Source organism: Anaerophaga thermohalophila DSM 12881, from assembly GCF_000191885.1.
Taxonomy (GTDB): domain Bacteria; phylum Bacteroidota; class Bacteroidia; order Bacteroidales; family Marinilabiliaceae; genus Anaerophaga; species Anaerophaga thermohalophila.
The window spans coordinates 115,343-173,013 of the sequence record NZ_AEWI01000013.1; the positions used below are offsets into that span (position 1 = coordinate 115,343).

The 57,671-nt window shown below is 40.8% G+C and carries 36 protein-coding genes and 3 tRNA genes (2 of these 39 running past the window's edge); 17 read left to right on the forward strand and 22 right to left on the reverse strand.

Annotated features, from left to right (window positions below):
- From ATH1_RS0105515 to ATH1_RS0105530, 3 genes are all read right to left on the reverse strand, one after another.
- Positions 1 to 775, reverse strand: partial view of a glycoside hydrolase family 16 protein gene (locus ATH1_RS0105515; RefSeq protein WP_010418713.1) — the 5' portion only. Its footprint begins 671 nt before the window's first position; 775 of the gene's 1,446 nt are visible here — the first part of the coding sequence; its start codon is at positions 773 to 775; its stop codon lies off the left edge, out of view.
- 852 nt (positions 776 to 1,627) lie between these two features.
- A tRNA-Leu gene (locus ATH1_RS0105525) sits at positions 1,628 to 1,713 on the reverse strand.
- A gap of 109 nt (positions 1,714 to 1,822) precedes the next feature.
- Positions 1,823 to 1,895, reverse strand: a tRNA-Gly gene (locus ATH1_RS0105530).
- 1,205 nt (positions 1,896 to 3,100) lie between these two features.
- Between ATH1_RS0105530 and ATH1_RS0105545 the strand changes: the two genes are divergently transcribed.
- Entirely contained in the window at positions 3,101 to 4,483 is a 1,383-nt protein-coding gene (locus ATH1_RS0105545; RefSeq protein WP_010418720.1) for an exonuclease domain-containing protein, read from the forward strand.
- Positions 4,484 to 4,490: 7 nt separating this feature from the next.
- On the opposite strand, the gene ATH1_RS0105550 is transcribed toward ATH1_RS0105545, so the two are convergent.
- Together ATH1_RS0105550 and ATH1_RS0105555 are read right to left on the reverse strand one after the other, a co-directional pair.
- Positions 4,491 to 5,069 (reverse strand): DUF2179 domain-containing protein, encoded by a 579-nt coding sequence (locus ATH1_RS0105550; RefSeq protein WP_010418723.1) that lies wholly within the window; start codon positions 5,067 to 5,069, stop codon positions 4,491 to 4,493.
- 254 nt (positions 5,070 to 5,323) lie between these two features.
- A complete protein-coding gene (locus ATH1_RS0105555; RefSeq protein ID WP_010418726.1) occupies positions 5,324 to 6,898 on the reverse strand; it encodes a peptide chain release factor 3 in 1,575 nt (524 codons plus the stop codon).
- Between the two features lie 829 nt (positions 6,899 to 7,727).
- On the opposite strand from ATH1_RS0105555, the gene thrA reads away from it, so the two are divergent.
- The gene (thrA, locus tag ATH1_RS0105560) at positions 7,728 to 10,163 is read left to right on the forward strand and encodes a bifunctional aspartate kinase/homoserine dehydrogenase I (RefSeq protein ID WP_010418731.1); all 2,436 of its coding nucleotides are present in this window, start codon (positions 7,728 to 7,730) and stop codon (positions 10,161 to 10,163) included.
- An 82-nt stretch (positions 10,164 to 10,245) separates the two neighbouring features.
- Here the strand turns inward: thrA and ATH1_RS0105565 are convergent.
- Positions 10,246 to 10,317 (reverse strand) — tRNA-Gly (locus ATH1_RS0105565).
- Positions 10,318 to 10,432: 115 nt separating this feature from the next.
- On the reverse strand, positions 10,433 to 13,783 hold the full coding sequence (locus ATH1_RS0105570) for a two-component regulator propeller domain-containing protein (RefSeq protein WP_010418734.1): 3,351 nt from the start codon (positions 13,781 to 13,783) through the stop codon (positions 10,433 to 10,435).
- A gap of 569 nt (positions 13,784 to 14,352) precedes the next feature.
- Between ATH1_RS0105570 and ATH1_RS0105580 the strand changes: the two genes are divergently transcribed.
- From ATH1_RS0105580 to ATH1_RS0105635, 9 genes are all read left to right on the forward strand, one after another.
- Positions 14,353 to 15,816: a tryptophanase gene (locus ATH1_RS0105580; protein WP_010418740.1), complete on the forward strand. Its 1,464-nt coding sequence runs from the start codon at positions 14,353 to 14,355 to the stop codon at positions 15,814 to 15,816.
- A gap of 233 nt (positions 15,817 to 16,049) precedes the next feature.
- A complete protein-coding gene (locus tag ATH1_RS0105585; protein WP_010418743.1) occupies positions 16,050 to 17,408 on the forward strand; it encodes a dihydrolipoamide acetyltransferase family protein in 1,359 nt (452 codons plus the stop codon).
- A 221-nt stretch (positions 17,409 to 17,629) separates the two neighbouring features.
- Entirely contained in the window at positions 17,630 to 19,681 is a 2,052-nt protein-coding gene (locus tag ATH1_RS0105590; protein ID WP_010418745.1) for an alpha-ketoacid dehydrogenase subunit alpha/beta, read from the forward strand.
- A gap of 38 nt (positions 19,682 to 19,719) precedes the next feature.
- A complete protein-coding gene (locus ATH1_RS0105595) occupies positions 19,720 to 20,232 on the forward strand; it encodes a flavodoxin (RefSeq protein ID WP_010418748.1) in 513 nt (170 codons plus the stop codon).
- A gap of 1,494 nt (positions 20,233 to 21,726) precedes the next feature.
- Positions 21,727 to 22,227 (forward strand): helix-turn-helix transcriptional regulator, encoded by a 501-nt coding sequence (locus ATH1_RS0105610; protein ID WP_010418750.1) that lies wholly within the window; start codon positions 21,727 to 21,729, stop codon positions 22,225 to 22,227.
- A gap of 356 nt (positions 22,228 to 22,583) precedes the next feature.
- The gene (locus ATH1_RS0105620) at positions 22,584 to 23,357 is read left to right on the forward strand and encodes a dihydroorotate dehydrogenase electron transfer subunit (protein WP_010418753.1); all 774 of its coding nucleotides are present in this window, start codon (positions 22,584 to 22,586) and stop codon (positions 23,355 to 23,357) included.
- Positions 23,351 to 24,265 carry a dihydroorotate dehydrogenase gene (locus ATH1_RS0105625; RefSeq protein ID WP_010418756.1) on the forward strand — a complete coding sequence of 305 codons (915 nt, stop codon included), beginning with the start codon at positions 23,351 to 23,353 and terminating at the stop codon, positions 24,263 to 24,265. The genes ATH1_RS0105620 and ATH1_RS0105625 overlap by 7 nt, the downstream gene beginning before the upstream one ends.
- Positions 24,266 to 24,358: 93 nt before the next feature.
- Positions 24,359 to 25,585: an Lnb N-terminal periplasmic domain-containing protein gene (locus ATH1_RS0105630; RefSeq protein ID WP_010418759.1), complete on the forward strand. Its 1,227-nt coding sequence runs from the start codon at positions 24,359 to 24,361 to the stop codon at positions 25,583 to 25,585.
- 384 nt (positions 25,586 to 25,969) lie between these two features.
- Positions 25,970 to 27,271 (forward strand): serine hydrolase domain-containing protein, encoded by a 1,302-nt coding sequence (locus ATH1_RS0105635; protein ID WP_029163975.1) that lies wholly within the window; start codon positions 25,970 to 25,972, stop codon positions 27,269 to 27,271.
- A gap of 445 nt (positions 27,272 to 27,716) precedes the next feature.
- On the opposite strand, the gene ATH1_RS0105640 is transcribed toward ATH1_RS0105635, so the two are convergent.
- Both ATH1_RS0105640 and gyrA read right to left on the reverse strand, forming a co-directional pair.
- Complete coding sequence (locus tag ATH1_RS0105640) at positions 27,717 to 28,868, reverse strand: tetratricopeptide repeat protein (RefSeq protein ID WP_010418765.1); 1,152 nt, start codon at positions 28,866 to 28,868, stop codon at positions 27,717 to 27,719.
- A gap of 95 nt (positions 28,869 to 28,963) precedes the next feature.
- Positions 28,964 to 31,495 carry a DNA gyrase subunit A gene (gene gyrA, locus ATH1_RS0105645; RefSeq protein WP_010418767.1) on the reverse strand — a complete coding sequence of 844 codons (2,532 nt, stop codon included), beginning with the start codon at positions 31,493 to 31,495 and terminating at the stop codon, positions 28,964 to 28,966.
- 251 nt (positions 31,496 to 31,746) lie between these two features.
- On the opposite strand from gyrA, the gene ATH1_RS19005 reads away from it, so the two are divergent.
- Entirely contained in the window at positions 31,747 to 34,356 is a 2,610-nt protein-coding gene (locus ATH1_RS19005; protein WP_010418770.1) for an ATP-dependent Clp protease ATP-binding subunit, read from the forward strand.
- A 69-nt stretch (positions 34,357 to 34,425) separates the two neighbouring features.
- Here ATH1_RS19005 and ATH1_RS0105655 read toward each other — a convergent pair whose 3' ends face one another.
- The 4 genes from ATH1_RS0105655 to asnA form a co-directional block, all read right to left on the reverse strand.
- Complete coding sequence (locus ATH1_RS0105655; RefSeq protein ID WP_029163976.1) at positions 34,426 to 35,070, reverse strand: tetratricopeptide repeat protein; 645 nt, start codon at positions 35,068 to 35,070, stop codon at positions 34,426 to 34,428.
- A gap of 132 nt (positions 35,071 to 35,202) precedes the next feature.
- On the reverse strand, positions 35,203 to 36,504 hold the full coding sequence (gene thrC / locus ATH1_RS0105660; protein WP_010418775.1) for a threonine synthase: 1,302 nt from the start codon (positions 36,502 to 36,504) through the stop codon (positions 35,203 to 35,205).
- Positions 36,505 to 36,524: 20 nt separating this feature from the next.
- Positions 36,525 to 37,727 (reverse strand): cofactor-independent phosphoglycerate mutase, encoded by a 1,203-nt coding sequence (locus tag ATH1_RS0105665; RefSeq protein WP_010418779.1) that lies wholly within the window; start codon positions 37,725 to 37,727, stop codon positions 36,525 to 36,527.
- Between the two features lie 941 nt (positions 37,728 to 38,668).
- Positions 38,669 to 39,625 (reverse strand): aspartate--ammonia ligase, encoded by a 957-nt coding sequence (gene asnA / locus ATH1_RS19010; RefSeq protein ID WP_010418782.1) that lies wholly within the window; start codon positions 39,623 to 39,625, stop codon positions 38,669 to 38,671.
- Between the two features lie 254 nt (positions 39,626 to 39,879).
- Here asnA and ATH1_RS19015 point away from each other — a divergent pair, with 254 nt between their 5' ends.
- A complete protein-coding gene (locus tag ATH1_RS19015) occupies positions 39,880 to 41,061 on the forward strand; it encodes an MFS transporter (RefSeq protein ID WP_010418784.1) in 1,182 nt (393 codons plus the stop codon).
- Positions 41,062 to 41,080: 19 nt separating this feature from the next.
- Here the strand turns inward: ATH1_RS19015 and ATH1_RS0105680 are convergent, their stop codons facing one another.
- Positions 41,081 to 41,851, reverse strand: coding sequence for an MBL fold metallo-hydrolase (locus ATH1_RS0105680; protein WP_010418787.1), 771 nt, complete (start codon positions 41,849 to 41,851; stop codon positions 41,081 to 41,083).
- Positions 41,852 to 42,550: 699 nt separating this feature from the next.
- On the opposite strand from ATH1_RS0105680, the gene ATH1_RS0105685 reads away from it, so the two are divergent.
- From ATH1_RS0105685 to ATH1_RS19020, 3 genes are all read left to right on the forward strand, one after another.
- Positions 42,551 to 43,093, forward strand: a complete 543-nt coding sequence (locus ATH1_RS0105685) for a glutathione peroxidase (protein ID WP_010418788.1) — start codon at positions 42,551 to 42,553, stop codon at positions 43,091 to 43,093.
- A gap of 510 nt (positions 43,094 to 43,603) precedes the next feature.
- On the forward strand, positions 43,604 to 44,167 hold the full coding sequence (locus ATH1_RS22165) for a UvrD-helicase domain-containing protein (protein WP_010418790.1): 564 nt from the start codon (positions 43,604 to 43,606) through the stop codon (positions 44,165 to 44,167).
- Positions 44,100 to 46,889: a UvrD-helicase domain-containing protein gene (locus tag ATH1_RS19020; RefSeq protein WP_010418792.1), complete on the forward strand. Its 2,790-nt coding sequence runs from the start codon at positions 44,100 to 44,102 to the stop codon at positions 46,887 to 46,889. Before ATH1_RS22165 ends, ATH1_RS19020 begins: the two co-directional genes overlap by 68 nt.
- 18 nt (positions 46,890 to 46,907) lie before the next feature.
- Here ATH1_RS19020 and ATH1_RS0105695 read toward each other — a convergent pair whose 3' ends face one another.
- The 7 genes from ATH1_RS0105695 to ATH1_RS0105725 form a co-directional block, all read right to left on the reverse strand.
- Entirely contained in the window at positions 46,908 to 49,415 is a 2,508-nt protein-coding gene (locus ATH1_RS0105695) for an AsmA family protein (protein ID WP_010418793.1), read from the reverse strand.
- 242 nt (positions 49,416 to 49,657) lie between these two features.
- A complete protein-coding gene (gene rimO / locus ATH1_RS0105700; protein ID WP_010418795.1) occupies positions 49,658 to 50,944 on the reverse strand; it encodes a 30S ribosomal protein S12 methylthiotransferase RimO in 1,287 nt (428 codons plus the stop codon).
- 39 nt (positions 50,945 to 50,983) lie between these two features.
- On the reverse strand, positions 50,984 to 51,934 hold the full coding sequence (gene ftsY, locus ATH1_RS0105705; protein WP_010418798.1) for a signal recognition particle-docking protein FtsY: 951 nt from the start codon (positions 51,932 to 51,934) through the stop codon (positions 50,984 to 50,986).
- Positions 51,935 to 52,367: 433 nt separating this feature from the next.
- Positions 52,368 to 53,579 (reverse strand): sodium ion-translocating decarboxylase subunit beta, encoded by a 1,212-nt coding sequence (locus ATH1_RS0105715; RefSeq protein WP_010418801.1) that lies wholly within the window; start codon positions 53,577 to 53,579, stop codon positions 52,368 to 52,370.
- Positions 53,580 to 53,649: 70 nt separating this feature from the next.
- Entirely contained in the window at positions 53,650 to 54,006 is a 357-nt protein-coding gene (locus ATH1_RS21920) for an acetyl-CoA carboxylase biotin carboxyl carrier protein (protein WP_211208068.1), read from the reverse strand.
- Positions 54,007 to 54,026: 20 nt separating this feature from the next.
- Positions 54,027 to 55,535: an oxaloacetate decarboxylase gene (locus ATH1_RS19025; protein WP_211208069.1), complete on the reverse strand. Its 1,509-nt coding sequence runs from the start codon at positions 55,533 to 55,535 to the stop codon at positions 54,027 to 54,029.
- Positions 55,536 to 55,691: 156 nt separating this feature from the next.
- Positions 55,692 to 55,952 (reverse strand): OadG family protein, encoded by a 261-nt coding sequence (locus ATH1_RS0105725; protein WP_010418804.1) that lies wholly within the window; start codon positions 55,950 to 55,952, stop codon positions 55,692 to 55,694.
- Between the two features lie 640 nt (positions 55,953 to 56,592).
- Here ATH1_RS0105725 and ATH1_RS0105735 point away from each other — a divergent pair.
- Complete coding sequence (locus tag ATH1_RS0105735; RefSeq protein WP_010418809.1) at positions 56,593 to 57,162, forward strand: HDIG domain-containing metalloprotein; 570 nt, start codon at positions 56,593 to 56,595, stop codon at positions 57,160 to 57,162.
- Between the two features lie 4 nt (positions 57,163 to 57,166).
- On the opposite strand, the gene ATH1_RS0105740 is transcribed toward ATH1_RS0105735, so the two are convergent.
- Positions 57,167 to 57,671: the 3' portion of a uroporphyrinogen decarboxylase family protein gene (locus tag ATH1_RS0105740; RefSeq protein ID WP_010418812.1), read on the reverse strand. It continues 557 nt past the right edge of the window; only the last 505 of its 1,062 coding nucleotides appear in the window; its start codon lies off the right edge, out of view; the stop codon is at positions 57,167 to 57,169.

Here is a 57,671-nt window from a genome sequence, read left to right on the forward strand (position 1 = left end):
ATGCACCGTTAAAATTATCTTCGAAAGTCAGTTCCCATTTTTTGATCTCTTCGAATGGCTTTTCTTCTTTTTTCCGAAGAAACCAGATAATATCTTTATGCTTTTTGAGATCAGCAAATTCTTTCAGAAGAGCAGCTTCATCCGATTTTTTAAAACGATGGCGATCTTCCATGTAAGTCTTAAAATCTTTAAATTCCTGAGATTCTACAATTGCCTTGAGTTCATAATACTCTGCAATACGGTCACTCTCTTCGAGTTTTTTGAAAGTCTTCCAGGCTTCAGATTTTTCAGTTTTTAACGCCCATCGGATGTCTTTATTCTTTTTGAGCTTCTTGAAAGCTTTGTATTTTTGATAAGCCTCCGACTTTTTAAAATCAGAACCCGATTTTTCTTTGTAAAATTCAGGAGAATTCAGGTATTTCTGCAGTTCTTTATATCTTTTAAAAGCATCCGATTCAAAAATCTCCTGCATTCTCTTGCCCTTACCGCTTCTGTAAAACTTCAGATACGTCTTAATTTCCTTGTTCTTGTTAAGCTCGTTAAAACGCTTCAGTTGCAGATATTCCTGTGTGTCTTTGAATTTCTTGTGCTTCAGATCGAGTACCTTTTTTTCAAAGTCACCGGAATGGATTTTCCTGTCTAACTCCTGGTATCTTTGATACAATGATGAATTCTCCAGTTCCTGAAACCGGGCATAATCATTTCTCAACCGGGTCTGTTGATCTTCGTACTTCTGAGTGTTTGGAAATCCTTTACCAAATAATATACCAGCCATGGCCAATGATAGTTTTATCAAGTTTTTACTTAGGGTGTATGTTATATATTGTTAATCAGTAGACTGTGTTTGGTGAAATTGAATAAACAGATGTTTTGATCCAGCCCGTGATTGTTGATAAAATTATTTTTTAAGCAAAACGAAGATAATATTTTGCTTTGTATTTTAAACGGTAAAGTGTGATTTTTATATCATTGAGCCAAGTCTAAAAAGCATCTTTGTTGCCAAACTCGTTGTTGTTTTAAATTTTACATCCTCATTAACAATGAGTTAACTCCGATGCAAAAATTTAAAACGCCTGGACTTCGACAAAAGTATGCTTTTTTATACTGCACTCATCATTTATTAAAATTTTGCCGGATGAGGATTTCTCCTGCGCCTGATTAAACAACGGGCAATTTCTGGCGAAATTATATTCAATCTTTAAAAACAACTTGTTTTACAATTATTTATACTGAAAATCTGACAGATGGTTTCAGGAGTTAATTGTTTAATCCTGGATCAGTCATTTTGGATCAGGGGAAAAAATTCAGGAAGGCTTTTTATGGAGGGACACTACGTTTTTTCAGGACAAGCCTGAAAAAAAGCCCCTGTGCGGGATTTAGTCGACTTAAACAACATGGTGGTTAGTTTTCTGCCCTAAGCGCCTAAGTAAATTAACTTTGGATAGAAACCTTGCCTGGCTTCGTTGAGGCAATTATGCCAAATGAAACGAGCATGGCAAAGATTACCACAAAAGAACATGTATAAGTTCTTGCATGCGAGTTCCATCAGACCAATAACTCAGGCTGATTTTATACTAATAAAAAACCGCAATTAATACCAAAAGGTAATTAATCGCGGTCTTTTTTGTGCCCAGAACAGGACTCGAACCTGCACGGCCTTTAACGGCCACCAGCCCCTCAAGCTGGCGTGTCTACCAATTCCACCATCTGGGCGTTATTCTTTTCTCAATTTTCCGGTAACCCTTGTATTTTGTTCATTACAAAAACCTAAAAACAGGATTTCCAGAATAATCGGGATTGACTTCCCGTTTCTTTTTCTATGAGCGGAAAACGGGACTCGAACCCGCGACCCCGACCTTGGCAAGGTCGTGCTCTACCAACTGAGCTATTTCCGCATTTAATAACTATCTTAAGAAATCTTTACTTAACTTTACTCATTCTCTAATCGCAAGTAACGCTGCATCCTTTGTTACAGCGAGTGCAAAGGTAAAAATTTTTCGTTTTCCCGAAATATTTTTTGAAAAAAAAGTATCCGGTGAACTCGCAAGCTTGTTTCTCAACAAAAAATGTTTTGTTTTTCTTCACTGGATTTGGCTGCAGCGATTCCAATCCCACCACATGGCACAGATATTCAAGACATTTGTCAATCCGGTCATAAATAAAATTTTTAGTTAGTGCCAGCAAGAAAACTAAGGTTTTTTTAGTCTTTGATAAGAAAGCGCCAACTACAAGGCTTTCGAAGTTTTTGAATCTAAGGAGTTTACTCTTCGTAAATAACTGATTCAAAAACGAGAATAACGCAGTAGTTGGTGTTTTCTTGCAAAGACTAGTTATTTTCTCCTGACGCCAATGGTTATAAAATACAAAAGGGTAGTTCTTTTCATAATTGAACTACCCTTCCTTTATTAGTGAGGAGCCGCACCAGTTGGATTATTTAAACTCCTGACGACAGGATTTGAGCACATCCGATAATCGGGGATCCTCCGTGTCCGAAGACAACCCGAAGGTTGAGGCCTGCCCTTTTAACGGATAGTTTCACTCGGTATGTTTGTAGTGTTGAGTTTAACAATCAATAATTCTGGTGCGGCATATCTTTATTCCATTATTTTATCATTATCAAGGCCTGATACCATTTGTATGAAGGAATTTATTCTTGTATCCTTCATGACAAACCCTACATCTTCCATATTCATTTCAATGATCTTTCTGTTACCCCAAATTCTTGCAAGCAAGCGACGGAGCCGAGCGATGTAATTTTCGCACACCACAAAAAAAAAATTAAAAGTGTAAGCTTTTTACCTCACCCCTTCGGTGAAAATCTACAATTTCCCAGTCGGGGTTATACCTGAATAAAGCGTTTTTTCATTTCGTTCAAACAACTCAATTCAGGTATTACAAAAGTAGCTTAAACATTCAATGTTTGCAAGCTTTAATTGCTATTTTCTCATTTAATATGAATGTTGCTGAATAACAGGGGACAAAGCCTTCCGAAATGTTCTATTATCCGGATTGAATAATTAAGAACCGGTCGCAACTTTGGATTTTGTGATTTTAGGGATAAGAATGATGAACGTTGAATAATTTGAATAATTTTGTAGTCATGATAAGAAAAGTGCCCAGGTATTCGGTTGTCGACATAGAAACTACAGGAGGTAAAGCCGGACAAGGACGAATTACCGAAATAGCCATTTTCATAATGGAAGGGGAAAAGATTGTCGATGAATTTATATCACTGGTTAATCCGGAATCCCCAATACCACCCTATATCAGCCGACTCACAGGTATAACAAATAAAATGGTGGAAGATGCACCCAAATTTTATGAAATTGCCCGGCGCATTGTTGAGATAACAGACGACACATTTTTCGTAGCCCACAATGCTTCATTTGATTACAATTTTATTAAAAAAGAATTTGAAAGTCTTGGATATGATTATGTCCGCGAGGTGATATGCACGCTGAAACTCGCCCGTAAAGTCATTCCGGGACATTCTTCTTACAGTCTCGGGCGACTGTGTGATGAATTGAATATCCCGCTTTCCAACCGGCACCGGGCGGGTGGTGATGCTCACGCCACAGCTCTCCTCCTGAAGCATCTGATAGTCAAAAACGGAAATTTTATTTATCCGAAGGAAGATTTTGATATTAAAGGTTTAAATCCGGCGCTCGATCTTAAAAAAATACATACACTTCCGGAGGAGCCCGGAGTTTATTATTTTCATAACGCTGAAAAACAGGTCATTTATATCGGTAAAAGTCGAAATATTAAGAAAAAGGTATATTCCCATCTCTCTGCCAGGAATAAGCGTGCATTGAGGCTAAAAGAGAATCTGACCGATGTCAGCTATGAACTGACCGGAAGCGAACTGGTAGCATGGCTGCGCGAATCGGATGAGATTAAGCAACAGCGTCCCCTTTTCAATAAGGCCGACCGACATTCTCATTTCAATTGGGGTATTTATCACTTTGTTGACCAGCGTGGGTATGAAAGGTTTTTTATTGACCGGATAAAACAAAATATCAGTCAACCGCTTGACGCATTTTCCACAAAAGAACAAGCAATTCAAACCCTCTCTTCGTGGGTCGAAGCGTATAATCTTTGCCGTCGGTTGGCAGGGCTCGAAGATAGCAACGGCCCCTGTTTTAATCATCATGTACACCAATGTAACGGCGCCTGCACAGGAAATGAAAAACCTGCTGACTATAACGCCCGGGTTTCAACAATGCTCAAAAAACTGAGCTTTTCATCATCAAACTTTATTGTTTTTGATAAAGGACGTCATTCCGGGGAAAAATCTTTTGTTTGGGTTGAAAAAAACGTTTTACAAGGTTATGGCTGGCTAAACCAGGAAGATACCATTACGCATCCTGCTCAACTCGAAGAATATATCTGTGGTGGGACAGACAACAGAGACACACGAAAGATCGTCCGTACATGGTTGAACAAAAAGAGTTCAAGTCAAATTAAAATACTGAAATACTGAACCAAGCTTATTTCCCCTTTCTCCATGGAAATTGATGAATGCCTCTGTCCGTACTTCGAACCGGGAAAACACCCTGATTGGCAAAGCGCACATCTTCAATGGTGTAAAAAGCTTTGGGGTTGTATTCTTTTATAAGGCTTGTGGCATGTTTGAAATCAGAACGCTTAATAACGCAATAGATCACCGTTACTTCACCACGGGAGCCGTTCGCTTCGTGCCAGGTTACCCCGAATCCCTGGTCAGCTAACTTTTTAGCAAGTGTAATTCCGGGTTTTTGTGTGATAATCTGTAAATTAACATATCCCAATGCAAGTTTTTCTTCAATGAAGAGCCCAATGAAATTACCCGTGGCAAAACCTGCTGAGTAAGCAATGAAATAGAACCAATTGTCAAGATTCTGAAAAATTTTCGTCATGGCCAGCAGCCAGATGAATATTTCAAAAAAGCCAAGTATCGGGGCAATTATTTTTAATCCTTTGGAAATAAATACGATACGAATAGTTCCAATGGTTACGTCTGCTACCCTGGCGAAAAATATCAATGCCGGAATAAGTACCCAACTGTACCAAAAACCTTCTGTAATCATCCTTCTTTAAAATTGAACGTTCTTAGTGTTGTCATTAGCTTACAGAAAAGAACGATGTTTTGTTTAAACAAAGTCGAACCCGGTCTAAAAAGCATCTTTGTTGCCAAACTCGTTGTTGTTTTAAATTTTGCATCCTCATTAACAACAAGTTAACTCCGGTACAAAAATTTAAAACGCCTTGATTTTGACAAAAATATGCTTTTTATACTGCACTCAAAGTTAGTCTTAACAGGAAAAACTCAAAATACCTGGTATTAAAATTCCGAAGTAAAATGAAATTTTATGTTTTTAAAATTTTCGCGGGCCATATCGAGCATATAGGCCGAATCGGCAAGAAAAACGTCACGACCAAATTTGTCTTTCGCCATATATTGGTTTTTCCTCTTTTTAAAATCTTCTAATTCTTCATCATCCTCAGATTCCAGCCAGCAGGCTTTGTACAAATTGATGGGTTCGTAACGGCATGAAGCACCGTATTCATGAAGCAACCGATACTGGATAACTTCAAACTGCAACGCTCCCACAGTTCCGATTATTTTTCGGCCATTGAACTGATTAACAAACAACTGAGCTACGCCTTCGTCCATCAGCTGGTCGATTCCTTTTGCCAGTTGTTTCGATTTCATGGGGTCGGCATTTTCTATGTAACGGAAAAGCTCCGGAGAAAAGCTGGGTAATCCTTTAAAAACCAAGTCATCTCCTTCACTCAGACTATCGCCGATCTTAAAATTTCCGGAGTCGGGAATTCCTATAATATCGCCGGGAAAAGCTTCATCAACAATGGATTTCTTTTCAGCCATAAAAGCGGTCGGGCTACTGAATTTCATCTGCTTTCCAAGGCGGACATGTTTATAGTTGGTATTTCTTTGAAAGTGTCCCGAGCAAATTTTTACGAAAGCAATACGGTTTCGGTGGTTCGGATCCATATTGGCATGGATTTTAAATACAAATCCGCTGAATTTTTCTTCATCCGGCTCTACTTTCCGTTGTTCGGCAACAGAGGGACGGGGAGGAGGCGCAATTTCCAGGAAACAATGCAACAACTCCCTGACACCAAAATTATTCAGTGCACTTCCGAAAAACACCGGGGCAAGTTTACCCTCTAAATAAGGTGTTTTGTCGAATTCGGGATAGACACCATTTACCAGCTCAAGCTCTTCACGCAAAATCACGGCCGAAGATTCACCTATTTCTTCTTCCAGTCCCTTATCGGAAATATTGAGGCTGATACCTTCTTCAACCGTTTGCTTATTGGGCCTGAACAGATACAGGCTTTCTTCGAAAAGATTATAAACGCCCTTAAAATCGGTACCGTTCCCTATGGGCCAGCTCAAAGGACGAACATCAATTTTCAGTTCTTCTTCTATTTCATCCAGTAATTCGAACGGGTCACGCGACGGCCGGTCCATTTTATTGACAAAAACAATGACGGGAGTGTGACGCATACGGCAGACTTCCATTAACTTACGGGTTTGAGCTTCCACGCCTTTAGCCGCGTCAATCACAATAATAACGCTGTCAACGGCTGTCAGCGTCCGGTAAGTATCTTCGGCAAAGTCCTGGTGACCTGGCGTATCAAGTATATTTACTTTGTACCCGTTGTATTCAAATCCCATAACCGAAGTCGCCACCGAAATGCCACGCTGCTTTTCAATCTCCATAAAATCAGATGTGGCACTCTTTTTTATTTTGTTGGATTTAACAGCACCTGCAACATGGATAGCACCTCCAAACAAAAGAAACTTCTCGGTAAGAGTTGTTTTTCCAGCATCGGGGTGACTCACAATTCCAAATGTTCTGCGCCGCTTAATCTCTTCTTTAAATGTCATGTTCTTTAAATTTTCAGCCTGCAAAATTAGTCATTGTAATTGAACCCCAAAGCTATTTTTCCTGTTTTCTCTTATTGTTTTACATCCCGGAATTGTTTCTGCGTTCAGGCCTTTTATCGAACTATAAATTTTATACAGACCCTAATTAATGATTTGTTAAAGAATCAGTAGATCGTCAGATTTTTAAAGGTAAGATGATTCTTATATCATTGAGCCCGGTCTAAAAAGCATCTTTATTGCCAAACTCGTTGTTGTTTTTAATTTTTGCATCCTCATTAACAACAAGTTAACTCCGGTACAAAATTTTAAAACGCCTTGATTTTGACAAAAATATGCTTTTTAGACTGCACTCATCATTAATATACACTATTGATAACAAACAATCCTATTTAGCTACAAACAATCGGTTTTCGGTGTATTGTAAAAGTTTAACGAAGTGTTGAGAACCAAACTTACGATTTAAAGGATTTTTTAGCAGATCGATAACATTTATCATGTTTTCACCTGTTTTTTTTCTACATTTGCTAATTTGAAATAATAAGCATTTAATTATTGGTCAATACTGCCTTAAATTTTTACAAATGACTTGTAATTAATTATTTATTGAATCGAAAAGGTCAATCATAACTCTCTGCCAATAAAACTTTACGTCTTTCAGAATCTATAGCATCAGAAAAGGATTGCTCTGTGTTTAGACTTTTTTTTAACGACTATTAATTGGTGATAGTTAAACCATATATTTTTATAAAATATTGATAAAGAAAATGGTAATCTTTGTCGTTTAAAGTTTTGAAATAAAAAAAGGAACAAAAAAAAGGAACAATTTTTTATGAGAATATTGAAATTCGGGGGTACATCCGTCGGCTCAGCCGATAATATAGCCAAAGTTAAGAAAATTGTTGATGCCACAGAAGGTCAGATTGTTGTTGTAGTATCTGCGATCGGAGGGGTTACCGATCGACTTATCAGTGCAGCACATAAGGCCGCCGAAGGTGACATTTCTTATGCCGCAGGAGTTGATAAGATAATCAACCAACATCAGCAAATCATCCATCAGCTTTTTCCTGACAGCAGATCGCGAGAGGCCATTCAGGAGAGTGTTGCTCCTGAGTATGATGAACTCAAGTCAATCAATAAAGGGGTATTTCTCATCCGCGAATTGAGCGAAAAGAGTCTTGCCGGTATTTCAGGAATAGGTGAGAGGCTGGCGTCCAAAATAATTGCGGCATATCTTGATGCCCGTTGGTTCGACAGCCGGTTATACATAAAATCCTATGTAGAATACGGACGTAACCAGGTCGATTTGCCGACTACCTATAAATTGCTACAGGAAGTACGTCCCCAACTTGGAAAACTTTCTCTTTTTCCGGGGTTCATAAGCAGCAATAAAAAAGGAGAAAATACAACGCTCGGGCGGGGTGGCTCAGATTATACCGCCTCTATTCTTGCTTCGGCATTTGACGCTGAAATGCTGGAGATTTGGACCGATGTGGATGGATTTATGACAGCTGATCCCAAAGTCATAAGCAGAGCCTATTGTATAAATCACCTTAGCTATGCCGAAGCTATGGAGCTGTCGCATTTTGGTGCTAAGGTCATCTATCCACCCACAATTCTGCCTGTCTATCAAAAAAATATACCCGTAACCATTAAAAACACTTTTAATCCGCAGGCCCCCGGAACTGTGATCGACAAGGTGAAAGAAACTCCGGGCCCCCGTCAGATCAAGGGTATTTCCTCGATTAAAGATGTTTCCCTACTCACCATTCAGGGAATTGGGATGGTGGGTGTCTCGGGCATTTCAATGCGCTTGTTCGCATCTCTGGCTGCCCGCGAAATTAATGTTATTCTTATTTCTCAGGCATCCTCCGAAAACAGCATCAGCATAGTGATAGATAGCCACCAAACCGAAAAAGCCAGGCAAGCTATCGAAAAAGAATTCAGCCGCGAACTTGCCGACCGTCATATCAATAATATTATTGTGGATGACGAAATGGCTGTTGTAGCTATCGTGGGCGAGAATATGAAGCATACCACGGGCATAGCCGGGTTGTTGTTCAACAGTGTTGGTAAGAACGGGGTCAATGTATATGCCATTGCTCAGGGAGCTTCAGAGCTCAATATTTCTTTTGTGATCAAAGAGAAAGACATCAAAAAAGCGCTGAATGTTATCCATGAGTCTTTCTTTCTTTCTGATTATTCGCGCCTTAACCTGTTTGTTGTCGGTAAAGGAACTGTTGGCAGCAAACTCATCCACAAAATAGCGACACAAACCACGAAACTGATGAATGAAAACAGTTTAAAAATAAGGTTGGTAGGACTTGCAGGACGGCAATCAATGATTTTCGACAATGAAGGACTGGATGCGGCATCGGTCGTTGAAAAGCTTGAAAAGGAAGGAATTCCGGGTAATGTCAAGGAGTTTCGCGACAGAATTATTGAAATGAATCTGGCCAACAGTGTTTTTGTGGATTGCACTGCAAGTGAAGAAGTTGCAGGGCTGTACCAGTCGTTACTGGAAGCCAATATTTCGGTGGTGACGGCCAATAAGATTGCCAGTTCTTCTTCGTTCGAAACTTATCACAAGCTTAAAGAAACCGCCCGTAAAAAAGGGGTTAAGTTTTTCTTTGAAACAAATGTGGGGGCGGGATTGCCAATTATAGCACCAATTAATGACCTGGTAAGAAGCGGAGAAAAAATTGTCAGGCTCGAAGCGGTTCTTTCCGGAACCCTTAATTTTATTGTTAATACGCTGTCCGAAGATAAGCCTTTGTCCGAAGTTATCGTGGAGGCTAAAGAAAAAGGCTTTAGCGAACCCGATCCCAGGGTTGATCTAAGCGGAACCGACGTTGTCCGAAAGTCCCTCATCCTTGCAAGAGAAGCCGGTTACCCGCTTGAGGAATCGGATGTAGAGGTGGAACCTTTTGTTCCTCAGGATTATCTTGATTTGCCGTCTCTGGAAGAATTTATGGCGAAAATCAAGGAATTGGACCCGGTCTTCGAAAACAGAAGACAAAGAGCCGTTTCGGAAGGGAAAAGATTGCGCTATGCTGCCCGGATGACCTCTGACGGAAAAGCAAAAGTGGGCTTGATGGAAGTTGATCAACATCATCCGTTTTATGATCTTGAAGGAAGCAATAATATTGTTTTAATCTGGTCGGAACACTATTTCGAGCATCCCATGCAAATCAAGGGGTATGGTGCCGGGGCCGATGTTACGGCAGCCGGGGTGTTTGCAGATATAATAAAAGTGGCTAATGTATAGTAGAGGAACATTTTCAATCGTGACACAGTAAAAACAGATACTAAAAAAGGCCCGGAATTTCCGGGCCTTTTTGTCTTTAATGAGCGGAAAACGGGAGTCGAACCCGCGACCCTCAGCTTGGGAAGCTGATGCTCTACCACTGAGCTATTTCCGCAGATGTTAGTTCTGACCTTTTAGAAACAGACCTTTTTTCTGCCACAAAAATAGAAAAAATATTATTTTCTTCTCACAATTTTTCTTCTCTTTTCGGTTTCTGAAAACCAATTGCTTTAGTTATTCTTTTTCTGCTTCAGAGGAATTTCAAATCCGAAGGTACTTCCTTTTCCGATAGTACTTTCTACAATGAGCCTGCCACCATGTTGCTCTACGAATTCTCTTGAGATGGTGAGGCCAAGACCGGAGCCTTTTTCTCCGTTTGTGCCTGGTTTGGGTGTTAAGAAACTTGAGCTTTTCAATTGTTCAACTTCTTCGGACGAAATACCGGCGCCAGTGTCAGATACTTTGAAAATGCAATACTCATTTTTTGTATAGGCGGAAAGAAAAATTTTTCCGTTCGGTGGTGTAAATTTTATTGCGTTGGACACCAAATTCCGGATGACTGTTTTGATCATATCTTTGTCTGCCACCATTTCAAGGGTTTCATCAACTTCTGAAGTGTTAATTTTAATACCTTTCTTTATTGCACTCTCGTTCAGTAACTTGATATTGTCGTCGATTATCTCTTTAAGACGAACGATCCCTGGATTAACAATGATCTCGTTGGTCTGGGACCTGGCCCAGTACAGCAAATTCTCGAGTAAAGCCAATACCTGGTTGGCCGATTCGTGGATATATCCGGCATATTCTATGATCATATCGGTTTCTTCCTCGGCAGCCATTTCCTGCAAAAGACTTGAAAACCCGATAATTGTATTAAATGGTGCCCTGACATCATGAGCGATGATAGAAAACAGCCGGTCTTTAGTGGTGTTCAGTTTTTGCAGGTTTTCGTTACTTTCTCTGAGCTTGTCGGCCTGCTTTTTAAGCTCATTTGCCTGAATTTCAATTGTTCTCTTCTGCTTTTCCAGTTTTTGGTTACTTTGATCCAGTTCCAAAGCCCTCTTTTTGAGCATTTGATTTTTTTCATCGATTTTCTTGGTACGTTCTTTAATAAGCTTGGTTAAAGCTGCTTTTTGTCTTCTGAGAACACGGGTCCTAAGCCAGAATCCATAATAAAGTAAAGTGAAAACTGTTATTACAGCCAGAATAACGAACCACGTTGTCCTATACCATGGAGGAAAAATTTCGATTTGAATGGAAGCGCCTTCCTGGTTCCATATTCCATCGTTATTGGCAGCTTTAACTCTGAAAGTATATGTTCCCGGATTAAGATTGGTATAGGTTGCTTCCCGTTTGTTACCTACATAATGCCACTTTTCTTCAAAACCCATGAGCTTGTAGGCATACCTGGTCTTTTCGGGTGCAATATAATTAATGGCAATGTATTCAATCGAGAACAATTTGTCTGAGTATGAAAGTCTTATTTTATCAGCACTGCTAATGTGCTTTTTAAGCGGCTGATCTTCCCCGTATTTTGTGACGGGTTCGTTGAAAATACTCAGATTGGTCAATATTACCATGGGAGGAGTGAGGTTGTAGTTAATTTCGTCAGGAGCGAAGGAATTTAATCCTGACGGACCTCCAAAAAATAAATACTTTTCGCCATCATAGTGAGAAGACCTTGGATTAAAGTCATTTGATTGCAAATTATCCGCCACATCAAAATTGAATACTTCTCCCGTTTCGGGATTATACCGGGTCAAACCACCGTGTGTGCTGACCCATAAATTTCCGTTTGCGTCGTGTTCAATGCTGCAGATATATTGATTGCTGAAATCCTGGGAATGATACGAAAAATCATCGCTCCCGGGATGATACCTGTGAAGTCCACTCGTAGTACCGATCCAGAGTTTGTTGTCGGGAGTTTCATGAAGACAAATAATTTCATTGCTGTATAAGGTTCGGGGGATTTTATCCTGATTATAAAATAAATAGCTCTTAAATTTGTCGTCTCCTCTTTTGAGTTTGTTTAGTCCGTTCGACGTACCAACCCACAATGTTTGCTGATGATCCAACAGGACATCCGTTGTCCATTCTCCTGAAAGATCGCTGTTACCGGGTGTAAAATGCTCAAATATTCCTTCTTTCTTTTTAAAATAGTCAACTCCAACACCATGTATGGCCAGCCAGAAATTTCCTTCCGTGTCTTCTTCAACAGCCCGTACATCATTACCACCAATGGATTGAATATCATCGGGATGGTGCACAAAACTGATGAAACAATTTTTTTGCGAGTCGTATTTCTGAAGGCCACCGAAATAACTGCCAACCCAGATATCATTCCGGTTGTCGGGATGAATATCAAAGATACTACCATCCGCGAGCGAACAAGTATCATCCTCTGAAAAGTGAAAAGTTTTTGTGGCGCCTTCATCCCAGTCAAATACCGTAATACCACCGTTATAGCCGCCACACCATAAATTGCCTTCATCATCTTCACAAATTGACATAACATTTATGTCGGACAGCGGCCAATAACTGTCAGTATCATCAGTAAACAATTGAAATCCTCTTTCAACCGATGACAGATCGAAGCCTTTTTCTGAGTAAATAACCCAATAATTGTCTTGATGATCCTGAAAAATACGTATCGGATTTCTTTTTATGGAGTATTCATTGGCAGAATCGGAATAATAACCAACAAATGAATCAGAAGAACGATTATAAAATTTTAACCCGATATAATCACACGACCAAATGTTTCCTTTATTATCCTTATAAAGATCGACAACAAATGATTCATAACGTCCTGTAAGGTATCCTTTTATCTCATTACTATGAAAGTTTAACTTAAAGACTCCGTTGCCAAGTGTGGACACCCACAACAGGCTGTCCTGAGCTATTATATCGGTTATGGTCATGTCGCTCAAGTCAACCAAGTCTGTTTCACCCGGCCAGGAGGGAAGAGGCTTCTTTTGATAACCATCTTCGGGTGAAATGTACTTCAAACCTCCGTCTTTTTCCTGTCCAAGCCAAAGACCACCTGCTTCATCAAAACAAAAGGTGGCTATGGGGCCACCCTCAACATCAATAATCTGTTCGAAATATTGCGTTGATTCATCGTACAAAAACAGACCATTACCGGCAGCAACAAAAATATTTCCTAAACTATCTTCATCTATTTGATAAACGAATGAGCTGGTTAATCCTGCCGTATTGGCGGAAGAAGACATGAGTTGAAATGAATCGTAATCAGAACGATAGAGCGAGAGGCCCCATATCGTACCTATCCAAAGACGATTTCGACTGTCGCAAAAGAGTGAACGGATATTGTTATTGGCAAGATTGGGATATTTGTCAAGATGATTGCGGTAAACTTTAATCTGGTACCCGTCATAACGGTTCAAACCGTCCACAGTACCAATCCATATATACCCGGTTTTGTCCTGGGTAATGCAGGTGGTAAATTGGCTGGACAATTTGTCTTCTCCAGGTAAATCTACAAACCTCAATTCGGGAATCTGCGATTTTGCAAACAATCCCGACAAAAATAAAACTAAAACAACCCCTGAAAACTTCATTTCTAAACCCCTAATGCTACAAACGTCAGAAAATGCAATAAAGGTCAGGGTTCTTAGTGCCGCAGCCAAACCTCTCAGGTGATTTCTGTTAATGGAAAATAAGTGCATAAAATCACGGACAGGCTGAACCTCAGCACAAGACGATTTTGATCAAATAAAAAGACTGCATAATCCTTTACTTGTACTTGTATACTCTTAAGAAACAAAAAAGTTGTATTAAATTCCCTGCCGGAATCATTCCCCAAAAACAATTTATGCATTTTCTCTAATTTTTATTCAAAATAAACAAGAATGCCAGGCTGATAAAAAATGACTTACATCATTTATTTTAAGAAATAAGCACTAATTTTGTGTTGTATTGTAATTAATTTCTTTAAAATTCTTTGAAATTAAAGACATTTTGAGCTGACGGTGTTAATCCGCATTATCCGGTTTTTATTTAAACGATGTAAATAAAAATAAACCGTTTATATTCAAGTATTTGGAAGGTTACTTCAAAAATTTAAAAATGCATAATTTTTCATTTTCAAATAATTTTCAAATACAATAAAAAATAATACACAAAATTCATGGAAACCCAACAAAGTCAAACCATCAATTTTTTCGGAGATGAGACCTTTCCGGTCGAAATGCACAAAGTCCGCATCGTTCAAAAATTATTTCTCCGTCCGGTAGAAGAACGCCTCAAGGCAATAAATGAGGCAGGATACAATACATTTTTACTAAACACCAGGGATGTTTTCATGGATATGCTAACCGACAGCGGTACCAATGCCATGAGCGACAATCAGGTCTCATCAATGTTGAAAGCCGATGATGCTTACGCGGGAAGCCAGAGTTTCTATAGAATGGAAAAAGCCATTCAGAAAGTATTCGGCAAAAAATATATATTACCGGTACACCAGGGTCGTGCAGCCGAAAATATTGTTTCTCAGGTGTTTATCAAGAAAGGGGATATCATTCCCATGAATTATCATTTCACCACCACCAAGGCACACATGGAGTTGAACGGAGGAAAGATTTTTGAAATCTATACCGATGAGGCACTGAAAATTAAAAGTGACAATCCGTTTAAAGGAAATATTGACATAGATAAGCTGAATTCCCTTATTGAAAAATACGGAGCAGATCGGATTCCTTTTATTCGGATGGAAGCTTCTACCAATCTGATAGGAGGTCAGCCCTTTTCTATTCAGAATATGCGTGATGTAAGAGCCGTAGCTGATAAATATGGTATAATGATGGTTCTGGATGCCAGTCTTATCGGAGAAAATGCGTGGTTTATCAAGCAGCGTGAACCTGAGTTTAAGAATACTTCGATCAGAGATATCTTACAATTGATGTGCGATTTCGCCGATATCGTTTACTTCTCTTCCCGAAAGGTTAGTTCAAGCCGGGGAGGGGGAATCTGCACAAATGATCATGATTTGTTTCTTAAAATGCGTGATCTTGTTCCGCTTTATGAAGGGTTTCTTACTTATGGCGGGATGTCTGTGCGCGAAATTGAAGCCATGGCTGTCGGACTGGAGGAAACCACTGATGAGACAGTTATTAATCAGTCCCCGTCTTTTATAGAATATGCAGTAAAAGAACTTGAGAAAAGAAATGTCCCGGTGGTAACGCCTGCCGGGGCACTGGGATGTCACATCGATGCCATGTCATTTCTGCCTCATGTGGCACAGAAGGAATATCCCGCCGGCGCTTTAGCTGCCGCACTTTATATTATCTCAGGTTGCCGTGGAATGGAAAGAGGAACCATCTCCAGCGTGCGGGATGAAAACGGTGATGATATTCTTTCTGATATGGAATTGTTGCGCCTTGCATTTCCACGCCGGGTTTTTACGCTGTCTCAAACTAAGTTTCTGATCGATCGTGTTCACTGGCTCTATAAGAATCGCCAACTCGTAGGTGGTTTGAAATTTATTGAAGAACCGGCTGTTTTGCGATTTTTTATGGGACGTCTCGCTCCTGTAAACGATTGGCCCGACAAACTGGTAGCAAAATTTAAAGAAGATTTTGGCAATAGTCTCTAATCCCGGAACAGATTAGATTTTAGGTTTGACCGGCATCGCCATAAGGTGATGCCGGTTTTTTATTTTACCATTGAGTACTCATGTTTTCAAAATGACCCCATTCGTTGAACAAAATTGACCGAACAGTGGTTTTCATGTAAAACAAATGAACAACTACTTATTTGGATTTGTTTTAAATAAATAAAAATATTAATTTTGCAACTTGCATATTACAAAAATTAAACCCAACTGATATGTCAACATTTGAAATAAAAATGCCCAAAATGGGCGAAAGTGTAGAAGAAGCGACCATCACTAAATGGTTTGTCAAGGTAGGTGATAAGATTGAAGAAGACGACCCGATACTTGAAATTGCTACTGATAAGGTCGATTCCGAAATACCATCACCGGTAGCCGGAACAGTTAAAGAAATCAAGTTTGATACCGACGAAGTGGTTGCCGTGGGGACACCTGTTGCAATTATCGACCTTGAAGGAGAAGGTGAAAGTGAAGTAGAAGACGCTGAAAATCAAGAAGAAGTTAAAAGCGACAAGCAACAAGAGACAAAGAAATCCACGCCTGAAAAAGAGCCGGAGTCGGCAGAACAACCGGTCAAGACAGAAGAAAAAGAATCTGCAGACAAGCAACAAAGTGATCGCTTTTATTCTCCTTTGGTTAAGAGTATTGCCAGGGAAGAAGGCATCTCAATCAAAGAATTGGATACCATAAGTGGCAGCGGAAAAGATGGAAGGGTCACGAAAAATGATATTCTGAAATATATCGAAACACGCGGATCAGAAAAAGCCCCGTCAACAGAACCTTCAGTATCTGCGTCATCACGACAAAAGCCACAACAACCGAAATCAACACAAACCATCCAGGCACCTAAAGTATCGGCCGGAGAGGGCGATGAAATCGTTGAGATGGACCGGCTCCGGAAGCTTATTGCCGACAATATGGTTATGTCGAAGCACGTTTCTCCGCATGTCACATCGGTTGTTGAGGCAGATGTCACCAATCTCGTGATCTGGCGCAATAAAGTGAAGGAAAAGTTTCAGGAAAAATATGGCGAAAAGCTCACTTTTATGCCTATGTTTACCGAGGCTGTTGCAAAAGCGCTTAGAGATTTTCCGGGTGTTAATGTTTCTGTCGATGGTTATAATATTATCAAGAGAAAAAACGTTAACATCGGAATTGCGGTTGCATTGCCCTCGGGAAACCTTATTGTTCCGGTAGTTAAACAGGCCGATCAGAAAAATATTGCAGGGCTTTCTACTGAAATAAACCGACTGGCGAATGCCGCCCGGAATAATAAATTGTCGAACGATGACATTCAGGGAGGAACCTTCACAATAACCAATTTTGGTTCATTCAGGAACACCATAGGAACACCCATCATTAATCAACCTCAGGTGGCTATTCTTGCTACCGGTACCATTGAGAAAAAACCGGCTGTAATAGAAACACCAACGGGCGATGTCATTGCAATCCGCCACAAGATGTTTCTCTCGCTCTCGTATGATCACCGCGTGGTTGACGGCGCGCTTGGTGGTATGTTTCTTCGGAAAATTGCCGATTATCTGGAAAACGCGGATATCAACAGAGATGTTTAATTGATACAAACAATCAAATTATATTATTATAGACCTTTAAATATAGGTATATTAAGGTATTCGTTTTTAAACGAGAAGGAATCAGATAAATATGAAATGAGCATCACATGCACTGCAACAGATTTTTGATATAAAAAAAATAAGCAGGCAAAGGTTGTCATCAAAGTGCGTGAATAAAACCCAATCATGTGAGTTCCATCAGATTTTAAAAATTAAATTATATGAAAAGTAATGTTCCAGAAAAATACTCTGTAAAAAAGACCGATAAGGAGACACTGCTCAAATGGTATTACCTTTTGTTTTTAGGCCGTACCCTCGATGAGCGCGCTCCCAATTATTTGAAGCAGGCCATCGGATGGTCGTATCATGCCCCTGCGGCCGGGCATGACGGAATTCAGCTGGCCATGGGGCAGAAATTCCGGAAAAAGAAAGATCATTTGTTTCCTTATTACAGAGATCTTCAGACCGTTGTCTCGGCAGGCTTGACTGCAGAGGAAATTATCTATAATGGTATTTCCAAAGATACCGATGTTGCAGGCGGAGGCCGTCACATGTCGAACCACTTTGCCAAACCGCCGTGGAATATTCACAATGTCAGCTCTGCAACCGGCAATCATACCCTCCATGCTGCCGGATTGGGAAGGGCACTTAAAACCTATAATGTTAAGGATGCCGTTGTGATCAGCTCTCAGGGGGAAAGTTCGGTTTCGGAAGGCTATGTATATGAAGCTATCAACGGAGCATCTCGTGAAATGCTGCCCGTGGTGTTTGTGTTTCAGGACAATGGTTACGGAATATCCGTACCAAAAGGGGATCAGACTGCAAACCGGAAAGCGGCCAGAAATTTCGAAGGCTTCAAAAATCTCAGAATTATTTATTGTAACGGAAAAGATGTCTTTGATTCCATGAATGCGATGGAAGAAGCAGTCAACTGGACAATGAAAGAGCAAAGTCCGGTGATTGTTCATGCCAATTGTGTCCGGATTGGTTCTCACTCAAATTCGGACAGACATGAGCTGTATCGTGATGAAAACGAGCTCAGCTATGTAAAAGAATATGATCCGCTGGCCAAATACAGACGGATGTTACTCCGGTACGAAAGAGCTACAGAGGAAGAACTAAAAGAAATAGAGGAAAAAGTTGCTGCAGAGGTTAAAGATGCCCATAAAAAGGCAATGAAAGCGCCCGATCCGAAACCCGGGTCCATTCATGATTTTGTTTATCCCGAACCGTATCAAAGCAAAAAATATCCCGACGGAACGCATAACCAGGAAGGCAAACCCATTAAATTGATCGAAGCGCTGAACGAAACACTTAAAGCCGAATTCCGGAACAATCCCGACACCTATATATGGGGTCAGGATATTGCCAACAAAGAAAAGGGTGGTGTTTTTAACGTCACGAAAGGGATGCAACAGGAATTCGGAAAGAAACGCGTCTTTAATGCGCCCATTGCCGAAGATTATATAATGGGAACGGCTAATGGCATGTCACGCTTCGATAAAAAAATCAGAATTGTCGTGGAAGGTGCAGAATTTGCCGATTATTTCTGGCCGGCTATGGAGCAGTACGTGGAAACCACTCATGAATATTGGCGAACCAAAGGACAGTTTTCACCGAATGTTACTGTTCGTCTGGCATCGGGTGGATATATAGGTGGCGGATTATATCACTCACAAACCACCGAAGGTGCTCTGGCCACATTTCCGGGTGTGCGTGTCGTTTATCCTTCGTTTGCCGATGATGCTGCCGGTTTGTTGCGCACTTCCATTCGCTCGGAAGGAATGACACTGTTTCTCGAACCAAAGGCTTTGTACAACTCTCAAAAGGCAGCAACAGCGGTACCCGATGATTTTGAAGTACCGTTCGGTAAAGCCCGTATACGACGCGAAGGAAAACACATGACCATGATCACTTATGGTAATACAACACACATGTGTCTTCAGGCGGCTGAAAAAATGAGCAAAGAAGACGGCCTTGAAGTGGAAGTTATTGATATCCGTTCACTCATTCCGCTCGATAAAGAGACGATCCTCCAATCGCTGGAGAAGACCTCACGTGCCTTGGTTGTGCACGAAGATAAAGTGTTTGGTGGCTTTGGTGGAGAATTAGCAGCCATCATTGCCGAAGAAGCCTTTACTTTGCTCGATGCCCCTGTAAAACGAGTTGGAGCTGAATTTACCCCAATTGGATTTAACCCGATTCTGGAAAAGGCAATTTTGCCAAATACCGACAAAATACTTAAAGCAGCACGTGAATTAGCTGACTTTTAGTTACTAAAATACAATTAATTGGATAAAATTTACATTTCATGAAAAAGATAGGCATATTTTATAGCTTCCGATCTCGCAAAACCAAACAGCAAGTGAAAAAGATTATCAAGCACCTGGGCGAAAAAAATGTTGAGGAAGTCAATATCGACGAGGCCGGCCATAAAGATTTTGAGAAGTTTGATAATTACATTTTTGCTGTACCTACGTGGTTTGACGGGGAACTTCCTTATTATTGGGATGAGTTTTTGCCCACCATCGAAGATGATAGTCTGGAAGGGAAAAAATTTGCATTGATTGGTGCCGGAGATCAAAAAAAATATTCCGAAAATTTTGTGGATGGTCTGGGTATTATGGCCGAATTCATTGAAAAGCGTGGTGGCAAAATTGTAGGCTTTACTTCAACCGAAGGATATACTTTTGAGTTTTCACGAGCTCAGCGGGGTGATCAATTTGTCGGCCTTGCTCTCGATATTGAAAACCAGGCATCGCTTACCGATCAGCGTATTGAAAAATGGATTACAGACATAAAAAAGGCATTTGAGGAAAAATAAGATTCGGCGAAATGCCCTTTTTCTATTTTCATTGGCGTCTGATTATGTCGTGTCTGTTCATATAGTACCATTTGCATGGCTTGCGTAACACAGCAAGTGGTAATATTTGAACAGACATTTTTTGTCTCGCTGTTAAAAAATTTATTATTGTGTGACAACCTCATGTCTACAATGACCCATCAGATTTGTTTCTTCGCTCCGCTACCAAGGACAGATTTTTGTAATAAGAAAAAATCAGATAATTAATAATTGGCGCCTTTCAGGAAACTCCAAGTTCTGTCATAAATGTATTATGCCACAAAATTTTTGGAGGCAGGTACTCAGAATGACAAAAAAACTACATGTCATTCTGCGGAGACACGACGAAGAATCTATTCAGTTATGAATTAACCAACACCTATCAACCATCTCTGTTATTCCCGTTTCTTTTCAAAATTCAATTGAGCCTCAGCTTCGAGGCTTTAATTTAACTTCTAACATCCAGTCTCTATCTTCTTCTTTCTGCCTGTCAAACTTCAGCTTTTGGAAAACCATCATAAAAATATTACACATGTAATTAATAAGACAAATACCTTTTCTTTTGTAAAAAGTCTATTCACTTTGAATTAGTATTCACTTTATCAGTTACTTACTAAAATTAATTAAACTGTTAATAGCATATCACCACCGTTTTTTGATGCATAATTATACAAATACTGTTTTTTTAGCAATGGTTAGGATACATTATTACCTGAAAACCAATTAAATTAGATAATTATCTAAAGTATCGATCAAATCAAAGGGTAATTGAATTGCTAAACCATTGATATCAACGACAAGTATTGAAATCCTCGTTTTTCATCCGTCTAAAATTTATTTATTAAGGTCGGATGGAACTCGCAGGTAAGAAAACAATAGTACGGTCACTTTTTTACTTGAGCCAAGTCATTTTTGATTATATAACAACAATTTACACGAAGTCATTTCAACCTTTACAGAGAATAATTACAGGAAAAGGCACCCCGGGACGATTTAAAAACAGTAATAGCATACAAATGTATACAAAACCAAATGACCCTGGTGTACAAATGTAAATTAAATTATTGCCGTTTGTTACTGAAAAATAATTACATTTGTAAATAATTTATTAAGGTAGTAACCTTGCAATTTCCTGAAAAATGAAACGAGTATGAAGCTTTAAATTCTCAAATCTGCCACCACTTGTCCCGGTCGCATCGGAATAATGACATGTATAAAAATAGCGAGTTCCACTAGGCCAATAACTTAAATAAATTTCATACTGATGAAACGAGCATGGCAACGTTTTGCCACAAAAGAACGTGTATAATTAACCTCTAATCATCTAAGAAACCAAAAACAGGTAACAGATTCTTCGTCGTTACCTCCTCAGAATGACGTTAGACAGTCTGTCATTCTGAGCGGAGCGAAGAATCTAAAATCAATTAAAGCATAATAAGTTCCATCCGACCAATAACTTAGATAAATTTTATACGAATGAAAGATCGTTTACAACAAATACTAACGAATGAAAGGCTGACTCCTGCCAGATTCGCAGAATTGGTTGGGGTACAGCGGTCCAGTGTCAGCCATATTTTATCGGGGCGCAATAAACCGAGTCTCGATTTTTTACAGAAAATACTGACAAGTTTTGAACATATCAATCCTGACTGGCTGATTACCGGTAACGGTGCATATAAACGGTCATCCATCGAAAACAAAAATAACGGTACAGATGAAGCATCCATTCGGGACGGTAAAATTGTTTTTCCGGAAAACGCACCTGTTAAGGAAGAAGAAAGAGCAGAATACAGCAAAAGACAAAACAGCGGTTCCCGTCCGTTCAAAGCCAATTTGCCACCAGATGACAACAGGGGCGGAGTTACGCCTTATTCTCCCAAAAATAAGGTTCCATCAACCGCTCATCCCGAAAAAACGATCATTAAAACCATTTTATTCTATGATGACAATACATTCGAAGTATTCTTTCCCGGATAAAAAGTTGCAAGCTTCAATACTGAGCCCAATCTAAAAAGCATCTTTGTTGCCAAACTCGTTGTTGTTTTAAATTTTTGCATCCTCATTAACAACAAGTTAACTTCGGTGCAAAAATTTAAAACGCCTTGATTTTGACAAAAATATGCTTTTTATGCCGCACTCAATATTTATTCCTGACATTTTATCATTCTTATAGTCAAACTGTTATTTCGAAATCCGTTATTTTCGAATCTATGGCAATTGATTTTATGGGCAAAAATCCTTTTGGTTTCATATATTTGTAGCACCTATAACGTGCACGTAAGAATAAAACATGTGTGTTTACAAATGTAAACAATTTATTTTTTGATTGACTGATGCCAAAAAAATACATTACTGATTTTGTAATCATCGAAAACAAAAGGCATACCCACGAGTTTGCAATACTAGTGCTTCAGCATCCCGGGATGCTTCCACCGATGTTTCCGGGGCAATTTGCCGAAGTAAGAGTGGATGGTTCTCCACAAACATATCTGCGTCGCCCTTTATCCATTCACGACGTAGACTACAAAAACAACACAATAAAACTGCTCATTCAGGAAGCAGGTGCCGGTACCCGCAGACTGGCATCAATGAAACCCGGGGAAAAGCTAAATCTTGTCTATCCCCTGGGTACCCGTTATTCGCTACCCGACAGCAAACGAGTATTATTGGTAGGCGGAGGTTGTGGCGTGGCTCCTTTGCTATTTTTAGGACGATATCTGAAAGAAAACGGAATTAATCCCCGCTTTCTGATTGGCGCCCGCTCCAGAAATGATTTGGTGGAACTGAATGCTTACCGGGAATTTGGCGAAGTTTATATTACCACCGAAGACGGTTCCATGGGAACCAGGGGATTTGTTATTCATCACCCCGTAATGAAAACTTTTGAGCCCGATTTTGACTGGCTGTATACATGTGGACCGCAGCCAATGATGAAAGTACTTGCCAAATACTCACGCGAAAGAAACATTAACTGTGAAGTATCGCTTGAAAACAAAATGGCTTGTGGTATCGGAGCTTGTCTTTGCTGTGTAACACCAACCATTGAAGGCAATAAATGCACATGCACGGAGGGGCCGGTTTTTAATGCAAATTATTTAAAATGGTAGATTTATCAGTAAATATTGGCAATTTACAGCTTAAAAATCCGGTAATGACCGCTTCAGGAACTTTTGGTTATGGCGAAGAATACCGCGATTTTGTTGATATTTCCGCGCTCGGGGGAATTATTGTAAAAGGGACAACCGGAAGCCATCGCGAAGGCAACCCTTATCCACGAATGGCTGAAACACCAATGGGAATGTTAAATGCCGTCGGGCTGCAGAACAAAGGTGTAGATGCCTTTATAAGTGAGACCTGGCCCAGAATAAGAACGTTTCAGACCAATATTCTGGTAAATGTTTCGGGATCTACGGTTGAAGAATACGTCGAAGTCGCTTCCAAAATAGCAGGGGTGAAAGATATTCCCGGCATTGAACTGAATATTTCCTGTCCCAATGTAAAGGAGGGAGGGATGGCTTTCGGAACCAGTTGTCCTTCTGCAATTGCTGTTACCCGTGCCGTACGCGAAGTTTTTCCACGACATTTGATGGTCAAATTATCACCCAATGTTACCGATATCGTAGAAATAGCCAAAGGCGTAGAAGGGGCAGGAGCCGATTCGGTTTCTCTCATAAATACGCTTCTCGGGATGGCCATCGATGCCGAAACCAGGCGACCGCTACTCTCTACCGTTACCGGCGGTCTTTCAGGCCCCTGCATCAAACCTGTTGCTTTACGGATGGTTTGGCAGGTGGCATCTGCTGTAAAAATTCCTGTTGTTGGCCTGGGTGGTATTTCATCTGCAACCGATGCTGTTGAGTTTCTTCTCGCGGGTGCATCTGCTATCCAGGTGGGAACAGCCAATTTTGTCGACCCTTCTGTATCGGGTCGAATGGTGGATGGTTTGTCAGCGTATATGCAACGTCATAATATAGAAAAAATCACAGATATCATAGGGGCCCTGGATATTTCTTGAAATATTACAGCAGCAAATTGTTCCTCTGACACGGCTGATTAAACTTCCGCAATGTGTGACTTTTATGATGTAAACTAAAAAATCAAAATAAACATGTTGGTTACATTTGTAAACTTATTATATTCGGGTTTCCGTAGAATAATTTTATCTGCCATATTGGTCATCACCAGCATTTTTTCTATTCAGGGACAGGAACTGTCGGAAAAGGCTTCCGTGTCGGTATTGACCTGTGCACCAGGAAATGAATTGTATTCAGTATTCGGTCACACGGCCATTCGTGTATCCGATCCGAAAAATGAAATTGATCTTGTTTTCAATTATGGCACTTTCGATTTTAATACGCCTTTTTTTTACTTGAAGTTTGGCCATGGCAACCTCGATTATCTCCTGTCTGTTACCTCGTTTAAGAATTTTCTAAGGGAATATTTTGTTACCGGACGTACAGTATGGCAACAGGAGCTCAACCTGACCAATACTCAAAAAAACAGGTTATTTCGTGCATTAATGGTCAATGCCCGCCCCGAAAACAGGGCTTACAGGTATGATTTTTTCTATGATAATTGTGCTACCCGGGTAGCAGATATCATTATTGAACAGTTGCCCGGAGCCATTTATTTTGAAAATGCGCCCGCTTCAACAACTACTTTAACCTTCAGGAAAGCGATTCACCCTTATCTCGAAAGAAAACCATGGACCAGGAGCGGCATTGATTTGGTACTGGGCGCAAAGGCTGATGCAGAAACCGATTCATTGACGGTTATGTTTCTTCCTGATTATTTAATGGAGCAATTTGCCGGAATAAAATATCAAAACACCGACGGTAATATTGTTGACTTAGTTAAATCTCACTCAGTTGTTCTTGATTTTACCGGTCAGGATATATCGTCAGAATCGCATTCCACCATATCGCCATCTTTGGTCTTTTGGGGTTTGTTCGTACTGATTTTGTTCCTTTCTTTTGCGGAAGTCTTTGGAACCGTTAACCTACGGCCTTTTGATGTTGTGCTTTATTTTATTGTAGGTGCAGCAGGAATAGTTATTTCGTACCTTGCATTTATTTCTAATCATTCGGTTACAAGTCCAAACTGGAATTTACTTTGGGCAAATCCTTTTTGGTTCATTTTTGTCACAAATGTAAAAAATCTATTGGTTACATTTGTAAAGAAGGCTTTGGTGGTTTTACTTTTTGTGTTTTTTGTTTCAGTAGCCTTTTTGCCTCAATACATCCCCGATGAATTTATTGCTGTTTCGCTGATCTTGTTTTTTCGTTCATCTCCTGCGGCTGTCAAATGGAGTCTTGCCCGAATGAAACGAGCATGACAACGATTGTCTCAAAAGAATATGTATAAAATCAATCAAGCGAGTTCCATCAGACCAATAACTTAAGTAAATTATATACGGATGAAACCAATTCCACCCCCAACTAATGGATCTACTCAGAAATAGAAGGCTTAGACAGCCTTAATTATGATAAACAAATAGTCTCTTTTTTGATACAATTTTCCAAAAACGAAACTTTTATGACTTATATACCTAAATAAAACGTTCTATAATTCTTTGCCTTTTAATAAAAACATTATTTTTGTCGCACAAATAGTCACAGGGTTTATAATGAATTTAATTCATTATATCCGAAAATGGTTGTTTTTGTAAAGATTTTTTGAAGTTGTTTTAACAACATTTTTTCGGTTATAATTGGGTATTATGAAAAGACACAAGATCGTCTTCTTAATATTGGCAGGCCTTTTATCGGGTCTTGCCACAAAATATATCACAGGTCCCTCAATTCAATCATTCGGTACGGATTTTACGCCACCCGAACCGGTTGCTTCTTCGTTGAGGATTTCGGGATTTTTTTCAGATGATCCAGCTTTTGATCAAATTGACTATTCCGTGAAACGGTTTCTTGATTATAATGAAATGGCCGGAGCATCTGTTGCTATTGCTAAAGATGGAGAAATGGTTTTCTCTAAGGGGTATGGATGGGCCGACAAAGAAAACAGAATTCGTACCGAACCCTACCATCTCTTTAGAATAGCCAGTGTTTCCAAATTGATAACTGCTGCCGGTATAATGAAATTAGTGGAGCAGGGTAAACTTAATCTCGATGATCATGTGTTCGGACCGGATGGAATCTTAAATGATTATCCTTTTGATGCTTATGCGGATAAAACTGTTGAAGAGATAAAAATTATTCATCTGCTTAATCATTCGGGCGGATGGACCAATCGCTGGGGTGATCCCATGTTTATTCCGCAGGTGGTGGCACGGGGCTTGAATAAGGAGTTGCCCGTGGATCGAAAGGATATTATCCGGTTTATGCTTGGAAAACGGTTACACTTTAAACCAGGAACGCGCTCGTCTTATTCCAATTTGGGATATGCTATTCTGGGAGAGGTTATTGAGAAGGTCAGTGGCGACGATTATGAATCGTTCATTAAAACAAACCTGTTGTATCCGCTTGGCATCTTTGACATGCGTATCGGCGGTAGTTATCTGGCCGACAGGGCCGAATTGGAAGTAAAATATTATGAGCCTTCCGATACTTATCTTGTCAAAGATCATAGCAGCAATGAAAAAATGGTTCCCCGGTGTTACGGAGGAAACGATATAAAAACATTAGGTCCGGCCGGCGGTTGGATCGCCTCATCAACCGATCTTCTTAGGTTTATGCTTGCCATTGACGGAATGAACATTCCGGAAGATATTCTTACCAAGGAATCTGTTGAAATTATGACTTCTCCGGAAAAACCGTATCTTGATCCTTTAGGATGGCGGGGCGTAAAGTCGCATTCATGGTATCGTACAGGTACCCTGGCAGGTACTTCTGCGCTGATGGTTCGACGTGATGACGGATTTTCTTATGTCATCCTGCTCAACGGCAGCACCTGGAAAGGCCCGATGCTGGCGACTGATATCCGGAGAATGATGGACAGGGCAATCAACAGAACGCCTGATTGGCCTCGATACAATCTGTTTGACCTTGCCAGCAACTGGAATGAGTAAGGATTTAATCCGGCTTTATCAAAAAAACCGCAAGAGAAGTAAAAATGCATTGCGGACAACACCCAATTATTTAATTTTCTCGTGCATAAGCGAGTTTTTGTATATTAACAACTCTTGCGGCAAGAACCGGATAAGTTGGGATAATTATTTATTGTCATGTTCGTTTCATAATCACTATTGTGCGGTAAATCAAAAGTATTTTGCTTTTGTGCTCAAGCCGCCATACTGCGAAAATTTTTACATCTCATGTACATCTCATGACAGGATGACTTTTGTAAAATTTCCAATACTTTCCAATACTTTCCAATACTTTAGTGCTATTCTGATGAAAACAATCTATATGTTTGTCTTATAATTGACATTATGTTTAATAACAAAAATTAAAGAAAGGCGCGAAATTTAGAACTTCGCACCTTCTATTTCTTATAAAACGATTTTAGGATTATTATTCCCCTTTCAAAGAATCAAGTTTAGCAGAAACTTCATCATATTTATCGTTCATTTCAAATCGATAGTATAAACTTTTCAAGCTTTCCATAACAGGAATTTCATCCGGTTTTTGCTCATAAGCTTTTTCCATATAAGGCAATGCCTCTTGGAACAGACTATCAGCTTTGGCCTTTTTTTCCTTAAATTTCTTGTGGTCTGTTTCTTCGTTGGCCACATTCATTTGCTCAATGGCCCTGTTGTAATATATAACCCCGAGATTATACAATGCATCAAAATAATCATCTTTCAGTTCGATCGCTTTTTTGTAATCGTCAATTGCTTCATCATACTGCCGGGTCTGATCGTGTAGCACACCACGGGCATAGAAATAAGTCGGATTTTCCGGATTTTTTCCAATGGCCTGGTTGAGATATTCCATAGCCTCGTCATTCTGCTGTGTCTCGAGGTAATAATTGATCAGTTGTGTCAGTATGCGATCGTCATCGGGATATTTTTCAAAACCTCTCTTCAGATTCGCTTCCATCTCTGTAGAATCCTGCATATTGGTATAGACCTGATGCAATAACAAAACAGCATCACCTCCTCCATAATTATATTGTATGGATTTGTTCAGGTATTCAGCTGCTTTGTCCCATTTTTTGGCATTGTAGGCTGCCAGTGCAGTATTATAGATAATGGCTGTATCAACTATTTCACCTTCTGTCTGGAACATATCCAGATTGTTGATTTTCAAAACATTTTCGAATGCAACCATTGCATTTTCATAATTTTGCTCATTAAAGCCTTCTATACCGGCATTGGTCAACTCATTCTGGAAAAAAGTCAATGCAATTTTAATTTCGTTTTCAAAACGTCCCTTCTCTGCCTTATCGAGTTCAATAGCCTTCATGTAATAGTCAACAGCATCCTTCAGGAGTTGAATATCTTTTTCCTTTTTGTATTTCGCTGTCGACAGCTTGGCCGCAACAATATATGTTTTAGGCCAATCTTTAGACCGTTTGTGTTCAAACGCATCTTGCATGCGCTCCTCGGCTGCTTCAATATCTCCATTTTCCAGATAAGCCTCGGCAGCATTTACTTTTCCTTTTTGTGCGTATACACCAGCAACTGTAAATAGTGCAATCGCAATAAATAATAACTTTTTCATATTTATCTTCTGTTTTTGAGTGGATTTTACAAATTAAATTCAAATATTTTATATTCTTGAGTTCACTCCTAAACGTCTCTTTTTAAAGAGCGGACTTATTCTTTATTTTCTTCATTTTCCTGAGCATCATCCGACTGTTTTTCAAGAATACCGGATTCAGTAATGTCTTCTTCAGCCATTTTGGCCTCAGATATAACCTTTGCAACAGAAGCTATCATATCCTGTTTTTTGTCCAGGTTGATCAATCTAACCCCCTGGGTAGCACGGCCGGTTACCCGAATATCGGAAACCGCCACTCTGATGGTCACTCCTGAGCGGTTGATAATCATCAGATCGTTATCATCGGTCACATTTTTTATGGTAATCAGGTCCCCGGTCTTTTTGGATATTTTCATCGTTTTAACTCCTTTACCACCACGGTTGGTGACCCGGTAATCTTCAAGGCTGGAACGTTTTCCATAACCTTTTTCCGAAACGACAAGAATATCGTCTGTCTTGTCTTTAACACAAATCATGCCAACGACTTCATCCCGGTCTGAATCAAGAGTTATTCCCCTCACGCCCTGACCGATGCGACTAATACATCTCACCTTGGATTCATTGAAACGAATGGCTCTTCCCGAACGTGTCGCCATCAATACTTCACTTTTGCCATTAGTAAGACGCGCCTGAATCAGTTCATCACCTTCTTTTATACCCATGGCGATAACCCCTGATTGACGCGGCCGTGAATAGTCGGCCAGCAAAGATTTCTTGATGATACCCTTGCGGGTGCCCATTAAGATATAGTGAGAATTTATATATTCTTCATCATTCAATTGTTTCACCCGTATAAATGCTTTCACAGTATCTTCGGGGTCTATCTGAAGAAGATTTTGAATGGCTCGTCCTTTTGAATTTTTGCTTCCTTCCGGAATTTCATAAACTTTGAGCCAGAAACAGCGCCCCATTTTTGTGAAAAAGAGCATTGTATTATGCATCGAAGCAGGATAAATATGCTCAATAAAATCTTCGTCCCTCGTGGTACTGCCTTTTGAACCAACCCCTCCCCGATTTTGCGTTCTAAATTCGGACAAGGGAGTCCTTTTTATATAACCAAGGTGCGAAATAGTAATGATCATTTCTTCATCGGCATAAAAATCTTCCGGATTAAATTCTTCCGATGAATAAACAATCTCGGTACGCCTGGGGTCATTATACTTTTGCTTAATTTCGAGCAATTCATTTTTTATGATCTCCATCCTCAAATGTTCATGCTCAAGAATATCTTTCAGGCGGTCTATCTCTTTCAACAGTGACTGGTATTCTTCTCTTAATTTGTCCTGTTCAAGTCCGGTCAGCTGACGCAAACGCATATCAACAATAGCCCGGGCCTGAACATCTGTCAGGTCGAAACGCTCAATCAATTTTTCGCGGGCTTCATCAGGACTTTGGGCGCCTCTGATTATCTTGATAACTTCATCAATATTGTCACTTGCAATAATAAGCCCCTGCAGAATATGGGCTCTCTTCTCAGCCTGATCGAGTTCAAATTTTGTACGTCTGGTAACAACATCATGGCGATGTTCGACAAAGTATTTAATAATCTCCTTCAGATTAAGCAATTGGGGTCTCCCGTGAACCAATGCAATATTGTTAACCCCGAAAGAAGACTGCAGTGCTGTATTTTTATAAAGGTGATTCAACACCACATTTGCAATGGCATCTCTTTTCAGGTCAATAACGATTCGCATTCCCTCCCGGTCCGATTCGTCATTGACATTTGCAATCCCCTCAATTCTCTTTTCATTGACAAGGTCGGCAATTCTCACAATAAGTTCTGCCTTATTGACCATATAGGGTATCTCGGTAATGATAATCCTTTCGCGACCGCTTTTATCAGTCTCGATTTCGGTTTTAGCCCGGATAACAATACGTCCTCGCCCGGTTTCATAGGCTTCTTTAACGCCCTGGTACCCGTAAATGATACCTCCGGTAGGAAAATCAGGCGCCTGAATAATGTTTATGAGTTCCTGAACATCAATATCGGGATTATCAATATATGCCACAATGGCATTTATTGCGTCCCCCAAATTGTGTGGTGGCATATTGGTTGCCATTCCTACGGCAATACCCGAAGTACCGTTAACCAACAATGCAGGTATCCTGCTTGGCAATACCGTTGGCTCTTTTAATGAATCGTCGAAGTTGAACTGAAAGTCAACAGTATTCTTCTCAATATCTGCCAGCATCTCTTCCGACAGACGGTTCATACGTGCCTCTGTGTAACGCATTGCAGCAGGACTGTCACCATCGACCGAACCCATGTTACCCTGACCATCGACAAGCATATAGCGCATCGACCAGGGCTGAGCCATACGAACCATCGCGTTGTACACAGATGAGTCGCCATGCGGGTGATATTTCCCTAAAACTTCGCCTACAATTCTGGCAGACTTCTTATAAGGCTTATTAGGCGACATCCCCAATTCATGCATCCCAAAAAGAACACGTCTGTGAACCGGCTTCAGCCCATCACGAACATCGGGTAAAGCACGTGAAACAATCACCGACATCGAATAATCGATGTACGCCGATTGCATTTCTTCTTCAATGTTGATTTTAATTATTCTTTCTCCATCAGCCATTTATACAATTTTTAGATGAGTCTCATAAAAAAAAGGCCGCTCTCAATAGGGGCCGTTTTTTTGCCGCCCTAAATTAATCATTTCCGCCCGAACCGGAAAGTAACGCGGGTTCTTTTTTCTTACGATTCTATCCTGGGAGTTTTGCTCTTTTTATAGTATTTTTGGAACATTATATTGCCTGTTATATTGACATTAATATAATTGTTGCATGGTTTTTGTTTAAATGAGATATAAAATTTTTAAAAATAAATATGGATTTAAATTTTTCACCAAAAATAAGAGAGGTATTGACGTTTAGTAAACAGGAAGCATCAAGGCTGGGAAATCCTTTCCTGGCCCCGGAACACCTTATGCTGGGTTTGCTTAACGACCCTGAAACCAAAGCAGGGAAAGTGCTCAGCAAATTTAGCGTGGATGTTGATCACCTACGCGACACCATTGAGCGTCGAATAAAAGAGAAAACACCATTGAACAAAAACGACCAGTTACCTCTTTTAAAATCAACAGAACAAATTTTAAAGATTGTTCATTTGGAAGCCAGGGCATTGAAAAGTACAAAAGTAAATACGCTGCATCTTTTACTGGCCCTGCTAAAAGACCGCAGCAGCACAATTTCGGAAATTATGAAGGATTACAATGTACAATACGATCAGCTTAGAGCAATAGCCGAAAAAGCATCTTTTCAGGGAAAAGCTCAAATGCCGGATGATGACGATGCCGAATCCCCGTTTTCTTCTCAAGGAGGCGGCGGAGGCGGGCATGAAGGCGGAAAACCAGGAGCCGGAAAGTCTGGTTCCGACACACCCGTGCTCGACAACTTCGGCATTGATATTACAAGAGCCGCCGAAGAAGGACGACTTGACCCCATTGTTGGTCGTGAAAGAGAGATTGAACGGCTGGCACAGATATTAAGCCGCAGAAAGAAAAACAACCCGGTGCTGATTGGTGAACCAGGAGTTGGAAAATCGGCCATTGCTGAAGGACTGGCCCTCAGGATCATCAACAAAAAAGTTTCGAGGGTTTTATTTGATAAACGGGTTGTCACCCTTGACCTTGCCTCAATTGTTGCCGGCACAAAATACAGGGGACAATTTGAGGAACGTATTAAGGCCATATTAAATGAATTGTCAAAAAATCCTAACATCATATTGTTTATTGATGAGATTCACACCATCGTGGGGGCCGGAGGTGCTACCGGATCACTGGATGCTGCCAACATGTTGAAACCGGCTCTTGCCCGTGGTGAAATTCAATGTATCGGGGCAACAACGCTGGATGAATACCGTCAGCACATTGAAAAAGATGGTGCACTGGAACGTCGGTTCCAGAAAGTCATGATAGAACCTACTTCGGTTGATGAGACCATAGAAATTCTCAACAACATTAAAGAAAAATATGAAGATCACCACAACGTCTATTACACCCCTGAGGCAATAGAAGCTTGTGTAAAACTGACAGAAAGATACATTTCCGACCGGCATCTGCCCGACAAAGCCATTGATGCTCTCGACGAAGCCGGCTCAAGGGTGCACATCAGCAATATTGTTGTGCCGGAAACCATTCTTGAACTGGAGCAAAAAATTGAAGAAACCAAAGAAAACAAAATAAAAGCTGTCAAAGCCCAAAATTTTGAACTGGCCGCCAGCTTCCGTGATAAAGAAAAATCGTTGCTCGATGAACTGGAGCTGTCTAAAGCCAAGTGGGAAGAGGAACTCCAGAAACATCGTGAAACTGTAGATGCGGAAAAAGTAGCCGAAGTGGTAGCCATGATGACGGGCATCCCTGTTCAGAGGGTTGCGCAGGCCGAGGGCGCACGACTGATGCAGATGGGACAACAGCTAAAAGGGAAAGTTGTGGGTCAGGATGATGCCATTGCGAAGATTGTGAAAGCCATTCAGCGTAACAGAGCAGGACTTAAAGACCCAAACCGTCCTATTGGCTCCTTCGTATTCCTGGGACCTACTGGTGTTGGGAAAACGCATCTGGCAAAAGTTCTTGCACAATATCTTTTTGATTCGACCGATGCTCTTATACGCATCGACATGAGCGAATATATGGAGAAATTCAGTGTATCCCGACTCGTTGGTGCACCTCCCGGATATATCGGATACGAAGAGGGCGGACAGCTGACCGAAAAAGTTCGTCGTCGCCCCTACTCTGTCGTATTGCTCGATGAAATTGAGAAAGCCCACCCCGATGTCTTTAACATCCTCCTTCAGGTCTTGGACGAAGGTAGATTAACCGATAGTCTGGGGCGCAGGGTAGATTTCAAAAATACCATTATTATAATGACGTCAAATATCGGAACAAGGGAGTTGAAAGATTTTGGCCGTGGTATAGGCTTTTCGACCGGAAGTCAGAAGAGCGACGCCGAATATACCAAGAGCGTCATTGAAAAAGCGCTTAAGAAAACTTTTGCTCCTGAATTTCTGAACCGTATAGATGATGTTATTATTTTCAACAATCTTGAAAAAGATGATATCAGAAAGATTATTGACATTGAAATGAAAGGTCTTTACCAACGTGTTGAATCACTTGGCTATAAACTCGAATTATCTGAACAGGCCAAAGATTTCATTGCTTCGAAAGGATTTGATGTGCAGTATGGTGCAAGACCACTGAAACGGGCTATTCAGAAATACCTTGAGGATGAGATGGCAGAGGTTATCATTCAGGCTTCTATCAGCGAAGGAGATGTCATAAAAGTAGAATATGACGAATCCAATCAGAAACTGACCACTTCAATTCTAAAGGAAAGAGATGGTTCTTCTACAGACAAAAAAGTAGAGAATAAGCCAGAGGCAGAATGGGAAACAAAAGTGGAGAAAGAAAATAAACAGGCGAAGAATTCCAAAAACTGATTTTTATGATTTAATTAAAAAAAAACCCGCGAAAATTTTCGTCGGGTTTTTTTTTTAAGTAGTTTCTCTCTATTCACTCAGGCGATTATTGATCTCTTCAAGCGTAGCTTTTGCACTTTCGTTGTCAGGATCGTATTGCAGCGCCTTTTCAAACCATGGTTTGGCTTTCGCAAAAGCTTCATTAGCACGGGCATTAATCTCGTCGTACTGAGAAGGGTCAGCATTTTGAGCCGAAGCCAAAATTTGGGAGGCTTCATTATATGGTTCTGAGCCTTTTTTCAGATAATAGGTTACAAGCATTTTTTTCATGTGTCCCAAATACTTGCTGGAACCATACTTTTCAATGGCATTTACCAAGGTCTTCTCCATTTCTTCTTCTTTGTCCTGTTTGTTCAAACAGTAAGCGATATAATAAGAAGAAATGTCTTCGCGAAATCCTTGTTGCTCACTCATCTTATAATACTTTATGGCCTTATCATAATCTTCGATTCTGCGTGCACAGGTGGCCATATTGTATACCATTGCCTCATCAACAGGCTCTTCTTCGCTCCAGTTTTCAAGCGCTTTTTCGTACAACTCAAGGGCTGCCTTGTAGTCTTTATTCCGCAGTGCATCATTCCCTTCATTTTTTAACTCTGCAGCCGTTTTTTCCTGGGCAAAAACACTTCCAGCGAGCGCAAACAACACAAAACTAACTGTCAATAAATACTTCATAACGCGTTCAATTTTTAATAATGTTATAATTTTTGTTTCGTTTCTTTTTGAGGGCATAAAAATAGCCCTTTTCTTAAAATTAAGAAACAAAAAACAGGCCAAACCTTAAAATTCTTTAAAAAGAAATGATTTTTACAATTTCATCAATCTATCTTTCAGTAATTTATATGACACAGGCATATTCTCAGTGTCACCTTGTAAAACGGTATCCGCCCCAAACTCCTTTTTTAACCGTTCTGCTTCAGCGGGCAAAACTTTTTCAATGATTTCAACAAACTTCACGGGATGTGCTGTAGAAACAAAGAAACCGGCTTCATCGCTCTTTATATCGCGTGTCAATCCTAAATATCCTGTTGCCGAATGTGGGTCCAAAAGATAATTATGTTGTTGAAAAACAGATTGAATGGTTTCCAGAATTTCCTTATTCGTAATTATATCTGCTGAGAAAATACGTCTGAGTTGTTCCAGGTTATTTTCAAACAAATAATAGAGTCGTGGAAAATTACTCGGGTCACCTACATCCATGGCATTGGCATAAGTAACAATTGTATCGCGGGGATTGTAATCTCCCGTTTTCAAAAACCTTGGAACCACGTCATTGACATTGGTAGCCGCGATAAAACGTTTCACCGGAAGCCCCATTCGATAAGCCATAACAGCAGCTGTAATGTTACCAAAATTGCCACTTGGAACACAAATTACCGGTTTGGCGCCCGGTAGTCTTCGCTGAATGTCGGCTACACCATGAAAATAATAAACCATCTGAGGAAGAAGCCGTCCCAGGTTAATGGAGTTGGCCGAAGTAACCGCAACATCCTTCCGCAGTTCCCGATCATTAAAAGCCTGTTTAACCAGGCGCTGACAGTCGTCAAAAGTACCCTCTACGGCTATGGTATGAATGTTATAGCCAAGACTGGTCATCTGGTTCTCCTGATAAGGGCTTATCTTTCCTCTGGGATAAAGCACAACAACCTCTATCCCCGGTACTTTGTAAAAACCATGGGCAACAGCGCCACCTGTATCGCCCGAGGTAGCGGTTAATACCACCATTTTTTTATCCTTTACAGGATGGAGCCGGCTCATCAGGCGTGAAAGAAATCTTGCACCTACATCCTTAAAAGCTTGCGTAGGACCATGAAACAATTCCAGAACATTTATATTGTCGTGAATATTCACCAACGGAATGGGAAAAGAAAAGGTTTCTTCCACCATTTGCCGAAGCGTTGCATCATCTGCTTCTTCTTCTACAAATGGCCGAAGTACCGAAAAAGCAATTTCGTTCAAAGAAAAACCTGATAGTGAGGCATAAAAGTCATTGCCTAAATAGGGTATCTGCTCGGGCATAAAAAGACTGCCATCATCGGAAAGGCCTTTAAATATGCCTTCTGATAAAGATACCGATTGTTGCTTTGAGCCTATGCTTATGTACTTCATTCGTATAAAATTAAATTGACTCAGGAGAATAGTTTTTGAAGAACCTCTCCGTCTTTCAGCAATCCGAGGGAACCGTTCTTAACAGAAAACTCATCAAAGACGGAAACACTATCTGGTTTTTCGCCTGGTTTTATCAGAAGAAAAGGAACCGGATCGGAAGTGTGAGTGCGCAGAGCACAAGGGGTAGGATGATCGGGCAACAAAGCAAGCGAAACCTCTCCTTCCATGTTTTTGATCCCTTCCCATAACGGTTTCAGAAGTCTGTGGTCGAAGTCCTCCACGACCCGTTTCTTAAGCTCTTTGTCACCTTCGTGTCCGGCCTCATCAGCGGCTTCCACATGCAAAAATACAAAATCGACTTTTTTAAGAGCGCTGACAGCAGCAGCTGCTTTGCCTTCATAATTGGTATCAAACAATCCCGTAGCGCCTTCGACATAAATATTATCAAGTCCGGCAAGACTTCCGATGCCACGAATTAAATCGACTGCAGAGATAACTGCACCGGAATGTATCCCCCATCGTTCTTTGAAAGTCGGAAATCCTCCGGGTTTTCCGGGCGACCATGGCCATATAGCATTGGCAGGTGGAAGTCCCTTCTTTTTCCTTGCCACGTTTACGGGGTGCTTATCTAAAAGTTTAATAGAACGTTTTATCAAAGAAATAAGTGTTTCAGCTGTTTGATTGCCAACTTTTGTCCCTTCAGGTAACAGTCTGGCCATTTCCTCGCCCGGATGGTCGTGTGGCGGACGACAGATGACATCACCTTCACCACCCTGAAGCATCATAAGATTCCGGTAGCTTACGCCCTGATAAAAACGAGCTCCGTCTTTAATAAACTCATCATTTAGGGACTGTATGAGTTCTTCAGCTTCTTCGTTGGAAATATGACCGGCCGAGTGATTCATCAATTTTCCGTTTTCAACGGTCACCAAATTGCATCTGAACACAAGTTCGTCGGGGCGAACAGGTATTTTAAGAGCAGCAGCTTCAAGGACGCCCCTGCCCGGAAAATATTTCCGGGGATCAAATCCCAAAATACTCATATTGGCAATTTCGCTTCCCGGATGCATTCCTTCCGGAACCGATTGCAATAAGCCTGTTTGGGCTATTGAACAAAGATGATCCATAACCGGCTTTCGGGCCATCATCAGGGGTGTCTTGTTATTCCATTCCGGTATGGGCAAATCAGCCATACCATCAGCCAAAACAACAATATATTTCATCCGTATAAAATTTAATTATTAAGGTCGGATGGAACTCGCATGCAAGCGTTTTATACATGTTCTATTGTGACAAACTTTGTCATGCTCGTTTCACCCGTACAAAATAAGTTATTTTATTGGTCTGATGCAACCTCGTCCCGGCTTATCTGTATTCATCTTATCATACTTTAATTGATGTCAGATTCTTCGCTCCGCTCAGGATGACAAACAGCTAAGGTTAAGGTTGAGGTTGAGGTTGAGGTTGAGGTTGAGGTTGAGGTTGAGGTTAAGGTTGAGGTCGAGGTTGAGAGTTCACCACAGTTGACACAGATGAACACAGATTATTTTTATTAACATCAATAAAAATCACATTTTAGTCTGTTTGCTTTTTTAAAATTCTCCCCCTTCGTCAGAATGACAAAGGGCCTCTTGTCATTCTGAGGAGGTAACGACGAAGGATCTGCCACCTGTTTTTGGTTTCTTTGATGATTACTGGTTAGCGAGTATTTACATATATTCTTGTTGTGGGAATAAATGAGCCCAATCTAAAAAGCATCTTTGTTGCCAAACTCGTTGTTGTTTTAAATATTTGAATCCTCATTAACAACAAGTTAACTCCTATACAAAAATTTAAAATGCCTGGATTTTGACAAAAATATGCTTTTTATCCTGCACTCATAAATGTTACTACACCATGCCCTTGACAAAATCCATCTGTTTTGACCGGGCTCACGTTTAGCTAACGGACAAAAATAGACCTTTTTAAATGAAGAAAGAAATGAAACGGGAATTGTTATTGCATCGGCATATCCATTTATCCCTGAATGACCGGAATTTTGTTCTTACGCATACCCTTTGCCCCTACCCTTTCTCAGCTCTAAACCAGTGGTATATTATGTTCACTGCAAATCTGCCTCATTTCATCAGACCAAATGCTGGCCTGTATTTCACCAATATGCGCTTTACGCAGGAAATACATGCACAGGCGCGACTGACCAATACCGCCGCCAATGCTTAAAGGGAAATCGCCGTTCAGCAGACGCCGGTGAAAAAGAAAATCTTTTCGGTAAAGTACAATCTTTGATCTCCAACTGTCGCTGTAATGCTTCGGCATCAACACGAATACCCATGGATGAAATTTCAAACGCTCTCTCAAGAACAGGATTCCAGAGTAAAATATCACCATTTAATCCCGGATATCCCTCTTCGCCCATTGTACTCCAGTCATCATAGTCAGGGGCTCTGCCGTCATGAGGCTCTCCATTGGATAAGTTCCCGCCAATTCCGATTAAGAAAACAGCACCGTAATTCTTACAAATGGCATCTTCCCGCTCTTTGGGAGAAAGATTCGGATATTGTTGAAGCAACTCTTCACTATGTATAAAATGAATTTTTGATGGCAAAAGCGGAGTCAGTTGCGGATATTTTTCGTAAAGAATAAATTCGGTTCTTTTCAGCACTTCATAAATGCTCTTCACTATTTTCTTTAAAAACCGGACGCTGCGGTCGGTTTTATTAATAGAACGTTCCCAGTCCCATTGATCGACATAAATTGAATGCGTATTATCAAGTACCTCGTCGGGACGAATGGCATTCATGTCGGTATAAATTCCAAATCCAGGCTCAATATCATAGTCGGTGAGCACCATTCTTTTCCATTTTGCCAGACTGTGAACAATCTCGGCTTCTTTGTCGCCAAGGTCTTTTACCGGAAATGTGACGGGACGTTCCGTTCCGTTTAAATCATCATTAATGCCTGTGCCCTTCAGAACAAATAACGGGGCTGTTACTCTTCTTAATCGCAATTCGGAAGACAACCCCGACTGAAATGCATCTTTAATGACCGTTATGGCGTGTTCGGTTTGCTTCAAATCCAACAAAGGCCGGTACCCTTTGGGAATGAATAGTTTATCTATCATAATTGTTGAAATACGAAATATACTTTTATTTTCTTCACAAAATTACGCACCTAAATTACAATTAAAAAATTTTTGGACACATTTTTTATCATTTTATCATATAATAGCCCTGTTTTTTTAATTAATTGAAACGAGTATGACAAAAATAGTTCTTTCAGGATCAGACTCATTTATTGTTTTAACCAAAAAATTGAAATACCCAAAGGAGGCATCGCCGAATTTTTATTATCTATCTTTGCGGCAAAAATAAAGAGATGGAACAGCATTACAGCAGGAATATAATAAGGCTGTACATTATAAAAACAGCGAAATGGTTCATGCTGACCATGCCCATCATTATGCTGTTCTATAAGGATATGGGTCTGAGCCATGAACAATCCTTTCAGCTTAAAGCCATATACAGTATCAGCGTTGTTATCTTTGAAGTACCATCGGGTTACCTGGCAGACATACTTGGGCGAAGAATAACCCTCATTTTGGGTGCAATATTGGGTACGCTGGGCTTCCTGTTTTACTCAATTGGCGGGGGATTTTGGATGTTTCTGGCAGCGGAAATGACCTTAGGTATCGGGCAGAGTTTTGTTTCGGGCGCCGATTCAGCAATGTTGTTTGACTCGCTGAAATCGGATGGTCGCAGTCATCAATATCTCAAATACGAGGGGATAAACTATTCGATAGGGAATTACTCGGAGGCTTTGGCGGGATTGGCTGGCGGTGCCCTTGCGGAGATCAGTCTGCATCTTCCCTTCTACTTTCAGACCGGCATTGCTTTTCTGGCAGTACCCGCCGCGTTTACATTGCTTGAGCCACCATCAAAGCAAAAGCCTGGGAGACCAGGATTCAGAGACATATTAAAAGTAGTACATTATGCACTTGTGAAAAACATCCGACTCAGATGGAATCTGATCTATTCGTCTATCATTGGTACGAGTACACTCACCATGGCATGGGTGTACCAGCTGCGGCTCGATGAGTTTGGTTTTAAGGAGATTTTCATCGGGGGCACCGCCACAGCTCTGAACATTTTGGTAGGAACGGTAACTCTATTCTCGTCGAGGCTGGAAAGGAAAATGGGGAAAAAGATTACCGTAATGACCACCAGCCTGTTAATTACCGGAGGTTTTGTGGCAGGGGGACTCACGCATCAGGCTTTTTTCTTTTTGCTACTTCTGGGAATCTTTTACATGGCACGAGGTGTGGCAACACCTGTCCTGAAGGATTACATCAACCAAATTACACCGTCAGAAATAAGAGCTACCGTTTTATCGGTTCGAAATTTGCTGATACGGGCTCTTTTTGCTGTTATAGCACCCCTTTTCGGGTGGCTCAGTGATAAACTGTCGCTTGCTCAGGCGCTGTTAATCGTCGGGCTTGTCTTTATGGCATTAGCTCTCTCTACGGTTTCTTTATTTCTGAACACTTTGAAAAATTACTAATTAGTGCCGGGTACTGATCTCAAACTTCAATCTCCAATCCGTCATAAGCCAGTGCAATATTTCCCGGGAGTTGTTTAGATATTTCCGCATGTAAGCCCATGTGATGACTGATATGGGTAATAAAAGCCTGCCGTGGTTCAAGTTCTTTTATTATAGCTATGGCCTGCTCAAGATTAAAATGTGAGATGTGCTCTTTTATCCTCAGTCCGTTAATAACAAATACTTCACTGTTTTTAAGTTTTGACATGCTCTCATCAGGAATACGGCTGGCATCGGTAATATAGCTGAAATTACCGATACGGAATCCCAGAACAGGCATCAGATGGTGATACACCCGAACAGGAACAACCGGAATACCGAAAACTTTAAACGAAGCATGATCGTTTATTTCGTTCAGTATCAAATCAGGTACGCCGGGATATTTTTCATCTTCATCTTTAAAAGCATAAGCGTATTCCTTCTTTAACGCGCTAAGCGTTCGTTCTTCGGCATAAAGCTGTGTGGGTTGTTTGTTTATCCAATTGAATGCCCTGACATCGTCGAGTCCGGCAGTATGGTCTTTATGCTCGTGGGTATATAAAATGGCATCCAGTCGTTTTGTATCGGAGGCCAGCATTTGCTGACGAAAATCCGGGCCCGAGTCAATGACCACAACACGGTCATCGGTTTCTATTTTTACAGAAGAACGCATTCGCTTATCTTTTGTATCTGACGAATGACAAACTTCGCAATCACATGCAATCATGGGAATTCCCATGGAAGTTCCGGTTCCTAAAAATGTAACTTTCAAAGTATATTGTTTTATGTTTAATTATCAATTCCTTCCGATTCTGAAAATATGCCTAAACGCAAAGGTGCGAAGACCCTCAGTTTTTTATGCTGATGAATCCTCGTCAACAACAAGTTAATTCGGGTACAAAAATTTAAAACGCTTTGATTTTGACAAAAATATGCTTTTTATACTGCACTCAATAACTTAAAGCCCCAATTTTAATTAATTTTCGGGTATTTAAAAACACATTTTTCATAGCCCAAACAACAGTTAATCGTGGAGATAAGTAGTTAGTCTTTGCAAGAAAACACCAACTACTGCGTTATTCTCGTTTTTGAATCAGTTATTTACGAAGAATAAACTCCTTGGATTCAAAAACTTCGAAAGCCTTGTATTTGGCGCTTTCTTATCAAAGACTAAAAAAAACTTAGTGTTCTTGCTGGCACTAGTTATCTGTAAACATTCGACTTCTATCACGGTATCCAGGCCTCTACGCCCGGGAATAAACCATCACACAGATTAATTGTTTATCATTGACCAAACTATTACATACAATAGATTGTTAGTTTTATAAATGATTCGTATTATCTTGATATGTTGTATTTTAACAGACAAAATCAAATAATCACAAATAGCTGATTGACAATCCGCTACAGGATTAATCAAGTACTATACTTTTTTTTTTTAAGACAAAGACATTTTTAAAATCTTAAACTTATGAAGATAAAATCATTATTAACTGCAGTATTTTTGTTCACGGGAGTATCCATTATTGCGGGACAAACCGGTTTTTACGATTTCAAAGTAAAAACCCTGGATGGAGAGACATTCGACTTTGCCAGTTTGAAAGGGAAAAAAGTGATGATTGTAAATACTGCCAGCAAATGTGGGTTCACTCCGCAATATGAGCAACTTCAGGATATTTATGAGAAGTATGGCAAAGACCATTTTGTCATTATCGGTTTTCCGGCCAACAACTTTATGAATCAGGAACCGGGGACGGCCGAGGAAATCCGTGAGTTTTGTGATGTCAACTATGGCGTTACCTTTCCGATGATGGCAAAAATCAGTGTAAAAGGAGATGACCAGCATCCTTTGTACCAATGGTTAACCAATAAAGAAAAGAATGGCGTCAGTGACAGTGAGGTCAAGTGGAATTTCCAGAAATATCTGATCAGTGCCGACGGGAAACTTGAAAAAGTAATTCCGTCAAAAACGAGGCCTGATGACCCTGAAATTATCGCCTGGATTAAAGACTAAGCAGAGATTCCCCGGCTTTAGCTTATTGACGACACCACTTTCAGATTATTTTACATTAGTTTTTGCCTTTAACCGTCTGGCCAGATTCGAAGTTATTTTCTATTTTTACATCCGAAACGAGCAGCATGACAAAGATTGTTATAAAAGAACATGTATAAACACCATCTAACCTCTAATCATAAAGAAACCAAAAACAGGGAACAGATTCTTCGTCGTTACCTCCTCAGAATGACGTTAGACAGTCTGTCATTCTGAGCGGAGCGAAGAATCTAAAAAAAGCAAACAGAGTAAAATGTGATTTTTATTGATGTTAATAAAAATAATCTGTGTTCATCAGCGTCATCAGTGGTGAACTCTCATCCTCATCCTCATCCTCAACCTCAACCTAATCAGATGAAACGAGCATGGCAACGTTTTGCCACAATCAGAATATGTATAAGTTCTTGCATGCGAGTTCCATCCGAACTTAATAAATAACTTTTATACGGATGAAAATAACTTCGATTTTTTATGTCCCGACTGAAAATATACCGTGCATCAGCAGGTTCTGGTAAAACATTTACCCTGACCCGTGAATTCATCCGCTTGCTGTTTAACGATCCTTTCGCTTATCGTCATATTCTGGCCGTTACCTTTACCAACAAAGCTACAGCCGAAATGCGTCAGCGCATTTTGCAGAAGATTTATGAACTTGGATATCTCACCGGCAGCAAACCCGACTACATGGATGAGCTGATAGATGAGACGGGGATGACAGAACTTCAGGTACGTGAAAGAGCCCGGTTAATATTGAGACTTTTGTTGCATGATTTTTCAAGGTTTTCTGTTAATACCATCGACAGTTTTTTCCAGCAGATTATCCGGGCTTTTGCAAGGGATGCCGGACTTCAATTGGGTTTCAGAACCGAATTGGACCATCAGTCCATACTCACCCAGGCCATTGATCGCGTTGTGCTCGAAATAGACATGAAAGGCCATGAGGCCATAAAAAGATGGCTTCTTGACTTTGCAGAGAAAAAAAATCTCAGAGGGAAAAAGCTGGAACATCAACAGAGAGATCAGTTCCTTTTCTGAAGAAATATTCAAAGAAGCCTATCAATCGGTTGCCGGCATTCTTTCTGAAAAACTGGCCAACCGCCACTTTATGAATTCCTACCTTTCCCGGCTTCATCAAATAATTCGAAGCTATGAATCTGAACTTCAAAAATATGGAGAAAAAGGCCTCGCTCTGATTAACCGGTACAATCTTGAAATAAGCAAAGATTTCAACAACGGGAGCCGTGGCAAAATGATGGTCTTCCTCAAACTCGCCAATGAAGAAAAATACAACGAAGCACATATTTTTTCTTTATATAATAATCTCGATTCGTGGCAAAAGAAAAGTAATCCGGCCCATATCAATAATACCATCGAAAAAGTCTATACAGGAGGATTAAATGATCTTCTCGGACAAATGACAGGTTTCATCCACGAACGTAAAAGAGAGTATCTGACGGCAAAAGCCATTATAAAAAATTTTTATACCCTGGGAATTATTAATGATGTCAATCAAAAGATATTGGAAATATCGAGGGAACAAAATGTATTCCTGCTTGCCGGAACCAATCATTTGTTGTCGCGCATTATACACGAGGATGAAGCGCCATTTATCTATGAGCGCACAGGAACCAGGTATGAGCATTACATGATTGATGAGTTCCAGGATACCTCATCGCTTCAATATGCCAACTTCCGGCCGCTCATTTGGAACAGCCTGGCTCAGGATCAGTTTGCTATGCTTGTGGGTGATGTAAAACAATCCATCTATCGTTGGCGGAATTCGGACTGGACGTTACTGGCCGAACAGGTGGAAAAAGATTTTAACACTTTTGGAACCCAGGTAAAAACACTTGACACCAACTGGCGAAGCAGCCGCAATGTTATTGCATTTAACAATGGCTTTTTCAAACATGCTGCCAGGGCTTTACAGGCAAATTTAAACAACAAAGCCCCCAACGATATTCCTGATGAAGACCTGCCCGAAGGATTCGATTTTCAAATCATGGAAGCCTACCAGGATGTTGTGCAGAAAATGCCTTCGGGAAAAACAGCAGAAGAAGGACACGTTTCTTTTTCATTTCTGGAAGCTGACAGAAAAGAAGATTTTCAAAATTCAGCCATCGAAGCTGCTGTAAATCATATTCACGAGTTGATCAACAATGGATTTGCCATTTCAGACATTTGTGTTTTGGTACGGAAAAGAAATGAAGGAACGGCCATTACCAATGCCCTGCTGTCAGGAGATTATCATCCGGAGAATAAGACGCTTCCTGTTATCAGTAATGAAACACTTCAACTAAGCAGCTCTCCTGCAGTATTATTCATCATCAATCATCTGAAATTCATTCAAAATCCTGATGACAAAGTACTCGAATCTTTCATCCGGCTTCACTGGGAAAGGCATCAGCGTGAAAACAGCGAATCACAATTTAACGCTTCTGATGTTTTTCATGATCCATCACGGATCAGAACATGGGAAGAACATCTGGCATTTTTATCGGAAAAACAAACGTTTCCCCTGTACGATTTAGCCGATGAACTGGTACGTCTGCTTCCCCCTGCAATACGAAAAGAACAAGGCATTTATATCCAGACTCTTCTCAACAGCATTAATCATTTTTCTTCACGCGAAACAGCGGATCTGGCATTGTTCCTCGACGAATGGGATAAAAGCATTCGCTACGACTCGGTTATGGTTCCCGAAAACCAGAATGCCATACGCGTGATGACCATACACAAGGCCAAAGGACTGGAATTTAAAGCTGTCGTTATACCGTTTTGTAACTGGGAACTGGATGCTTCACGGCAACAAAACCTTTTATGGTGTAAACCTCAAAAAGCACCATTTAACCAATTGGAACTTGTTCCGGTAGATTATGAAAAATCACTGGCAGACACCTGTTTTGCCAAAGAATATTTGCAGGAGCTCATGCATCAATACATCGATAATCTGAACCTGATGTACGTGGCATTTACCCGTGCCAGGCATTCGTTAACTGTTTTTTGTCAAAGAAAGAAAAAAGCACCAACAGACCTGGTCACCGTATCAGACCTTTTATGGTTTCATTTTACCTCGCGCGAAACCGATCAGGAAGCGTTGCCCGGAAGCTGGGATGAAGGGAGCTTCAAATACCTGTCGGGACAGCCAATTCCGGAAAAGAGAAAAGAAGAGAACAAAGAAAAAAATCGAAACGAACGCAGACCCTTTAAAACGCATCGCCTGGAAACCATTGAGACTTTCTCATTCAGGGAACGCATCTCGATTCATTCAGAAAGCACCGAATATTTCGACGACGAAGCTGTTGAGAAAGGCGCTTCGTACGGTAAAATTATGCATCGCCTGTTTGAAATGATCGAAGTGCGTAGCGACCTCAATAATGCTTTGAAAACATTGTGGTTTGAAGGTAAAATTAATGAATTTGAAATGGCGCAAATCCGTAAAAGCATGGAAAAATGGCTTTCGAAACCAGAAGTTCAAAGCTGGTTCGACGGCTCCTGTAAAGTCCTGTCAGAGGTGCCGATTCTGGACAAAAACATTCACCGTCCCGACCGCGTAATGCTCAGAAAAGACGAAACCATTGTTGTGGACTATAAATTCGGTAAAGAAGATACCATCCAACATCAGGCTCAGGTTAAAGGATATATGAAAAGCATAAAAAACATGGGACATCCAAATGTAAAAGGATACATCTGGTATGTCCCGCATGATGAAATTGTAAAAGTTGATTATGAGGCGATTCAGGGTAAATTGTTTTAGCCCGGGACCTGTGCCCGACTAAAACAAATCTCTCAGTTTATTCTTAACTTCATCTACTTTCTTTTTCACATCTTCATCTTCCATCAGCTTTTCCACGCCTTTTTCCACTTCGTCCTTAAGCTTTTCTTTTGCCTGATCTTTAAATTCATCATCAAGTTTAAATTTAAGTTGCGGGTCTTTCACCGTTCCCTGCACCAGTACATCAACCATTACATTATCAACTGATGAAGGAACAGTAGCGCCCAAAAGACCGGCAACATTATTCAACTCGCTCCTGCTTACGGGCATTTTTATGGTGTAATCAAGACGCTGATCCAATCCCTGGGTACCTGAAATCGTCAACTTTTTCCCGAACAAATTGGTTGTGAAAGGCTTAACAATCACATTCCCGTTTTCCAGTACAAAATTAACCGACAAATCCTCTGCCCGGGCTTTTCTGTATTTATCGTTTTTAAGCATAGTAGCCAGGGCATTTTGCACTTTCGCTTCCGAAATTTCCACGCCTTTTGATTTAAGCAGCCCCCCGCCGTTAATTGAACTTAGGATGGGCGACATATCGTTCCCTATCAGACTATTGAATTTGAGATTGGTGGAAACCGTACCTGAGGCCTTTTTAGCAATGGGCATAATGGAATCTACTATACTGAAAGAATTTACAGCCTGATGGATATCGATGGTTTGGAGTGCCATATCAAAATTGACAAACGGTCGCAAAGTATCTGCCGTGTTGTACTCGCCCGATATAACCATGGAACCGCTCAACATATTGGATTTCAACCCGTCCAGAATAACTCTGCCGTCAACAATACGTATTTCGCCTTTCACATTGGTTATGGTCAGCTTATCATATATCAGCTTATTGATATTGCTGTTAAGTGTGAAATTCAGATTTTTGGGAACAACAATCAACTCCATCGCGGTGGTATCTTCTTCTACCTGAGTAGTATCTTCACCGGATAGTTGCATTAGTTCGTTGACATCTATAAGTCCGGAACCATGGTCGAGTCTTCCCTGTAACACACCGTCTTTAAGAGCATAAGAAAGATAATTTTCCACTTTGCCATTAAGATTAAAGTCGCTGCTTCCCAATGAGCTTTGGAATGTAATCAGTTCCATAGTTCGGGGGGTGATTTGTAAATCGGCAGTAGTAATTTTGAAACCTTGCGGCCAATCTGTCGTCTTAAAGAAGAAATCTTTCATGTTGAATTTCCCGTTGGCCTTAATATCTTCATATTGCTCTTTTTCTACCATGTTGTAATCACCGTCTACCGTGAGGTTTAAAGTGATTAGGCCGCGCAATTCCATACTGTCCACAGGAATGGCACTGGTCAGTGATGCCAGGTCAATGGTCCCCTTCATATTGCCTTTATAGGTAGCATTAGAGACCGGTGTTTCAACATGAAGAAAAGCATCGAACGGATTGTTACCCAGATTAAAATGAAATTTATTAATATCGATAACGGTGTTGTCCGCCGTTCCTCCGGGATTATCCACTATAACGTCAATCTGTATGTCATCAACGGATTCAGGCAAATCGGGGTATTGAATGCTTCCGTCATTTACGTTAAGAACAAGGTTGAAAGCCGGAAGATGATCAGAATCGATGTATCTGCCTTTGGCTATAGCTTCCAGGGTCAGATTGCCATTGGTCTGAAGGTTTTCAAAGTCTTTTAGATAATTCTCCGGAACCATGGACAGAAGTGTTTTGAAGCTGGTTTCTTTGGCACCGAGCTTCAAATCCATATCATAACCTTCTTCAACCAGTCCAAAAGTCCCGTCAAAGCCCAGTACCAGCTCATTAAAACGAAATTCGTTCTCTTTGAAGGTAAATGCCATATTCCCGAGATCGGCACCAATGACGGCATCCAGAGATACAAAAGCATCCTTCACAAATTTTGTTCCTTCCATCTGAAGGTTGAAACGCTGAACAGAAGTGTTGAGGTCAAGATTGGTGGCTTTCTGGGAAAGGTCACCCTCCATAACTGCGTCAAGATCATCAATGGAAGTAGCTAAAGCCATTGTTTGATCTTCATAAGAAAACGATGCATCACGAATCTCAAACATTTTAAGCTGCACTGCAAAATCAGAAGCGGCGGTCGTATCTTCTTCAACCTCCTCCACCTCTTCGCTAACAGGCACAATATTCCAGTTTGCCACAGAATCGCGGTTGACTTTCAGCCATGCTTTCGGACTGTCAAGGAATATCGAATTGATTTGAATAGCATCACCGCTGATGACACTCCATAAATCAACACTAGCGGTAAAAGAACCAACATGGAGCAATGTATCTCCTGCAAAAGGTTCTTTATTGACAATGGTGAGCCCATCCAATCCCATTGCAAGATTAGGAAAATGCCTGAACATCGATAAACTGAACTTATCGAAGGACACTGTGGCGGTAATATTTTCATTGATTACCTCAGTGACTTTTTGCTCTATCTTCCCTTTAAAAAGTGAAGGAATGATCAGCAAGAGCAACAGAATAAGGACAATTAAGCCCGCTAAAATTTGCAGAAATCGCTTCATTGGTATAAAATTTATCTAAGTTATTGGTCTGATGCATCTCATTAACGCAGAGATACCATGACGCAAAGTTTTTATTATTAGAGAGTTGCGATTTGTGATATTAATTGTGTAAACAATTCGGCTTATCGGGACTCATCTATAAATCTAACAATCTATTATTCGCAATCAAATTTAAAAAAAAGGAAAGAGATTTATTTGAAATAAATCATTAAAGTTTTCTAATCAATCTTTCGGTCCGTAGATCAAATGCGTCCGTAGAGGTCATAATCATCAGCGGCAGTAATCCGGACATTATAGAATTGTCCGGTTTTCAGGTTTTCCGAATCCGGAATTAACACTTCAGGGTCCACCTCGGGTGAGTCAAATTCGGTACGTCCAATGTAAAAACCATCTTCTTTGCGGTCGATTATAACTTTAAGCGTCTGACCAACTTTTTGTTCATTGAGTTCTCTGCTGATGTTTCTCTGAAGTTCCATTATCCGGTCGGCTCTCTCCTGCTTCAAAGAAGATGGAATATTGTCTTCGTAATTTTTCCAGGCAAAGGTATCTTCCTCGTGCGAATAGGGGAATACTCCAAGTCGTTCAAATCTCGTAGCACTAATAAATTCAAGAAGTTCCTCAAAATCTTTGGCAGTTTCTCCGGGGTGACCGGTTATCATTGTTGTCCGGAGATGAATGCCCGGTACCTTTTCCCTCATTTCCCGAATGAGCTGAATGCTTTCCTTTTTAGTAATACCCCGACGCATTAATTTCAACATATTATCTGAAATGTGTTGCAAAGCGATATCCATATAAGTACATACTTTCGGATTTTGTGCCATAACATCAAGTATATCCTTTGGAAAACCGGCCGGATAGGCATAATGAAGACGAACCCATTCAATCCCGTCAATTTCAGTAAGTTTTTCGACCAGTGTGGCAAGCCTTCTTTTTTTGTACAAGTCTGTTCCGTAGTAAGATAAATCCTGGGCAACAACCTGTAATTCTTTCACCCCTTTTGACGCGAGAAAAGAAGCTTCATCCAGTAAATCTTCAATGGTTTTCGATCTGTGCTTGCCGGTAATAATGGGGATGGCACAATATGAACAAGTCCTGTTACAACCTTCGGATATTTTCAGATAGGCAAAATGACCAGGCGTAGTAAGCGACCTCTCATTGGTGAGATCGGGTCGGAAAGAGCTCCCCAGGTCGGAAATCAGTTCTTTCCAGTTAAACTTACCGTAAAATTTGTCAACTTCGGGAATTTCCTGTCCCATCTGATCGAAATAACGTTCGGACAGGCACCCCATGACAAACAATTTCCTGATTTTTCCTCGTTTCTTAGCTTCAACAAAATCCAGGATAGTATCGATGCTCTCTTCCTTGGCATCCCCAATAAAGCCACAGGTGTTGATAACTACAATTTCCCCACGAGGAGTGTCAGGGTCGTGTTCAACAGTAAAGCCTCCGGCCTCGAACTGTCTGATCAGGAACTCTGAGTCAACAAGATTTTTGGAACATCCAAGTGTAATTACATCAACTCTCTTCATCGGGTACCGGCTTTTGTAATGATGCTATTCGTATGATAATCAGCCAAAAAGGGAATCAACAAAAGCCTGACGGTTAAACACCTGCAAATCGTCAACGCCCTCTCCTATGCCGATATATTTGACAGGAATCTTAAATTGGTCGGATACCCCGATGACAACCCCTCCCTTGGCGGTACCGTCAAGTTTGGTAATAGCCAGAGCCGTTACTTCTGTTGCTTTGGTAAACTGCCTGGCCTGTTCGAAAGCATTCTGACCGGTGGAACCATCCAAAACAAGTAATATTTCGTGAGGTGCATCTGGAACTATTTTCTGCATGACCGTCTTCACCTTGGTCAGCTCATTCATCAGGTTTACCTTGTTGTGCAGCCGTCCTGCGGTATCGATAATTACAACATCGGCATCTTTCGCCTTTGCAGAAGAGAGTGTATCATAGGCAACAGAAGCAGGATCGGAACCCATTTTTTGTTTCACCAACGGTACGTCTACCCGGTCTGCCCATATTTCGAGCTGCTCGATGGCTGCAGCGCGAAAAGTATCGGCTGCACCAAGAACCACTTTTTTCCCGGCCGATTTGAATTTATGGGCCAATTTGCCAATAGTAGTGGTCTTTCCTACACCGTTTACCCCCACTACCATTATTACATAAGGCTTTTTATCAGGGGGAAGGTCAAAATCACCTGCGTCGCTATTTTCATTTTCAGCAAGAAGGGCTGCAATTTCTTCACGCAATATTTTATTAAGTTCTCCTGTATTGACATATCTGTCGCGAGCTACACGCTCTTCAATCCGCTCAATAATCCGGATGGTGGTATCTACTCCAACGTCGGAAGAAATCAACACCTCTTCCAGGCTGTCCAAAACATCATCATCGACCTTTGTTTTGCCAACAACGGCCCTGGACATTTTTTTAAAAACACTCTCCTTTGTTTTTGCCAGTCCTTTGTCCAGATTTTCTTTTTTGGTTTTATTAAAACCGCCGAATATTCCCATAATTAAACCAACTTTAAACAGCAGCCACCTGCCTCACTAAGTGTCTCTGCATGAAGCACCAATTACCACGTCAGGAAAGCTTTTCAGCCGGCACTTTCCATGCAGACATACAACTTATATAATTTTTTTGCGAATCAAAAGCCACAACAACCCGCCAAACTATTTCAGACAAGTGGTAATTAATCGATTAGATAAACATGCAAGAAAATTACAATCCACTCATAATATTACCTTCGCCTCAATGCATTCATGCTTTTTTAACGGCCGGCTATGACCAGGCTCAACTTAACCTGATTTATGCATAAATTTTCTATTGCGAAAACTTATGAACAAAGCGGGTCGGGTTAAAATTTGAAGAGGCAAAGATAATCAATCCTGCTGAATAAAGTAAAAGTAAATCAGTAAACAGGGACAAGTCACCAGGGTCCGGGCATTATCCGAGTATGGATATCAAGACACCGGCAGCAACAGCCGATCCGATAACCCCTGAAATATTGGAGGCCATGCAATATTGAAGCAAATGATTACTGCTGTCATGTTTCAGTCCCATTTCATTGGCAACTCTGGAAGCCATCGGAACTGCGCTCAAACCGGTAGCACCCACCAGAGGATTGATCTTTTTCTTCGACAGCAAATTATAAACCTTAACCGCCAGAATCCCTCCTGCAATAGAGACAGCAAAAGCCAGAAAGCCGCCAACAATGATGCCAAGCGTTTTTAAATCAAGAAAAACATCGGCTGTCATTGTCGCACCGACAGCAAGGCCAAGAAATATTGTTGCCGTATTCATAATAGGACCTGTCGCAGCATCCGACAGTCTTTGTGTAATGGTGCCTATCTCCTTTATCAGGTTTCCAAACAACAACATTCCAAGCAAGGGAACAGATGAAGGGACCAGAAAAGCAACTATCACGCCCAATACCACAGGGAAAATAATTTTTACCGCTTTAATATTTTTAATCTGATGTTTTGGCGGATACAGTTTGTCCTGCTTTTTCATATTGATCTTAAATTCCTTTTTTGTCATCAGCCGGTTGGCAACAAGAGGAATAATAACAGGTACAAGCGCCATATAAGAGTAAGCGGCAATGGCTATAGGCCCAAGTAAATGGGGAGCCAGCAATATGGTGGTATAAATGGCCGTCGGTCCGTCGGCACCGCCAATAATCCCCAGAGCTCCTGCTTCTTTTGGGGTAAATCCGAGTGCAATGGCACCGAAAAAAACACCAAAAATACCTATCTGAGCCGCAGCGCCAAAAAAGGCTAACCGCAGATTTCTAAGCATTGGACCAAAATCGGTCAATGCCCCCACTCCCATAAAAATGATAGGTGGCAAAAAGCCGGTTTTTATCAGAGAATAATAAATGTAGTTCATGATACCGTACTCACTGGCAATCTCAAAAAGATTCATATACCTGTGATCGGGAAGCGCTACCATATCGGCAGGCACCACTCCCATATTGCCACCCGGCAGGTTGGCCAGGATAATTCCAAAACCTATCGGTACCAATAACAAGGGCTCATACTTTTTTACAATTCCAAGGTAAAGTAAAACCGCTCCTATAACTATCATTAACAAAACACCGGGGCTTTCGATGATTTGCCCCAGTGCTGTCATTTCGTATAATTGATTAATAACTTCCATACAATTTCTTCGGATCAATAAAAGATCGATTTTGTTGAAAACTCAATAATCCCGAATACTCATTTCGATGTCAGCCAAGCACAACGAGTTCATCGTCTTCCTCAACATCGCTACCGTTTTCTTTGAGTATTTGTTTTATCTCACCACTTTTATCGAAACGGATGGCGTTGTATGTTTTCATTGCTTCAACATACCCGAGGATATCTCCTTCCTTGACCTTATCTCCTACTTTAACAGGGGTTTCGCTTGAATCTTTGGTGAAATAGAACTTTCCTTCGAGTGGAGAAACAACAACTTCACCGTTGACCGAAGTCTGTTGTGATTTCTCACCATTGCCGGATGCTTTCCCGGAAGAATCGGATATCTGAGTGTTGCCTTCGTAAGAAACCGTTACTTCAAAATCCTCTCCATTTACATTAATGTTCATTTTGGAAGGAGCAAATCCGGTTACCGGCGTTGTGCCTGCTTTTTCTCCTTTATTGGCTGCTGAAGCTTCAGCCGTTCTTTTTCTTTCAGATCGGCTTCAAATGCTTCTTTGGCCTTACCCGACTTATAGTTGCGGTATTGTTCGGGATGCATAGCCAATTCCATAAGCTCTTCATCATCCTGGCCATAATCCCAGCCGTTTTCATCCATTTCTTTCCTGAAATCATCAAGTGCATCCGGATAAAGCTCCTGGGGATGACCGGTAAAAAATTCTTTTCCTTCGTTTTCGGCAAGTTCAATAATTTCCGGAGCCAGTTTGCCCGGTAGCCGTCCGCTTTTACCAAGGATCATGTCCCAGATGTTATCCGCGATCATGCTCCAGCGTTTTCCACCCTTCTCGAGTTGGATCACATTCATAAGAGCCAGATTTTTCACATACTGGCTGAATGGTGTTACCAGAGGCGGATAACCAAGTTTCGGCCAAATGAACTCCACTTCTTCAAAAAGCTTGATCAACAATTCATCCTGGGTAAGCTCCGGCTTGTTATGCTTTTTCTTCCATTTATTGATAGTGGCCAGGTTGTTTTCCAGATCGGCCATCAGACTGCCCATCATTCCTCCCGGCAATCCGGGTCCGATAAGCAAGGAATTCATCAGGCGGTTCCTCGGATTAATATAATACCCCAGAAAGTCGTCAATGAATTCCTGTGTCAGCTTCCTTACTTCCATGTAAGCTTTCATATTTACCTCCGGTACCTCAAATCCGTCATCCTTAAGCATGGCCTGAATGGTAAGCAAGTCAGCATGTCCTGTTCCCCATGAGAGCGGTTCCATGGCCACATCCACATAATCGACGCCGGCACGGGCTACTTCAAGAACAGTGGCAACTGAAAAACCGGGTCCCGAATGCCCGTGATACTCAATGGGAACATCCTTATATTTATTCCGTATTCCTTTAACAATTTTACCGAGCCAGGCAGGACGGGCAATACCGGCCATGTCTTTGAGACAAATCTCATCGGCTCCGGCTTTAATGAGCTGGTCGGCTAAGTCGATATAATAATCGACGGTGTGAACCTCCGAATAGGTAAGACTCATTGAAGCCTGGGATATCATCCCTCCTGCTTTGGCATAGTTTATTGAGTCGATTATATTTCTCGGATCATTCAACCCGTCAAAAGACCGGGCAATATCTGTACCCTGCTTCTTTTTTACTTTGAACATCAACTTACGAACATCGGCGGGAACCGGAGACATGCGGATGCCGTTCAATGCTCTTTCAAGCATGTGTGTCTGTATTCCGGCCTCATTGAAAGGTTTAGTCCAGGCTCTGACAGCCTGATTGGGATTTTCACCAAAAAGCAGGTTGATTTGTTCAAACCCGCCTCCATTGGTCTCGATTCGGTCGAAACATCCCATATCAATGATAGGTGGAGCAACTCTTTCGAGTTGATCTTTGCGTGGCACATATTTCCCTGATGATTGCCACATGTCACGATATAAAAGAGAAAAACCAATTTTTTTACGCATAACTTATATTTTCAATTATTTATTGCAGAGTCAGCTCAAGAGATAATTTAAGGGGCAGATTTATCAGTATAAAATTTATTTATTAAGGTCGGATGGAACTCGCATGCAAGAACTTATACATGTTCTGTAGTGACAAACCTTGTCATGCTCGTTTCATTATTCTTTTTTCCTGATTTCGACTACAGTACCACGACCGCCCGTAACGTGCGTAACTGCAGCAACAATGGCAGCAACTTTCGATGCATTCAACCCTCCAGTCGATGTACCTCGGTTTTCCTGCACACCTGAATAGGGAAAAAACCGGTTTACAAAGAGAATTATGCCATTGCCGATTAGAACTACAAATAATAACACGGCAAAAACCGTTAACATTCCTACACCCAGTAATACCCAGGCCTGATCAAAATAGGCTTCCATATTATAGTTTCGTTTTCAATTTGAAACAATAACTTGTTTGTTTCATCAAAAATGTTGCAATTATAGTTGATTTTTGTACATTTATTCTCAAAATCGACTTTTTTGAAGCGTGATTTTCTATAATTCACTCTCTAAAAAATTAATTATCTGGGTAATATAATTTTGATAAAAATGGTAACAAATTAGAGTTTTTTTTCTTTAATTAGTATCCGTACTGAAAGCACCGTTCGCGGCATGACGATTGCCGTCAAAATCTCATCCCAATATGGCGGGACTTCGTTTTTGGCGGCTTGTGTTACAGAAAAAGCTTTATCCAGCAGGTGTATGCAATCCTTGGAACCGGCACTTTCTGAACAGGCACACAATTCGTAAAAATTTTTGCGAGTTTATAGACTGACACTAATCAAGGTTGAGTGCAGTATAAAAAGCCTTCAAACTGCTGATTTTTACCATTTTTACCCCTGACCCCTAAAGGGGAACTTCTAAAAATCAGCAGTTTGAAAAAGTCCCCTTTAGGGGATTTAGGGGTCAAAAGGCTTTTTAGACTGCACTCAAGGTTAAAGATAAAGCAGAAGAACGATACGAAGTCTTCAGAGTTGAATCGGGTATTGTCCTTTTTATTAATAAACAGTAAAACAACATGGAACCAACAAGAGAATATGCACTAACCCTGCTAAAAAAGTACAATCAGAGTGAAAGTTTGCTAAAGCACGCTTTGGCTGTTGAAGCAGTGATGAAACACTTTTCTGAAAAATACGGTGAGGATAAGGAGAAATGGGGTATTATTGGATTGGTTCATGATCTGGACTATGAAAAATACCCGGAACAGCACTGCCTCATGACCAGAAAAATTCTGGAGGAAGAAGCTTGGCCTGAAGACTACATACGTGCCATCGAAAGCCATGGCTGGGGCATTTGCACCGATACCAGACCAGAACACATTATGGAGAAGGTGCTTTACGCAACTGATGAACTGACAGGACTCATTGTAACCTCTACGCTTGTTCGTCCCGATAAAAACCTGCATGAACTAAAAGTGAAGTCTGTCATGAAGAAATGGAAAGACAAACGCTTTGCCGCAGGCGTTGACAGGAATATCATTCAAAAAGGGGCTGATATGCTGAATATTGAATTACGCGATCTGATATCGGAATGCATAGAGGCTATGAAAAGTGTTGCTAACGAATTGGAGCTGGACGGAAATAATTAAAAAATTATCCTCCGTATTCTTTGACAGCTTCATACATTGCTACCACATTTTCAACCGGTGTTTCCACCTTTAATTTATGCGAAGGTCCGAGGATAAAGCCTCCGCCCGGGGACATAACATCCAAAAGTTCCTTCACGCCCTCTTTCACTCGGTGAGGTGTTCCCTTGCGTAAAAGCAATTCTTCATCCAATCCGCCGGAGAAAGTAATCATCTGCCCAAAATCTTTCTTCAACCCTTCAGGAGCCATACCAGCTGCCCTGGTCTGAATGGGATCGAGAACATCCGCACCCAGCGAAATAAACTCGGGAACAAGTTTCCGAACGCCGCCGCAGCTGTGCATATAAAACTTAACCCCCAGCTTGCGCGGGACATCCATAAACTTTTCAATGGCAGGCCGGCAATAGTTGTTCCATGCATCGTAACTGATGATTAATCCGCTTTCGGCACCGAAATCATCTGCAATCCTGATAAGGTCTACTCTATTACCCGTTGCTTCAAAAAATTTATCT

Coding starts and splice junctions, on each gene's coding strand:
- ATH1_RS0105545 (WP_010418720.1), top strand. CDS start 3,101: ATGATAAGAAAAGTGCCCAGGTATTCGGTTGTCGACATAGAAACTACA.
- ATH1_RS0105550 (WP_010418723.1), bottom strand. CDS start 5,069: ATGATTACAGAAGGTTTTTGGTACAGTTGGGTACTTATTCCGGCATTG.
- ATH1_RS0105555 (WP_010418726.1), bottom strand. CDS start 6,898: ATGACATTTAAAGAAGAGATTAAGCGGCGCAGAACATTTGGAATTGTG.
- thrA (WP_010418731.1), top strand. CDS start 7,728: ATGAGAATATTGAAATTCGGGGGTACATCCGTCGGCTCAGCCGATAAT.
- ATH1_RS0105570 (WP_010418734.1), bottom strand. CDS start 13,783: ATGAAGTTTTCAGGGGTTGTTTTAGTTTTATTTTTGTCGGGATTGTTT.
- ATH1_RS0105580 (WP_010418740.1), top strand. CDS start 14,353: ATGGAAACCCAACAAAGTCAAACCATCAATTTTTTCGGAGATGAGACC.
- ATH1_RS0105585 (WP_010418743.1), top strand. CDS start 16,050: ATGTCAACATTTGAAATAAAAATGCCCAAAATGGGCGAAAGTGTAGAA.
- ATH1_RS0105590 (WP_010418745.1), top strand. CDS start 17,630: ATGAAAAGTAATGTTCCAGAAAAATACTCTGTAAAAAAGACCGATAAG.
- ATH1_RS0105595 (WP_010418748.1), top strand. CDS start 19,720: ATGAAAAAGATAGGCATATTTTATAGCTTCCGATCTCGCAAAACCAAA.
- ATH1_RS0105610 (WP_010418750.1), top strand. CDS start 21,727: ATGAAAGATCGTTTACAACAAATACTAACGAATGAAAGGCTGACTCCT.
- ATH1_RS0105620 (WP_010418753.1), top strand. CDS start 22,584: ATGCCAAAAAAATACATTACTGATTTTGTAATCATCGAAAACAAAAGG.
- ATH1_RS0105625 (WP_010418756.1), top strand. CDS start 23,351: ATGGTAGATTTATCAGTAAATATTGGCAATTTACAGCTTAAAAATCCG.
- ATH1_RS0105630 (WP_010418759.1), top strand. CDS start 24,359: ATGTTGGTTACATTTGTAAACTTATTATATTCGGGTTTCCGTAGAATA.
- ATH1_RS0105635 (WP_029163975.1), top strand. CDS start 25,970: ATGAAAAGACACAAGATCGTCTTCTTAATATTGGCAGGCCTTTTATCG.
- ATH1_RS0105640 (WP_010418765.1), bottom strand. CDS start 28,868: ATGAAAAAGTTATTATTTATTGCGATTGCACTATTTACAGTTGCTGGT.
- gyrA (WP_010418767.1), bottom strand. CDS start 31,495: ATGGCTGATGGAGAAAGAATAATTAAAATCAACATTGAAGAAGAAATG.
- ATH1_RS19005 (WP_010418770.1), top strand. CDS start 31,747: ATGGATTTAAATTTTTCACCAAAAATAAGAGAGGTATTGACGTTTAGT.
- ATH1_RS0105655 (WP_029163976.1), bottom strand. CDS start 35,070: ATGAAGTATTTATTGACAGTTAGTTTTGTGTTGTTTGCGCTCGCTGGA.
- thrC (WP_010418775.1), bottom strand. CDS start 36,504: ATGAAGTACATAAGCATAGGCTCAAAGCAACAATCGGTATCTTTATCA.
- ATH1_RS0105665 (WP_010418779.1), bottom strand. CDS start 37,727: ATGAAATATATTGTTGTTTTGGCTGATGGTATGGCTGATTTGCCCATA.
- asnA (WP_010418782.1), bottom strand. CDS start 39,625: ATGATAGATAAACTATTCATTCCCAAAGGGTACCGGCCTTTGTTGGAT.
- ATH1_RS19015 (WP_010418784.1), top strand. CDS start 39,880: ATGGAACAGCATTACAGCAGGAATATAATAAGGCTGTACATTATAAAA.
- ATH1_RS0105685 (WP_010418788.1), top strand. CDS start 42,551: ATGAAGATAAAATCATTATTAACTGCAGTATTTTTGTTCACGGGAGTA.
- ATH1_RS22165 (WP_010418790.1), top strand. CDS start 43,604: ATGTCCCGACTGAAAATATACCGTGCATCAGCAGGTTCTGGTAAAACA.
- ATH1_RS0105695 (WP_010418793.1), bottom strand. CDS start 49,415: ATGAAGCGATTTCTGCAAATTTTAGCGGGCTTAATTGTCCTTATTCTG.
- rimO (WP_010418795.1), bottom strand. CDS start 50,944: ATGAAGAGAGTTGATGTAATTACACTTGGATGTTCCAAAAATCTTGTT.
- ftsY (WP_010418798.1), bottom strand. CDS start 51,934: ATGGGAATATTCGGCGGTTTTAATAAAACCAAAAAAGAAAATCTGGAC.
- ATH1_RS0105715 (WP_010418801.1), bottom strand. CDS start 53,579: ATGGAAGTTATTAATCAATTATACGAAATGACAGCACTGGGGCAAATC.
- ATH1_RS21920 (WP_211208068.1), bottom strand. CDS start 54,006: ATGAACATTAATGTAAATGGAGAGGATTTTGAAGTAACGGTTTCTTAC.
- ATH1_RS19025 (WP_211208069.1), bottom strand. CDS start 55,535: ATGCGTAAAAAAATTGGTTTTTCTCTTTTATATCGTGACATGTGGCAA.
- ATH1_RS0105725 (WP_010418804.1), bottom strand. CDS start 55,952: ATGGAAGCCTATTTTGATCAGGCCTGGGTATTACTGGGTGTAGGAATG.
- ATH1_RS0105735 (WP_010418809.1), top strand. CDS start 56,593: ATGGAACCAACAAGAGAATATGCACTAACCCTGCTAAAAAAGTACAAT.